Below are 55,947 nucleotides of genomic sequence, written 5' to 3' on the forward strand. Positions count from 1 at the left end.
GAGCTCGTCGAAGTCCGTGCTCACCACGGGCAGTCCCAGCGCGAGGTACTCCTTGAGCTTGATCGGGTTCGAGTGGCGGATCCACTCGTTGTCGAGCCACGGCATGAGCGCGACGTCGAATCCGGAGCCATACGACGGGATCGTGGCATAGGGGCGGAAGCCCAGCCAGTGCACGTTCGGGTACCGCTCGAACCGCGTCATGTCGTGCGTGGCGTCGCCGATCAGCACCAGCGAGCAGTCCGGCAGCTCCTTGGCGACGTGTTCGAGCAGGTCGAAGTCGACGAGGAAGTCGTCCAGCGCGCCGAAGAAGCCGAGGCGAGGGCCGGGGACGGCGGCGAGGTCGGCGGGCAGCTCGGCGCTCGGCCGGAAGTGTTCGACGTCGACGCCGTGGTCGAGGAAGTGCGCCCGCTCGCCGGTCCTGGCGTGCTCCTCGTCGAGCAGGGCGTGACTGACGTAGAGCACGTGGTCGGCGTGGTCGAGCAACGCGCCTTCGAGCTGTTCGATCGTGCCGCGGTCGGCCTCCGGGAAGTCGGAGTGCCGGTCGGAGCGGTTGAACACCAGCGACCGGCGGCGCATCGGCTCCACGACGTCCCAGGCGGTCGGAATCGTCACCATGAGCACGGGCTCGTGCATCCGCAGCGCGGCGGTGACGGCGCGGACCTGCGCGCGAACGAGCGTCGCGTTGATCCTGCGCAGCAGGGGTGAACCGTAGAACGGCAGCGGGAGCGGGGACATCACGTAGAAGCCGGGCTCCGGACGGCGGACGAACTTGGCCACGCTGCGCAGCTTCCGCAGGATGCGGCGGGTCACCTGCGTGCTGCGGCCGGGCGTGGGCATGCGCATGCCGATGCTGTTCACCACGAGCACGCGGCGCTGCCTCGCCACCGAGCGCATCAGCTGGAAGTCCGAATGCGCCTGGTTGTGGTACCACCAGTCCTGCGCGGAGAAGCAGATGTAGCCGGGCTGCGAGACCGGCCAGCGGCGCAGCCACAGCAGGTCCCTGACCGCGCGCCAGTGGCGTCCGCCGCGCAGGAGCGCGCGCGGCACCTCGTTGGCCAGCACCGCGAGACGCATGCCGAGCGCGGCGGCGCGGCCCTCGCGTTCCCGGCGCAGGCGCACGCGGTTGGTGGCCGAAAGCGCCCACAGTTCGGCCGAAGTGGACTGTTCACCACCGAGGTGGATGGCGACAGCAGCGGGCTCGAACCGGACGGCGTAACCGGAGTCACCCGCGCGGAGGTGGTACTCCGTCTCCTCGGAGTACAGGAAGTACCGCTCCTCCATCGGCCCGAGGGCCTGGCGGCATTCGCGGGAGACCAGCCAACAGGCACCTGTCGCCCAGTCCACAGTGGAGGGTCGCGAGTAGGCGCGCCTGCTCACCACCAGTTCGCCCAGCGCGGGAACGCGTCCCGCGCGTGTGCCGCCGAGTACCGCCTCGCCCAATGCCCGCAGAGTGGTCGGGCGGCGGCGCAGGGACGGGTGGCGTTCGCCGTCGGGGCCGAGGATCAGCGGAACGGCGATGCCGGTGCCGGGCACTTCGAGCGCCGCCCGGAGGGCCTTGACCGCACCGGGTTCCAGGCGGACGTCGGGGTTCAGCACGAGCACGTCGGCGTCTCCGGCCTCCGCGAAGCCCGCGTTGACCCCCGCCGCGAAGCCGTCGTTGGTTCCCCGCGCGACGATTTCCGCACTCGGCAGGGTTTTCCGCACCACGTCGAGCGTGTTGTCGGTGGAGGCGTTGTCGACCACGATGACACGCGCGTCGGGCAGGTCGCGCAGGGAGTTGAGGCAGTCGGCGACGATCGCGGCGCTGTGGTAGGTCACGATCACTACGGCGAGCGGCATGCGGTTCACGGCTCCACTTTCTCGGCGGCCCGGCGCAGCAGGGCTCCGGTGAGCAGCCGCATGGCGAACGGGGTGTCGTCGTGCAGGTACCGCCGGGCCAGCCGACGGGGTTCGAGGGCGAGCCGGTGCAGCCATTCGGCCCCGAGGCGCTGCACAACCTCGGGCGCGCGGCGGAACTGGCCCGCGGCCATCGGAATGCCCGCGCCGCAACCGAGGTACCAAGCCGACGGCAGCTCCGGGCGCAGGGCGCGAATCAGCTGCTCCTGCTTGGGAAAGCCGAGGCTCACCAGGACGAGGTCAGGCTTCGCCTCGACGATCCTGCCCGTCACCTCGGCCAGCGCCGCCGAACGCTCGAAGCCGAACGGCGGCGAGTCCGTGCCCGCGACGCGAAGACCGAGAAAGCGTTCACCGAGCGCCGCGGCCGCGGCCTCGGGTACCCCGGGATCGCCACCGAGCAGGTACACCGAACGCCCGGCCCGGGCAGCGGATTCGGTGAGGGAGAACACGAGCGAGGCGCCGGTGACCCGCTCCAGCGTGGCGCCCGACGAGAGTTTCGCCGCCCACACCACGGGCATGCCGTCGGCGACGACGAGATCCGCCTCGCCGACCAGCCCGGCCAGTTCCGGGCTCCGCGTGGCCGCGCGGACGATGTCCACATTGGCCGTGACGATCCAGCCGCCGCGGTCCCAGCCGCTTTCCACGTGCCGCACGACTTCGGACTCCCGCAACGGCGAGATGCGCACCGCTCCCACGCGGACGGTATCCATCAAGGGCACCTCTTTCGGTAGCGGAATGCGCCCGAAGAGTCGCCCCTCGCGAGGAAACGTTACAGGCGCCCGGTCAACGCAACGGAACGGGTGAAGAAGCGTTGGGCAGCAACACGACCGGCGGTGCCGAACCGTCGGCGGGCACGGTGAGGATGGAAGTTTTCTCACCGTTCTGGGGAGTTCGCGCGTAGGCGAGCGTGTTGTCGTCGAGCCACACGGACTGGTCGTCGATCCCGGTGGTGCCGTTCAGGGTTCTTTCGGTGTTCGTGCGCAGGTCCAGCACCGCGACCTGCCACGGACCGAGCCTGCTCACGCGCTTCTTGTACGCGATCCTCGTGCCGTCCGGCGACAGCGAAGGGCATTCCGCGTCCTGGTGGACGTCGTGCATCGTGCGCGTGACGAGGTCGCCTTTCACCAACCAGGTGCGGTTCTGGGCAGCCATCGTCGCGTAGAACGTGCGGTCGTCCGACGCGACCGTGACACCCCAGAAGTTGCGGTCGGACGCGGTGAAGACGTTCCCGTTCACCGTCGCCGTGAAGTCCTCCAGCGTCTCCACCAGCGCTCCCGTGCGCAGGTCGAGCACGCCGGTGCGGGTGGAGAAGCCGCCGGGGACTGAGTAGGAGTCGCCACTGACGAAAGTGGTCCACGCGACGATCCGCCCAGACGCCGAAACGCGTGCCCGGTTGGGAATTCCGGCGAGACCGACCGTGCGGAGCACCTTGCCGCCCGAGTCCAGCACGGCGGCCTCGTAGCTCGGGCCGACCCCCGCCAGCCGGAGGCAGACCGTGGTGCCAGCGGCGGAGTACACCCGTTGGCACTGCAGGGAAGTCGCCGTACGGGGGCCGGACGGATCGGCCGAACGCACCTGTTCCACCTGGTTACGGCCGTCGTCCTGCTCGATGAACAGCAGGTTCCCGCCGGTCAGGGCTCCGGATGGGGCTGCCTGCCGCGCGCCCGTCGCCGCGTGCACCACGTACCCGGCGCCCGCGAGCACCACCACGACGATGGCCGCGACGCCGAGTGCGATGCGGTGCCGGGCGAGCCAGTTCCTCAAGCCTGCCTCCCGCGGACCAGTGCCGCGGCGCCGGACAGGGCCACCACGAAGACGCACAGGGTGATCAGCACCGAGGTGCCCTTGGTCAGGTTCGCCAGCAGCACACCGAACAACGACGACGAGATCAGCCGCGCGACGGCCTGCCCGGTCTGCACGACCGCGAGCCCGCTGGCCCGCAGCTGCTCGGGCACGAGCGGTCCGGCATACGCCATCAGCACGCCGTCGGTGGCCGCGTAGAACAAGCCGTGCAGGGCGAGACCGGCGAACAGGATCGGATAACCGCCGCCGGACGTCAGCAGCAGCGCGTACAACCCGAGCAGCAGCATGTGCCCGCCGAAGAACACCGGCCAGCGGCCGATCCGGTCGGCGACCCGGCCGAGCGGGATCGCGCCGAGCAGGAACACCAGCGCGGTGCCGAGCGGCAGCAGCGGCAGCGCCGACAGCGGCACCGCCGTCGTGCTCTGCAGGACGACGAACACGAACGCGTCGCTGATCGTGGCCAGGCCCAGCAGCCCGGCCGCGATCGTCGCCCGGCGCAGCCGCCGCTCGCGCAGCAGGCCGAGGCAGGCACGCAGGGAGACCGGGTTCCGCGCGGGCAGCGGTTCACCGGACCGGCGGCCGTCTCGTACGAAAGCCGCCAACACGATGAAACCCAGTGCGGCGAAACAGAAACTCACGAAGAACACCGGGGACGAACCGGTGCCCAGCTCGCTCATGATCCAGAACGTCACCAGCGGGCCCAGCAGTGCGCCGAACGTGTCCATCGCGCGGTGCACCCCGAAGGCGTGGCCCAGCCGGTTCGACGGCGTGGCCAGGGAGATCAGGGCGTCCCGCGGCGCGGTGCGCAGGCCCTTGCCCGCCCGGTCCGCGGCCAGGATCCCGCCGATGCCGAAGGCCGAACCGCCCGCCAGCGGGAAGGCCAGCTTCATCAGCGCGGAACCGCCGTAACCCACCATCGCCACCAGTTTCGGGCGCCGCAACCGGTCGGCGACATATCCGCCGACGAGGCGCAGGATCGCCGTGGCACCGTTGTAGAGCCCGTCGAGAAGTCCGAATTGGACGTATCCCAGCTGCAATGTGTACAGCAGGTAGACGGGCAGGAAAGCGGTCACCATCTCGGCCGACACGTCGGTGAGCAGGCTCACCGAGCCCAGTGCGAAAACCGTGGCGGGCACGCTGCCGCCACGCGCCGTGCGCTCCGGAACGCCTGGTGGCGTGGCGCGGGACGTCAGGTACACAGCCCGGTAGTCGCGGTTCCGGCGCGCGCGTTAACAACCACTTGCCGAGATCGCCGTAACAATCGCGGGCCCGTCGCGACTGCCCTGCTGGAAGCCGAAGACGGAGCGGGGATGGGCGAATGGACTTCTGGAGCACGATCAGAGTTCTGCTGCGCCGTTGGTACGTCGCCCTTCCGGTGTTCGTCGTCGCGCTCGGGCTCGCGGGCGGGGTGTATGCCTCCGTGGCCACGCAGTACGAGTCGACCGGCACGATCGTGCTGACCTCACCGGCTTCCGGCGCACGGGCCACCGCCGGTGCACAATCCCCCGAGAAGGTCAATCCGCTGCTCGCGTTCGACGGCAGCCTGACCACCAGCGCGGAAATCCTCATCCAGGCGTTGCAGGATCCGGCGACGGTCAAGCAGTTCGAGCACGTCGACGGCGCGAACACCACCTACCAGGTGGGCAACGGACAGCTGTCCGGCCCGTTCGTGGTCGTGGTGGCCGACGCGACCACCCCCGCGGCGGCGGAGAAAACGGTCACCGCGGTGCTCGACCTCGCCCACAAGCAGCTGGCCGACCGGCAACAGGCGTTGCAGGCGCCCGAATCCACGTACATCAGCGCGGACCAGGTGATCAACCCGACGCCCGCGGAGGCGAAGATCGGCGGCAAGGTCCGCTACGCCGCCGTCGCGCTCGCGCTCGGGCTCGTCGCCGGGCTCACCGCCGCCTACGGGGTGGAGAGCTTCCAGCAACGGCGGAAGACCAAGCCACGCAAGGAAAAGAAGACCGAGCCCGCGTGGCCGGAGGAGCAGGAGGACCTCAGCGATGAGCTGACCAAGCTCATCGCGCCCGTGTCCGGCTCCGGTGAGCACCGCCGGCAGGACCGGCGCTGAGCCCGTGACCACCGCGATGCCGCGGCGCCGGGCCGACGGGGCGACGCTCGCCTGCTGGTACGTCGCCGTCGCCCTGATCGTGCCCGCCCGGCTGGTGATCTCGGGCGTGTCGATGTCCATCACCCCGGCCACCGTGCTCGGGCTCGGGCTGGGCCTGCTGTGGTTCTGCAGCCAGCTGACCACCACGCTCGGCACGGCGAAGGGCCGCAACGCCGCCCGCACCGTGCTGTTCGTGTTCATCGTGACCCAGCTGGCCACCTACGGCTACGCGACGCGCAACTACCTGCCGCCGGACGAGCTCGACTCAGCCGACCGCACCATCGTCACCATCCTCGCGGTCGCGGTCGCGGGCCTGGCCATCTGCGACGGCGTACGCACGCTCGCGCGGATCGAGCTGGTGCTCAAGTGCATCGTCATCGCCACCACCGCGGTCGCGGTGATCGGGATCCTGCAGTTCCTGTTCGACCTCGACCTCACGCGGTACCTCGTGCTGCCCGGGCTGCACCCGGTGACCGCCGACGGGTTCGTCCTGGAGCGCGCCGCGTTCCGGCGTCCCGCCGCGACGACGGGGCATCCGATCGAGTTCGGCGTGGTGTGCGCGGTCGCGATGCCGCTCGCCGCGCACTACGCCTTCACCGCGCGCGACCGCGGCGAGCGCTCGGCCCGGCGCTGGTGGGCCTGCCTGGCGATCGTGTCGGTCGGCGCGATGGTGTCGCTGTCACGCTCTGCGATGCTGGGCCTCGCGCTCGCCGCGCTCGTGCTGCTGATCGGCTGGCCGGGACGGCGGCGGATCCAGGCCGTGCTGGTCGGCGCCGCGTTCCTGGTCCTCATGCGGTTCCTCATCCCCGGGCTGCTCGGCACGTTGTACGGGTTGTTCGCCGACATCGGCAACGACACGAGCATCTCCGGCCGCACCCAGGACTACGCGACGACGAGCGTGGTGATCGCGCAGCACCCGTGGCTCGGCCGCGGGCTCGGCACCTACCTGCCCGCGAAGTACGGCCCGCTGGACAACCAGTACCTCGGCACGCTCGTGCAGAACGGGTTCATCGGGCTGTTCACGCTGATCGCACTGTTCGTCATCGGTGCCTACGCCGCGTTGCGGGCCCGCAGCCTCAGCCGGAACGTGCACGTGCGGGACCTCGCGCTGACGCTGGTCGCGTCGCTGTCCGTGCTCGCGCTGGGCGCGGCGACGTTCGACCTGCTCGCGTTCTCCATGGCCACCACGCTCGCCTTCGTGCTCGTCGGCCTCAGCGGCGCGCTCCTGCGGGCCGTGCGCGCCGAGCACGTCGCGAGCGGGGTGGACCCGCCGACCATCCGCGCCTCACTCAGCAGCCTGCTGAAGAACCGGAGCGTGAAGCCATGACGGCACTCGCGGTGCGGGCCCCGGTCCGCTGGCTCGACGCCCACGCCCGGCACGTCGCGCTCGGCGCCGTCGTGCTGTCACTGGTGCTCGCCGGGGGGTACGCGGTCCTGCTCGGCGACACCCTGCGCTACCTCGACGAACGGGTGTACGTGCAGCTGGCCGGTTCGCTCGCGCACGGGCTGGGCTACAGCGCGGACGGGGTACAGGCCACCGCGTACCGGCCGCCGGGCTACCCGTTCCTGCTGACGCCCGTGTACTGGGCGACCGGCGGCAGCGTGCTCGCGATGCGGTTCGTCGGCGTGCTCGCGCTCGCCGGGTCGGTGTGGTTCGGCTACCGCGTCGGCAGGCGGGCGGCTTCGGCTCCCGCGGGCGCGCTCGCCGCGGTCGTACTGGCCTGCTACCCGCTGCTGGCCTACACCGCGACGGCGTTGTACCCGCAGGTCCCGGGCCTGTTCCTGCTGCTCGTGACGATCGACCGCGGGTTCGCGGCCGCCGACGACCACCGGGTGGGCAACGTGCTCGCGGCCGGGTTGTGCGGCGGACTGCTGGTGATCACCGTGCCGAACTTCGCGTTGTCGGTGGTGCTGGTGCCGCTGTGGATGGTGTGGCGCCGCCGGGCGGCTCGCGGAGTGGCGGCGGCGATCCTCGCGCTCGTGCTCGCGGTGCCGGGCGCCTGGTGCTTGCGCAACGCCGTGAGCCTGCACGCGTTCGTGCCGGTGTCCACCAACGACGGGATCAACCTGCTGCTCGGCAACAGCGAGCACACCACCGCCGGCAGCGGGACCGAGGTGGACATCTCGCGGTACGAGCAGGCCGCCAGGGACGCGCACCTCGACGAGGTGGGCATCAACGGGTTCTTCAGCGACAGCGCGGTCGACTGGATCACCGCGCACCCCGCCGACGCCGTGGTGCTGTACGGGAAGAAGCTGGCGAACACGTTCTCGTTCTCCAGCGACATGGCGACCTCCGGGCAGGGCGGCGGCGCGGCGGACCTGGTGCTGGCGCTGACCTACTACCCGGTGCTGCTGCTGGCGGTGCTGCGTGTCGCGCTGGCCCGGCGCTGGCCGTTGACGCGGGTGGAGACGCTGTTGGCGGTGCTGGTGGTGCTGAACTTCCTGCTGCAGGCGGTGTTCTTCACGCGCCTGCGGTTCCGCGTGCCGCTCGACGCGTTGACCATCGTGCTCGCCGCCTCCGTAGTGGCCCGGTTCGTGAGGGGAAGCCGTGGCGCACAGAGCGGTTGAGGCACCCAGGACGGTCCGGAAGGCGCTGAGCTTCAGCGCGCTGAACACCGTGCTGGCGAAGCTGGGCTCGTTCCTCACCGGGGTGGTGCTCGCGCGGCTGCTGGTGCCGGAGGACTTCGGCGTGTTCGCGGTCGCGCTCGTCGTGCTGTCCGCGGTGTTGTCGATGAACGAGCTGGGGGTGAGCCTCGCGCTCGTGCGGTGGCCGGGCGACCCGCTGCGGATCGCGCCGACGGTCACGACGATCTCCATGGGGTCGAGCGTGCTGTTGTACGCGGTGTGCTGGTTCGGCGCCCCGGCGTTCTCGGCGGCGCTCGGCGCGCCCGACGCCACCGGGGTGGTGCGGTTGTTGTGCGTCGCGGTGCTCATCGACGGCGTGACCGCGGCGCCGGCGCAGCTGGTCAACCGCGAGTTCCGGCAGGGCGTGCGGCTGCTGTCGGACGTGGCGAACCTCGTGGTCACCACCGGCGTGACGGTGTCGCTCGCGGCGACGGGGCACGGCGCGTGGAGCCTCGGGTGGGGGCAGCTGGCGGGCAACGTCCTCGCGGCAGTCGTGTTGTGCCGCCTGACGTCGATGTGGCCGCGGCCGGGGTTCGACCGGCGGCAGGCGGCGGAGCTGCTGCGGTTCGGGTTGCCGCTGGCCGGGGCGAGCTTGCTGGTGTTCGCGATGCTCAACGTGGACTACGTGGTGACCGGGCGGGTGCTGGGCGCGGTGGCGCTGGGGTTGTACCTGCAGGCGTTCAACCTGGCGAGCTGGCCGGTGAACGTGTTCTCGGCGATCGTCCGGCGGGTGTCGCTGGCGGCGTTCTCGCGCGTGCAGGACGATCCGGCGCGCAGGCAGGAGGCGCTGGCGCGGATGGTGACGGTGCTCGCGGTGCCGACGCTGCTCGTGTGCCTGCTGCTGGGGTTGCTGGCGTTGCCGCTGATCACGACGGTGTACGGCGAGGCGTGGGCGGGCGCGGCGGCGGCGCTGCAGTTCCTGGCGGTGCTCGGTGTCGTCCGGGTGTTCGGGGAGCTGTGTTACGACTTCCTGGTGGCGCTGGGCCTGTCGCGGTCGACGCTGTGGTTGCAGGGCTTGTGGTTGGGGGCCTTGGTGGTGGCGTTGCCGGTGGGCGCGCTGGTGGGGAACATCCGCGGGGTGGCGATGGCGCACGCGGCGGTGGGACTGTTCGTGGTGCTGCCGGCGTACCTGCTGGTGGTGGCCCGAACGGGGGTCTCCCTGCGGGCGCTCGGGTCGGCGCTGTCGATGCCGCTGCTGGGCACGTGCGTGGCGGCGATGGTGGTCGTGGGGATGCGCTTGGTGCTGCCGCCGTCACCGGTGCTGCTCCTGACGGCGGGGGCGCTGGGGGTGCTGGCGTACCTGCCGTTCGTCTGGCCGCTGCGACACCAGTTCCGGGAGCTGGGTTAGAACGAGTCCAGCATTCTCGGAGTGCCTCGCGACACCAGGGCGTCCAACACCGAACCGTCGCCGGTGCACAGGCCCGCGCGGATCAGCGTGGACGTGGAGGCAGCCCCCGAGAACCACGGGCCCAGCGCGCGGGTGTGCAGGCGGAGGTCAGCGCGCCGGGAGGTCCGTTCACTGTGGACAGTCCCGCCTTCGACGACCAAGCGGTGCGTGCCCGCGTGCCACGGGGCGTGTTCGTCGACGATCTCCACGCACGTCTGGGTGCCCTCGGCCAGCAGGCGCGCCGCGGGCCAGCCTCGGGCCGCCACCGCCGCCGGGAAGTCCACCACTCGCAGGTACCACGGCTCGGTCTCCGGCGAGGGCAGGCCATCCGGCAGCAGCAGGGCCAGCACCTCCGGCTCCGCCGACCGAATCCGCACCCGGTCGATCAGGCCCGACCACGACGCGAGCGAGCGCAGCAGCACCACCGCCGCCTCGGAGTCCAGAGCGACGAGGTCGTGCACATCCAGCCGTGAGTCCACACGCGACAAGTCGACGTAACCCCGGACACCGCCGTCCGAATCCAGCGCGACGCTGCCCAGTTCCGGATCGCCGCGCAGCAGGAAGTCGCGACGCTCCAGCATCCCGTCGATCGCCAGCGCGCGGTAGCACTCCTGCACGTCGAACCCCGCCAGCGGGCGCAACGCGTACTTTCCGCCCGGCAGGCCTCGCAACGCCGTCAGGTCCAGATCCGCGTGCTCGACCACCCCGGCCCGTTCCCACCCGCGACCCCGGTACAGCGCCGGGACGCGTGTGAACAGCGCCGACAGCGGTTGCCCGTCGGCGCGCATCGCGTGCAGCGCCGCGTCCACCAGACCGCTCGCCACGCCCCGGCCACGCGCGTGCGGGTCCACCGCGACGCTCGCCAGCCCGCCCATCGGCACCACGCGGCCGCCGAAGAACTGGCCCAGCCGCCGGATCCGCAGGAAACCACACAGCCCGTCCCCGGAGTCCGCCACGAAACCACGCCACGTCGACAGGTCACCCGGCCAGGACGGGCCGGGCAGCACCGGCCCCCCGAACGCCCGCCGCCGGATGCGCCACACCTCGTCGAAGTCGTCCGGCGTCACGTCCCGGATGATCACGACAACCGCCGCAGCCCCGAGTCCGTCCGCACGAACGACTCCCCGCACTCACACGTCAGCGTGTCGGCCAGCCGCGCCCCGCACACGCACACCCAGCCCTTGACCTCGGCCGGATTGCCCGCGACGAACGCGTGCGCGGGCACGTTCCGCGTCACCACCGCACCGGCGGCCGCGAAGGCGTACGACCCGATCTCCGTCCCGCACACCACCACGACACCCGCGCCGAGCGACGCGCCACGGCGGACCACCGTCGGCAGCAGCTCCTCCGGCCCCTTGCGCAGGTGCGCGCGCGGCCGCAGGTCGTTGGTGAACAACACGTTCGGCCCGAGGAACACCTCGTCCTCGCAGGTCACGCCCGCGAACACGAGCGTCCCGTTCTTCACCGTCACCCGGTCCCCGAGCACCGCCCCGTCCTCGACGAACGCGCAGTCGCAGATGTTGCAGTCCCGCCCGACGCGCGCGCCCGGCAGGACGTGCGCGAAGGCCCACACCCGCGTGCCCGGCCCGACGTCCTCGCTTTCGCACAGGCCCTGCGGGTGCACGCGCACCCCGTTGCCCACCACCGTCATCGCAGCGCCTCCGCCAACGTCTCGACCACGCGCTCCTGCTGCGCGGGCGTGATCTCCGCGAACAGCGGCAGCGACAGCAGCTCACCGCCGACCTTCTCGGCCACCGGGAAGTCGCCCTCGCCGTAGCCGAGCCACGCGAACGCCTCCGTGCGGTGCACCGGCGCCGGGTAATGCACGCCCGCGCCGATCCCGTTCGCCTGCAGGTGCGCCAGCACGCGGTCGCGGTCGGGCACGCGCACGACGTACAGGTGCCACACCGGTTCGTTGCCGGGCAGCACGACCGGCAGCGTCACCTCGGGCAGCGCGGCGAGCAGCTCGCCGTACCGGGCGGCCGCCGCGCGACGGGCCGTGTTCCAGCCCTCCAGGCGCTTGAGCTTCGCCGACAGGACGACCGCCTGCAGCGTGTCGAGCCTGCTGTTGAACCCGACGATCGTGTGCTCGTACTTGCGTGGCGACCCGTGCGCGCCCAGCAGCCGGACGTGCTCGGCCAGTTCGGCGTCGGACGTCAGGACCGCCCCGCCGTCGCCGTACGCGCCGAGGTTCTTGCCCGGGTAGAAGCTCGTGGCCGCGAGGTCGCCGAGCGCTCCGGCGCCGACGCCGTGCCGCCGCGCGCCTTGCGACTGCGCGGCGTCCTCCAGCACGATCGCGCCGATTTCCCTTGCCAGCGGCAGGATCCGCTCGACGGGCGCGGGCTGGCCGTACAGGTGCACCGGGATGATCGCCGCCGTCCGGTCGCTCACCACGCCGGAAACGGCGGCCACGTCGAGGAGTCCGGTGTCCTCCTCGCAGTCGACGAGCACCGGGCGGGCGCCGGCCCGGACCACGGCCTCGGCGGTGGCGATGAACGTGTTGGCGGGCAGCACGCACTCGTCGTCCGGGCCGACTCCGGCCGCGCGCAACGCCAGTTCCAGCGCGTCGGTGCCGTTGCCGACGCCGACGCAGTGCGCGGCACCGGTGTAAGCGGCGAACTCGGCCTCGAAGGCGCTGACCGCGGGCCCGCCGACGAAGGCCGTCCCGGCGAGCACCTCCGCCCAGCCCGCCGCCACCTCGTCGGCCACCTGGCGGTGCTGCGCGGCCAGGTCCACCAAGGGAATCGGGGTCATCTGCGCTCCTGGGGAGTCAGGACCGGGGTGGCGTTGGCGTCGTCGGTGCTCGCCCGGCCCCGGATCCGCTGGTACCTGCGTTCGATCTTGTAACCGAGCAACCCCGCCGCGCTGCGGGCCGCGTCCACGCCGAGCCGCGCCGGCTCCGCGACGGCTCGTTCGTACTCGTGCTCCAGCACCTCCGCCGCGTGGCGCAGGCTGAACCGGCTCACCACGAGCTCGCGGGCGAACTCGCCCAGCTCCGCGCAGCGCGCCGGGTCGTCGATGAGCACGTTGAGGGCGTCACGCAGGGCCGCGGAACCGCTGCCGCGCGAGCCGGGGCCCTGCCCGTACCAGCCGCCGCGCAGGAACAGCGGCGCTGTCTCCGGCGTGAGCAACTCGCTGAAACCGCGCTCGCCGGACACGATGAGCGGCTTGCCGAACGCCATGCCGCGCAGGGCCGAACCACCCATACCGATGAGCACGTCCGCCGCCGCGTACGCGGGCCGCGGGTCGGCGATCTCGCCGGTGAGCACCACGACCCGGCGTCCGGCCAGGTCGTTGGCCCGCGCGGCGCGGCGCTCCACCTCGGCGCGGCTGCGGCCGTCGCCGACGATCACGAGCTGCACCTTGCGTCCGGCCCGCGCCAGTTCCCCGACGGCGTCACACGCGGCGAGCAGCCCTTCCAGCTTCAGTTCCGGCACCAGCCGGCAGACCATCGCGACCAGCGGGACCTCCGCGTCGAGGCCGTGCGCGGCGCGGAACGCGCTGCCGTCGAAGCCGGGGGAGTCGGAGTCGGTGTCCACCGGCGGTTCGAGCAGCGCGACGTGCCGGTGCCCGGCCTTGAGCGCGGCCTCCCGGATCTCCTCCGTGCCGACCAGCAGGGGCACGGTCCGGGGGAAGAACGGCACGACGGACATCGACAACACAGTGCCGACCACCGCGCAGCGACCACGAGCCGCCGCGAGCGCTTCGAGGACCGGCGGCCACTCGTAACCGTGCACGACGTCGACATTCCTGACCAAAGTGGACAATGTGCGCGCGACCGCCACCGACGGCCTCCGCCGGTCCGCGGGAATCTCCACGTGCGGCAGGTCGTGGGCGTGCACGAAGTCCAGCAACGGGCCGGGTTCGCTCACCACCGTCACGTCGTGCCCGCGGTCGCGCACCGCCGCAGCCAGCTGCAGCGCGTTGAGCTGCGAGCCGCCGATCTCCATCGCGTGCGGGTAGACCAGGATTCTCATGCGGGCTCCAGTACGAACGCCAGGTCTTCCGGCGTGGGGTCCGGCGCAGTCAGCACCTCGCCGACCTTGAGCCCGGCGGCCTGCAACGCGACGATCGGGTCCACACCGACGGCCGAGGGCAGCACGCCCATGTGTCCCGGCTGCGGGGCGACCGGCGGCCAGAAGCGCAGATCTCCCTCGCGCCGGAGGTCGCCCCAGAACTGGACGACCGTCGTCTCCGGGTGATCACGACCGAGTTCCTTGAGCCAGTTGACGTCGAGCACCGGCCCCGGAGTCAGCGCGACCAGCACCGCGTCGAGTCTTCCGGAAGGTTCCGTCAGCAACTCGGCACCCAGCGCACGCAGGTCTCGCTCGATCTCCGGCCGGAACACGTTGTCGCACAACAGAAGGATGCGGTTACCACGCACCGGCAGGCCGGCGTCGAGCAGTAGTTTGATCGCCATCACGCCCGAGTAGCCGAAGACGTCGACGGCCGGGTGGTGCTCGTCCGGACCCGCGACCCGCACGCCCGCGGCACGGCAGGCGTCGACGTCGACCTCGCCGGGCCGCAGCTCCCACGGCTCGTACATCAGGCTCACCGCCGCGCCGGGGCGCAACCACGCGACCACCGAGGCGTCGATCGGCCGCAGGTGCCCGCTGTTGGTCACGATGTCCGCGCCCGCGAACAGGTCCGCGTTCTTCTCGTGGAAGAACCGCACGTCAGGAGCGAGCGCCCATACCTCGGCCTCGGCCTCCGCCGCGGTGCCGTACCGGCTGTCGCGGCTCAGCGCCCGCACCTCGCGCGCGCCCGCCATCGCCGCCAGCACCGGCGTCACGGCGTACGCGCCCGTCGCCGCCTCCGTCACCACCACGCGGCCGCTGAGATCCAGGCGCATCCGCCGCACCGCGTCCTCGCACAGGGCGAGCAGCCGTGCGGTCACGGGACCGGGGCTGCGGCGACCGCGCGGGTCAGCAGCCCGGCGATGCGCTGCTGGTCGGCAGCGGTCAGTTCGTGGTGCAGCGGCAGAATCAACGACCGCGTCGACAGCTTTTCCGTCACCGGCAACGGAACGTGCGGATGTCCGGCGTAGGCGGGTTCGAGGTGCGCGGCCATGATGCCCCGGCGCGCGGAGATGCCTTCGGTGGCGAGCTGGGCCAGCAGCTCGTTGCGGCCCACCGGCACGTCGTCGTCGAGCAGGACCCAGAACGCCTGGTAGTTCGTCGTGCCGTGTGCCGGGTCCCGCACCGCCCGCAGGCCGGGCACGCCGTCCAGCAGCTCGTGGTAGCGCGCGGCCAGCTCCCGCCGCTGCGCGACGATCGACTCCAGCCGGGTCAGCTGCACGAGCCCGACGGCGGCCTGGATGTCGGTCATCCGGTAGTTGAAGCCGGTTTCGAGGTACTCCTCGATGACCACCTTCCCGGCGGTGTGCCGGTCGGCCGCGGAAACGCTCATCCCGTGCTCGCGCAGGCGCCGCAGGCGGGCGGCGAGGTCGCTGTCGTCCGTCGTGAGCATTCCGCCTTCGCCGGTGGTCAGCAGCTTGCGGGGGTGGAACGACCACGCCGCCAGCAGCGCGCCCGCGCCGACCGGACGCCCGTCGAGCGTCGAGCCCGCCGCGCACGCGGCGTCCTCCAGCACCGGAACCGGCCCGCACACCGCCCGCAGCGCCGCGATGTCGGCGGGCATCCCGCCCTGGTGCACGGCCAGAACTGCCTTGGTGCGCGGGGAAAGCACCGGCGTCACGGTCTCCGCGGTCAGGTTTCCGGTGAGTTCCTCGACGTCGGCGAACACCGGCGTCGCCCCGCAGTAGCGCACCGCGTTGGCCGTCGCGATGAAACTGAACGACGGCACCACCACCTCGTCGCCGGGGCCGACGCCGAGCGCGTGCAGCGCCAGGTGCAGCGCCGTGGTGCACGACGAGACCGCCACGCCGTGCCCGGCGCCCACGGAATCCGCGAACGCCCGCTCGAACGCGGCCACCCGCGGCCCTTGCGCGACCCAGCCCGAGCGCACGGCCTCGGCGGCCGCCTCGGCCTCTTCGGCACCCAGTAGCGGGCGCATGACAGGAATCACCGTTCTCCCTCCGGAGGGATTTCTCGTTGGCTGAGTCGCGAGAACGGCGGCGATTGTTGCACGTGCCGGGAAAGACCGAGCATTTCGGCCAGTTCGTCCGCCCGGGTGCGCCAGGAATGCCTGCGGGCGACTTCCCGGCGGGCCGCCGGATCACCCTTTTGCCGCACCGCTTCCCTTACCGCGGCGGCGAAATCCCTTGGTGTCGAGGCGAGCCGGATCTCCGCGGTCTCCGCCCGCAGCCGCCTGCTCGCGGGTAAATCCGTGCTGACCACGGGTTTTCCCGCCGCCAGGTATTCGAGTGTCTTGAGTGGAAACGACGCGCGGTTGAACGCGGTGTCGGCATAAGGCGTAAGGCCCACGTCGAAACGGGCTAACCACGGCCGCAACCGCTCGAACGGCAATGCGCCCGCGTAATGCACGTTGTCCCGCCGCAAAAGCGCGTCGACCCGCTCCGGCTGCCACGCCGGGTCCCGCGGCCCGACCAGCACGAGCCCGAGACCCGTGTCGGCGACGGCTTCCAGGAACGCGAGGTCGATGCGTTCGGACAGCTGGCCGGACAGCCCAGCGACGGGCGTGGGAAACCCGGCCGGCAGCTCCGCGGGAGGTTCGGACTCCAGCCCCTCGTACGCCTCGGGCTCGCAGCCGTTGGGGAACTCCCGCGCGGTGACGCCCAGCGAGCGCCAGCGCTCGGCCAGTTCCGGACCCACGGCGAGCACGAGGTTCGCGTGCCCCAGCGCCTTCCGCTCGTCCTGGACCACACGCCGGGGATCGAGGCCCATCAGCTCCGCCCCGGCCACCCAGTCGTCGGTGCCGTAGAGCACCTGCACCACGCCGGGCGGCCAGTGCCCGAGGACGTCGTTGACCGAGCACGAGATCACCGCGTGCGGCCGCTTGCCCAGCCGCCGCACCGCCCACCGCAGCTGGGCGCGCGCGGCGGGCCAGGTGACCTCGCGGATCCCCGGCCGCGACAGGCCCGGCGGCGCGAGCGGCGTCAACCGGGTGATGCCGTCGGCCACCTCGGTCAATGTCGGCCGCCAGTGCCGCCCCGTCACCGCCACCCCGCGGAACCGGGCGGCGGTGACGGGCGAAACCGGCGGGTCGGCCCACAGGATCTCGGCGTGCGCGGTCAGCGCCTGGGCCAGCTGGCGTTCCGAACCCTTCACGCCGTCCCAGCTGACCCCGGAGGCGACGACGACCAGCCGCCGCCTCCGGGACTCCGCCCCCGTCACGGGTTCGGCTGGAACACGACGTCGACCCAGTAGTTCCCGCCCCGGTAGGTGGCGGCCGGGAAGCCGGGGCCGGAGTTGAACACGCCGTTGGGCGCGTCGGACCCGGTCGGCGCCGCGGTCAGGGGCACGCTCGTCGCTCCTGTCTGCTCGAAGTAGAACGGGTTGGCCGAGTAGTGCCCGTTCGGCGCGGTGTAGGACGCGACGTAGAGGGTGCCCGGCTGGATGGCGACCGGCGTGGCGAAGGTCAGCGTCTGCCAGCCGCTCGCCGTCTCGTTCGAGAACGTGCCGGTGGCCAGCAGCTGCCCGTCGACCGTCCACAGTGAACCGGTGTGCGTGCCGGTGTTGCCGCCGCCCTTGTAGAACTTCACGCCGGTGACCGAGCCCGCCACGCTGGAGCTGAAGCGCACGCCCAGTTCGAGCGATGTCGCCTCGTCCGCCGACAGCACCAGTGGCACGGTCGCAGAGCTGAACAGCGAGCACGGGCACGCCTGCACCGTCGAGGCGGTGAAGTGCCACGTCACCGCGTTCGGCATCGGGTTCCCGTTCACGTCCGCCGCCCGCATGCTCGCGAGGTACGTCGTGCCCGCCGCGAGCCGGGCCGCCGGGGTCCACGTGATCGTTTTCTGGTCCGCCGACTGCGACAACGTGCCGGTCAGCGCCGCCCCGCCCGGGTCGGTGAGCGAGAACTGCACGCTCGCCGGGTCGATCGCCTCGCTGAACGTGGTGCTCACCGTGCCCGCGATGGGCGTGTTCGCCGCGTCCGGTGCCGGCGACTGCGCGGTGACCGTCGGCGGTGTGGTGTCGCCGTTGAGCCCGTTCTGGAAGATCACGTCGACCCAGTAGTTGCTGGACCGGTAGGTCGAGGACGGGAAGCCCGCGCCCACCTTGTACACGCCGTTGCCGCCGTCCGTGCCTTCGCCGAGCCCGGTGATGGGGCCGTAGGAGGCCGGGTTGGTGAAGTAGCCGTTGTCTCCCGCCGGATGCCCGTTGGGGGCGAAGTAGGAGACCACGTACGTCGTGTTGGCCTGCACCGTGACCGGGCTGCTGAACGTCAGCGTCTGCCAGCCCGTCGTCGACTCACCGCTGAAGGTGCCGGTGGCCAGCCGCGTGCCGTTCGCCGACCACAGCGAGCCCGTGTGCGTCCCGGTGTTTCCCGCGCCCTTGTAGAACCGCACGCCGAGCACCTGGCCCTTGCCGCCGAACCGGACCTTCGTGCCCAGCTCCACCGCGGTGGCGTCGGGGTCGGTGGGGTTCGCGGGGTGGGTGAAGTCGTCCCACAGCGTGCACGGGCACGCCGCCGGGCGCGGTGAACCGGTCTTGAACGTCCAGGTCACGACGGTCGCCTGGTTGCCCGCCGCGTCCGAGCCCCGCACGGTCGCCGTGTAGGTCGTGGCCGGGTCGAGCGGCTCGTTCGGCGTGAACGTGACCTTGGTGCCGGAGACGGACACCGTGCCCGCCACCGTCTCGCCGGGCTCGGTCAGCGTGAACTGCACCGAACCGGGGGCGATGTTCTCGTCGTACGTGACCGACGGCGTGGCGGTGAGCGCGACGGAGTTCTCGTCGTTGCCGGGGTCGGTGGACATCATCAGCGGGGCGCGCGTGTCGGGGCCGGGGTCCGGACCCCACACGACGTCGACCCAGTAGTTCGTGTCCAGGTAGCTCTGCGTCGGGAAGCCGGGGCCGCCCGAGTGGAAGACGCCGTTGGCGTTGCCCGCCTGGCTCGCGGGCGCGAGCAGCGGGTCCAGCTTCGCGGACTTGCCGGTGAAGTAGTAGTTGTCCGCCGCCTCGTGCCCGACGGGCGCGTAGTACGACGCGATGTACGTCGTGCCCGCCGTGACCGGCACCGAGGTCGGCAGCGTCAGCGTCTGCCAGCCGTTCGTCGTCTCACCGGTGAACGTGCCGGTCGCCAGGCGCTGCCCGTCGGCCGTCCACAGCGAACCGGTGTGGGTGCCGGTGTTGCCGTCGCCCTTGTAGAACTTGATGCCGCGCACGTACCCGTCGGAGCTGGCCTGGAACTTGACGCCGGCCTCGACCGGACCGGGATCGGTGGTCGTGGTGGTCGTCGGGACCGTCGTGGGGGTCCAGATGCCGCACGGGCAGGTGCGGGCCGACACGCTGACGTTCGCCGACACCGGGGCCGACAGGTTGGCCGAGTCGTCCACCGCCCGCACGCGCAGGGTCGGCGTGCCCGCGGTGTCCGGGGTGTAGGTGTAGCTCCAGTTCGTGGTGCCCGCGGCCCAGTCGGCCGGGTGCCACGTCGTGCCGTCCACCGACACCTCGACGCCCGCGACCTTGCCCGCGAGGTCGTTGACGGTGCCGGAGACGGTGTAGCTCGCGGCCACCGTGGTCGGCGGTGCGTTGGTGATGGCCACGACCGGTGGCGCGGTGTCCGTGCTCGCCGTCGCCGCGGTGAGCCCGGCCTGCAGCGTCGCGGGCTGGACGCCCATGTCCGCCATGAGGTTGACGGTCGCCTGCTTGATCCGCACGTCGGAGGTCGGCGTGTCGGTCTGGAAGGCGTGGTTGTCGTCGAGCCCCCACGCCCACTGCACGGTGCCCGCGCCGAACACGAGCGCGCCGCTGGTCTGGTCGCGGTAGTACGTCAGCGCATGGGTCTTGGTGCCCGTGCCGTAGACCGAGCCGTTGTTCTTCAGCACGTAGTTGCCGTCAGTGATGTTGACGGTGGTGCGAGACAGCTGCGCCACGCCCGGTGGCTGGAACCCGTTGTCCTCCACGGAGTCCCACTCGTAACCGAGGGTGCCCGGCTGGGACGTGTACGTGTTGCCCGTCGCCAGCGTCGCGAGCGGGGTGTTGCGCCAGAGCCGCATCTTGCCGTAGGCGGCCGGGACGGACATGGCGTCGCTGCGGTAGCCGTTGACCGTGAAGATGTGTCCCAGCAGGGAGTTCTCCGGTCTGCCGCCGTCGGCGGGCGGGCTGAACCGGGCGTCCCGCCAGGTGCCCGTCCACGTGTTGGTCGGGTCGATGTCCGCGTCGGCGAGTGTCTCCTTGTAGCAGACGACCGTGCGCAGGGCGGTGTTCGAGCCGTCGATGCTCGGCTCCCAGCGGGTCTTCCAGAACACCTCGTTGCCGGTGAAGAAGGCCATGTTCACGCCCGCGGCCTTCGCGGACTCGACGTTGTCGCGTTGCTCGTTCGACCAGTACTCGTCGTGCCCGACCGTTATGAACACCTTGTGGTTCTTGATCAGCTGACCGCGCCGGGCAGTGTCCACATCGGACGTGTAGCTCATGTCGTACCCGTTGGCCTCCATGAACCGGACCATCGGGTACTCGGCGTTGAAGATGAAGTTCTCGTCGCCCTCGCCGTAGAGCGGCCGGTTGTAGCTCACCTTGTAGGCCGCGCCCTGCGCGCCGGGGCCGGTGCCGGTGTAGAAGCTGTTGCCGGTGTCGCCGTTCGGGCCGCCGTAGGTGTTGTACGCCTGCCAGGTCTCGTCCGAGGTCTGGTAGAGAATCTTCGACGTGCTCGTGTCGTCGCGGATCACGAACGCGGCCTCGTTCTCGCCGCCGGTGTCGTTCCGGTGGAACACGGCGTAGTACAGGCCGGAGACGGCGGTGGCGGGCACGTTCCAGGTGGCCGACACGCTCCAGTTGCCGCAGTCGTACAGGCCGGTGGAGTCGGTCTTGCACGGGGGCTGCGTGGCCGGCGTGCCGGGGATCGAGTCGGCCAGGTGGGCGCCGGTGCCGCCGTAGTAGCCGAGCCGGAAGATGTCGATGCGGAACTGCGTCGCGTTGGTCTTCACCTTGAACTGCACGGTGCCGCCGGGCGCCGCGCTGACGTCGGTGGTGAAGCCCGCGATGGAGTCGTCGAGCGACTGCACCATCCAGTCGGCCGTGCCGGTCTTGGTGTTCTCGCAGGCGATCTTGTTGACCACCGGCGCGTCACACGGTGCCGCCGTCGCCACGGGGGTGGCGACGAGCGGCACCACCACTCCGGTGAGTATTGCGAAAACCGCCGCCAGTGTCCGAAAACGACGGACACCCCGCGCTTTCGGTTCGGATTTCCCTTGCATGGCTGCGCCTTCCGCACTTTCGCCGTTTTTCGCGAAGTCGGGCATCCGGCGCCCCTTGTTACATCTTTCGGTTGAACGTCTGCTCGTCGACGACTTCAACCCGTAGTGGCAGGGACGCCTTGTCGACGCACGCGCCGGTGCGCGCGTCCCAGATCCAGTGGTGCCGGGGGCATTCGATGCGGCCGTTCCCGATCTCGGCGAACGTCAGGTCCTCGCCCGCGTGCGGGCAGAACCGCTGCAACCGCAGGCCGTCGCGCTCGATCGTCTCGGTGTTCTGGCGCTCGCGCAGCATCTGCATCGTCTGCGCCGGGTGGTTCCCGTACCGCAGCAGACCCATGAACGTGAGATCGAACACGTCCGGTTCGCGGTGCAGTCCGAGGCGCATCGACAGCAGCGCTTCCTCCCAGCCCGCGCGTCCGTCCACAATGGCCCGCAGCACGCGCGGCGAGACCAGCAGCGTGTACTCCGGGTCGTAGGGTTCCTCGCCCTCGATCACGAAGTGCTCGGCCAGCCTGCCGAGGCGCACGTCCCAGTTCTCGGACCCGGCGACGAGCCGGATGTCTTTGCTGAAGTCGCCGAGGAACCGCTTGTTCCACGTCTGGAGCGTGTGAAAGTACTGCTCCAGCTCGGTCATCGTGACCTCGGGCTCCGGCCCGGCGTGGAACTCCGCCCACTCGTCCCGGCGGCGCTCGCGGTAGGCGTCGAGGTCCTCGTCGAGCCGCGCGGTGGCGTGCACCTCGACGCCGTCGCCGACGCTCAGGGAGTCACCCGGGCCGAGCCGGACGACGTCGGTCTCCGGGCAGGCTTTCGCGAAGCCGTCGGCGACCTGGTCCCACACCGGGAAGATCGTCGAGTCGCGGTCGTTGTACTGGGCCAGCTCGGGATCCAGGAAGCACGCCGGCCCGGCCGAGGGCAGGTACGCCTTCGCGCCGGTGAGCTTCACCTTGCGGTACAACGTGTCCATCAGGTCGTCGCGCACGCCCGCGACCTTCTCGGCCATCACCGCCGGCGGGTAGTCGTAGCAGTTCGGGTACCACATCGCCCCGGAGAACTGCGCCGCCAGCAGGTCGATGTCCGCGGGCAGCTCGGACATCGGGGTGTTGCAGTCGTTGAGGTCGAGGAAGCGGAAGCCGTCGAGGTCGAGCAGCAGGCCGCTGTCCTCCTTGTGGCTGGTGTCGAGGAGCATCGTCGCGGTCAGGCCCGGGCCCAGCTCGATCGACTCGCGGTGCGCCAGCGCCGTCACGTCCTCGAACCCGAGGTCGCGGAAGTGGCGGACCATGACCTTGGACCGGTACTTCGCGACGATCACCTTCGTCGAGCGGTCGAACCGCCGCAGGAACTTCTCGTCGTAGTGGTCCTCGTGCGCGTGCGAGACGTAGAGGTAGTCGAACTGCCCGTCGAGCACGTCGTCGAGCAGGAACCTGTTGTCGGGGTAGGGGAACCAGGAGCCGAGGAAGGCGGGGAAGAACCAGGGATCCATGAGGATCCGCGTGCCCCGGTGCTCGACGACGAACCCGGCGTGCCCCAGGTACCGAATTGTGCTCACGAGTTTCGCCACCAGTCGACCAGGCCACGCAGGCCGTCGGGCAGCTTGATCTGCGGTTGCCAGCCCAGGTCGCGGGCGGCTGCGGAGATGTCGGCCAGCCGACGGGTGACCCCGCCGGTCGCGCGCGCGGGCCCGTGCTCGGGCGCGAGGTCCGAGTCCATCGCGGTGAGCAGGCCCAGGGCCAGTTCCCGGAGGCTGGTCTCGGTGGCGCTGGCGATGTTGTAGACCGAGTCGGTCACCGGTGCCTTGGCCGCGAGCAGGTTGGCGCGCGCGATGTCGTGGACGTGGACGAAGTCCATGGTCTGGCTGCCGTCGCCGAAGATCAGCGGCGGCTCGCCCCGGTCGATCCGCTCCATCCAGCGGATCAGGACCTCGGTGTACAGCCCGTGCACGTCCATCCGCGGGCCGTAGACGTTGAAGTACCGCAGCGCCACGTAGTCCAGCCCGTACATCGCGTGGAAGCTGCGCAACATGCCTTCGTTGAACGCCTTCGCGGCGCCGTAGAAGGTGTCGTTGTTGTACGGGTGGTGCCGTTCCGTGGTCGGGAACTCCTCGGCGAGCCCGTACACCGACGCCGACGAGGACGCGACGACCTTGCGCACGTCCGCGGCCGCCGCGGCTTCCAGCACGGTGAACGTACCGTCCACAAGCGACTCCAGTGCGAGCCGCGGCTGTTCGGCACACTGGGTGATGCGCAACGCGGCCAGGTGGAACACGACGTCGACGCCGGTCATCAGCTCCGCCACGAGCGCGGGGTCGTTGATGTCACCGACGACGAGGTTCGCCTTCGGGCCCGCCTCGGCGAGGTTCTCCCGGCGGCCGCGTGCGAGGTTGTCCAGCACGGTGATCTCGGCCGCCCCGGCCTCGACCAGCTGGTCCACCACGGCGGACCCGATCGTCCCGGCGCCGCCGGTGACGAGGAACCGCTGTCCGGTGAGGGGCTGTGCAGTCATGCTGCGATCTCCTGCCTGACCGCCACGAAGGCGCCGTTTTCGGTGAGGCTGCGGGACGCCGCTTCGAGCAGCGCGAGGACGCGGAGGCCGGAGCGGCCGTCGGTGAGCGGTGCGCGGCCCTGCGTGATGGAGTCGGCGAACTCCGCCATCACCGCGCGCAGCGCCTCCTGCTCCGTCAGCGCGGGCGCGACCATGTCGCCGAGGCGGTAGGAGATGATCGCCTGCTCTCGCTGGTGGTCGACACCCCGGTCGTACACCGACACGCGCTGGGTCGGGTTGAGGTCGTCCCACACCACGGTCTTCGCCGAGCCGCCGAGCACCATCGTGCGGATCTTGGTGGGGGACAACCAGTTGACGTGCACGTGGGCGAGCACGCCGGTGTTCAGCTCGATGCTCAGGTGCGCCACGCACGCGCGCCCGGCGCCGATGGGGTCGGAGCCGTGGGCCGCGACCGCGACCGGCTGCACCCCGGCGGGCAGGATCGCGTCGAACACCGACAGGTCGTGCGGCGCGAGGTCCCACAGCACGTCGACGTCGCGCTGCACGATGCCGAGGTTGATGCGCACGGAGTCGAGGTACTGCACCTCGCCGAGCTCGCCGCTGTGCACGATCCGCCGCAGCTCCCGCACCGCGGGCGTGTAGCAGTAGGTGTGGTCGAGCATGAGCACGAGCCCGCGGTCTTCCGCGGTTTCGACCAGCTGGCGGCCCTCGGCGAAGTTCGCCGCGAGGGGCTTTTCGACCAGCACGTGCTTGCCGGCTTCGAGCGCGGCCGTCGCGACCTTCAGGTGGGTGGCGGCGGGCGTCGCGATGGCGACCGCCTGCACCGCGGGGTCTTCGAGCACCTCGTCCAGTGACGGCGTGGCGCGGACGGTGGAGTAGTCGCCGAGTACTTGGCGTGCCCGAGCGACGTCGAGGTCGCACAGGTATTCGAGGCGCAGGCTCTCCGTCGCCTGCGCGTTGCGAACCAGATTGGGGCCCCAGTAACCGGCGCCGATCACCGCGAGACCGATCCGTGGCACGGCGATTCCCCTTCCCGCCGGGAAACCCCCGGCACGCAAGGGAGAACGCGGACCACCGGGTGACCGTTACAGAAACCGTTGCGCAGCAGGGGGTTTCTGTCGGTCAAAAACGCACCGCCGGTGTTGTGCGTACCGGCGGTGCGTCTTTTCGGCCTAGAGCTCCGCGGCCGCGGGGATGACGTCCTTCGCGAAGATCTCGAAGGGTTTCGTGTCCGGCACGGTGGGGCAGTAGCCGATCGCGGCGTCCACGCCGAGCCCGGCGAGCCGGCGCAGTTCGGTCATGAGCTCCTCGGTCTTCTCGCCGTTCGCGCCGATGTCCAGCGGGTGGTACACGGTTTTGCTGATCTCGTCGTAGTCGCGGCCCTCGGCCTCGCAGTGGCCTCGGAGCACTTCGAGCTTGTGCTCCAGTTCCGGGCCGTTGAAGATGTTGCACGCGTCGCCGTACTTCGCGACGAACCGCAGCGTCTTCTTCTCGCCGGAGCCACCGACCATGATCGGCGGGTGCGGTTTGCTCAGCGGTGCCGGAACGTTCATCAGCCGTTCAGCGGTGATGTAGTCGCCTTCAAAGGGCCCGTCGTTGTCGGAGAACATCTGGTGGATGTACCGGAGGGCCTCCTCCAGCATTTCGAAGCGCTCCTTGGTCGGCGGGAACGGGAAGCCGAGCCCACGCGACTCCTCCTCGTTCCAGCCGGCGCCGATGCCGAGGATCGCCCGCCCGCCGGACAGCACGTCGAGCGTGGTCACGGCCTTCGCGAGCACACCGGGCTGGCGGTAGATGACGCCGGTGATCACCGTGAGCAGCTTGGCGCGCTTGGTGTGCGCGGCCAGGTAACCCAGCGTGGTGTACGCCTCCAGCATGTCGTGCTCAGCCGGGCCGATGGACTGGATCTGGAAGAAGTGGTCCATCACCGCGAGGTATTCGAACCCGGCCTCGTCCGCCGCCTGCGCGACTTCGGCGAGTTCGGCGCCCAGCTTCGCGGGACCGTTCGGCCAGGTGAAATCAGGAATTTGCAGTCCGAGCTTCATGGGATTTTCGACCTCCGTGCCCGAACGTATACCCGGAGTCGCTCCAGTATCACGGCCCCGGAAGGTGTGACGTCGGCCGAAACAGCGTCGTAACACCGTTACGGTGGAACTTTCACCCGACGTCCGAGCGTTTCCGGTGCGTACGGAGGGAGGCGTGGGGTCAGTGCACAGGCATCAGAACGGGTTGAAGACGGCGTTGCTGCTCGGCCTGCTCAGTGCCCTCATCATCGCGGTCAGCTCGCTGTTCGGGCGCGGCGCGTTGTACATCGGGCTGTTGCTCGCGCTCGGGGTGAACGCCTACGCCTACTTCAACTCCGACAAGCTGGCGCTGCGCGCGATGCGGGCGCGGCCGGTGTCGGAGGCCGAGCAGCCCGCGATGTACCGGATAGTGCGGGAACTGGCCACGTCCGCCCGGCAGCCGATGCCGGCCCTGTACGTCAGCCCGACGGTGGCGCCGAACGCGTTCGCGACGGGCCGGAACCCGCGCCACGCGGCGGTGTGCTGCACCACGGGCATCCTCGGGTTGCTGACGGAGCGTGAGCTGCGGGCGGTGCTCGGGCACGAGCTGTCGCATGTGTACAACCGCGACATCCTCATCTCGTGCGTCGCCGGGGCGCTCGCGAGCATGGTGAGCGTGCTCGCGAACCTGGCGATGTTCGCGGGCGTCTTCGGCGGGAACGACCGCGAGGAGGGCAACCCGCTGGTGTCGCTGCTGCTGGTGCTGGTGGGTCCGATCGCGGCCGCCGTGATCAGGCTCGCGGTGAGCCGCTCGCGGGAGTACCAGGCGGACGCGTCGGGTGCCGAGCTGACCGGCGACCCGCTGGCGCTGGCCTCGGCGCTGCGGAAGCTGGAGGAGGGCACCCGGCGGGCGCCGCTCGTGCCGGAGCCGCAGCTGGTCTCGCAGTCGCACCTGATGATCGCGAACCCGTTCCGCCCCGGCGAGTCGTTCTCCCGCCTGTTCTCGACGCACCCCCCGATCGCCGACCGCATCGCCAGGCTGGAGGAAATGGCCCGGCGGGGCTTCTGACGGGGGATCGGTCGTAGTCAGCCCGCGCGCAATCCCGCGACGAGGAGCCCCACCAGGCGCCGCACGTTGTAGCGGGGCTTGTCGCCGCCCGCGCTCAGTCCGCCGACGGCACGCATCAGCTCATACGGGTCCTGCCCCGCGCGAATCTCCCCCGACTCGACCGCGGCGTCGAGCAGCCGGCTGCACACCGGCTCCAGGCGGTCGAGGAAGTAGGAGTGCAGCGGGTCGTAGCAGGGGTCGTCGGACTGCAGCACGGCGGCGAGCCCCCGTTTGGTGACCACGAAGTCCACCAGCAGGTCGAGCCACTTCGCCAATGCCGCGTACGGCGTCTCGCTGCTTTCGAGCAGGGCGGGCCCGGCCTCCGCGAGAGCCTCCACCTGGTGCCGGTACACGGCGACGATCAGGTCCGCCCGCGTGGGGAAGTGGCGGTAGATCGTGGCCGTCCCGACCCCGGCCTTCGCCGCGATGTCCCGAATCGGCGCCTCCACCCCCGACGTCACGAACACCGCCGCCGCGGCGTCGAGCAGGTTCTCCTGGTTGCGCCGCGCGTCCGCCCGCTTGGGCCGGTCGCTCACCGCGGTCCTCCCGTCGTTGCTAAACGGGACAGTGTCCCGTATCGTCAAGTGGGACAGAGTCCCGTTTTTTCGATGGTCCCAGATCGGAAGAAGCATGTCCACATTTCTGCTGGTACACGGCGCCTGGCACAGCGGGCGGGCCTGGGAGCGGGTGGTGCCGCTGCTGGCGTCGGCGGGGCACCGCGTGTTCGCCCCGACGCTGACGGGCTACGGCGAAACGGTGCACCTGGCAGGCCCGGAGGTGGGGCTGGACACGCACGTCGACGACGTCGTGGGCCTGATCCTCGCCGAGGATCTCCGCGACGTGGTGCTCGTGGGCCACAGCTACGCCGGGCTGGTGATCTCGTCGGTGGCGAACGAGGTCCCGGACCGGATCGCGGAGCTGGTGTACCTCGACGCGATGGTCCCCGAGGACGGCGAAACGGCGGTCGACGTCATGCCGGTGACACAGTCCCTGATCGACGCGGCGCTGAGCTCCGAAAGCGGCTGGCGTGTGCCGCCGATGCCGGAATTCCCTCCGCCCGCGGGCCTGTTCGGCGTCACCGACCCGGCGGACGTCGCGTGGGTGCGGTCGATGCTGTCGGACCAGCCGGTGCGCTGTCTGCAACAACCGGTCCACCTGGACAACCCGGCGACCACCGCGATCCCGCGCACGCACATCCACTGCACGGGCGGCCCGGCCCGGGTGGAAGGCATGGAACGCCGCCCCGTTCCGCCGACGCAGCCCAACGGCACGCCGTCGCGGGTGTGGGAAATCGACACGGGCCACGACTGCATGGTCACGAAGCCCGCGGAACTGGCGGAGCTGTTGCTGAAACTGGGCTAGACCTTTCCGAGGATCCTGCCCGCCACGTCCTGGATTTCCCGGCGCAGCCGCGCCACCGACCACTGCTGCGTGGCGAGCACGTGCTCCAGCAGGTCGATGCGGGTGTAGGAGAGCAGCGCGTGGGCCGTCCACCCGGCGTTGTCCGGGGTGACCACGCCGGTGAGCAGATCCGTGAACAGGGCGTGCGCCAGCTGGTAGTTCGGGGACTCCAGGAAGGACGCCCGCTCGGACGTCTGCTCCAGGGCCCGGGTGAGCTTGCGGTTGTCCAGTTTGAACTCGACCATCGCGTCCAGCAGCGCGGGCACGCGCTCGCGGGGTGGGGTCGCCGGACCGAGTGGCGGCGGGCCGTCGACGATCGCGGCGGTGAGCCCGGCGATCCGCGTGTCGAAGACGGCCCGCAGCAGCCCGGCCCGGTCGCCGAAGCGGCGGAACAGAGTGCCCTTGCCCACACCGGCCGCGGCCGCGACGTCGTCCATGGTGACCGTCAGCGGATCGTCGGCCGTGTCGAACAGGGTGCTCGCGGCGGTCAGGATGGCCTGCCGGTTGCGGGCGGCGTCGGCGCGTTCCTTCGTCGTCACGCGGCGAACTCCGCGAGCGCGAAGTCGCGGAACGAGCGGGGCGGGACTCCGGTCACGCGCTCCACCGTATCCGTCGTGCGGTCTTCGACACCGGAAGCGACGACCTGGTCCATGCCGACCAGGAAGTGCGCCGTGGGCCCGGGTACGCCGAGCGCCTCGTAGTAGGCGGGCTGCTCGGCCGGGTCCAGCCGCTTGTGCGTGATCACCCGGCCACTGGTCTCGGTCAGGATCGCGGCCACGTCGTCGTAGCTCAACGACTGCGGGCCGGTCAGGACCAGGTCGGTGTTCAGTGCCACCGGTGCCAGCAGTGCCTCGACGGCGACGCGGGCGATGTCGTCCGCGTCGACGAACCCGGCGCGTCCGTCCCCGGCGGACGTGGCGATGGCAGACGTGGCGCGGATGCCGACGGCGTGCGGATGACGGCCGATCACGTTCTGCATGAACCACGAGGGCCGCAGCACGGCCCATTCGGCGAAGGTGTCCGCGACCGCCTTGTGCACGGTGCCTGTCAGCGGACCGCCGGCGGAGACTAGGGAGTTGCTCAGCAGCACCACCCGTCGCACGCCCGCGGCACGGGCGAGGTCGAGGAACGGCAGCATCACGGTGTGCGGGGTCGCGTCGCCGACGGGTGGCACCAGGTACATCCGGTCGACCCCGGCCAGCGCGTCCGCGTGGGTTTCCGGGTCGTACCAATTGAACCGGACAGCGCCCGAGCGGCTGACCGGCCGCGCCACGACGCCCCGCGCGGCCAACTGCCGCGCCACACGGCTGCCGGTGGTGCCACTCGCCCCGGTGACGAGGACGGCGTTCACGCGGCACTCCGGAGCGGGTTCCAGTAATCCCGGTAGTGCACGATCAGGCCGTCGCGGACGGTCAGGATGCTGACGTAGGACTGCTCGTACGGCGCCCCGGTGGCCGTGACGGTGCCTGTCACGGTCATCTCGATGATCGCTACCTCCGGCTTGACGGTCTCGTGGACCTCCAGGTCGCGGATGCCCTCGATGCGCACGCGACCCGCCAGGGCCTTGAGGTACTCGGCGAGCGCGGGCTTGCCCTCGACCCGGGTGGGGCGGCCCGGCGGGGCGAAGGGGAACTCGAACACGACGTCGTCGGCGGACAGGTCAAGCATCACTTCGACGGCGCCCGATTCGGCGGTCTGCCGAGCCAGCTCGCCGAAGACATCCACGGCTGTGGTCATGTGGCCCTCCTCGTTTCCGGACTGCTAGTCCGTTTCGATGATACGGACCATCAGTCCGGTTGTCGAACGAGGGTATCCTCACCGGCGCGAGCGAGGAGGCGGGCCGATGGAGTTCCGGGCGCAGGTCGAACTGAATGGCAAGTCGGCGACGGGCATCGAAGTGCCGCCGGACGTGCTGGCCGCGTTGTCCGGCGGGAAGCGGCCGAAGGTGCGGGTGCGGCTGAACGGGTACGAGTACCGCAGCAGCGTGGGCAGCATGGGTGGCCGCGCGATGCTGCCGGTGAGCGCCGAGATCCGCTCGGGTGCGGGCGTCTCCGCGGGGGATGAGGTCGAGGTCGAGCTGCTGCTGGACACGGAGCTCCGCACGGTGGAGGTTCCGCCCGACCTGGCTCAGGCCCTCGCCGCTGCCCCGGCAGCGCAGGCGGCGTTCGACAAGCTCGCGTACAGCCACCAGCGCCGTTACGTCCTGTGGATAGCCGAGGCGAAGACCGAGCCGACCCGGCAGCGCCGCGTGGCGAAGACGGTGGAGGAGCTTTCCCGAAGTTGCGCCTAGTGGCGTGAGCGGTAGGCGCGCATCTTGTGCCGCGCCCCGCAGATCTCCATGGTGCACCACACGCTGTTCCCGGCGGGCGAGCGGTCGTAGAACAGCCAGCGGCACTCGGGCGCCTTGCACGGCTTGAGCCGTCGCACCTGGCCGGTGATCTCCGCCCGGAACAGGGCGTCGAGCAACCGCGCGATCAAGTCGTCCGCGCCCTCGCCCGTCGGCCGCAGCCCGGGACCGTCCGGCGACCAGCGCGGCCCGGCCACCGCCGCGGCCGCGAACTCGTTGAGCGCGGCCGTCACCTCCGCCCCGTCGAGGTGGTCCCGCAGGGTCTCGCGGAACCGCACCAGACGTGCCAGCTCCTGCTCGTCGAGGGTGAAACCGCGCGGTACCAGCTCGTGCGCGATCAGCCAGCGGGCGGCTTCGGCGGGGTCGGTCAGATTGTCCTCGCCGTAGAGGAACCGCGCCGAGTTGCCGAACTCCTGGAGCGAGCGCAACTCGTCAGGGGCGCCGGGACGCGCTGAGGCCATCTCCGCAGGTTACCGGAACAACCCTGCAAGCGGTAACGCCCTGCGTTACCGTCAAAGCCGTGAAGCAGGTAACTGAATGGCGAGTGGCCGTCGGCGGGCTGTCCGCGATCGGAGTCGGGTACGGCTTCGCGCGCTACGGCTACGGCCTGTTCCTGCCCCGGCTCGAAGCGGACTTCTCCCTGTCGGTGACCCAGACCGGCCTGATCGGCAGCCTCGGCTACGCCGGATACCTCGTCGCACTGGCCGCCGTGGGTGCGCTGGTCGCCAGGGTCGGGCCGCGGCCGCTGGTCGTGGCCGGGGGGCTCGCGGCCACCGTCGGCCTGGCCCTCGCCGCGCTCGCGCGCGGACCGGCATTGTTGATCGTCGGCCTGGTGGTGGCGAGCACCAGCCCGGCCTGCATGTGGTCGCCGTACGCGGACGCGGTCCGGGTCCTGCTGCCGGAAGGCAGGCGGGAGCGGATGCTCGCGCTCATCCCGTCCGGCACCGCGTTCGCGGTCGTCGTGGCCGGGCCGCTCGCCCTGCTGGCACCCGTCACCGGCTGGCGGCCGATCTGGCTCGCCTTCGCCGCGCTGGCCCTCGCCACGACTGTCTACAATGGATTATTGCTCGGGCGTGGATCCCCGATGCCTGTGGGGGAGCGGCTTTCGGTGTCGTGGTTGACCCAGCGCGCGGCTGTCCCGTTGTACGTGACGGCGGTGTCCTACGGTTTACTCGGCTCGGTGTACTGGACCTACGCGGTCGCAGCGGTGCACGCGATGCCCGGCCCGCTGTTCTGGTCGTTGATGGGCCTGTCCGGCACGGCGGGGGTGGTCACGGCGCGGCTGCTGTCACGCCTGGGCCTGGCGCGGGGCCATCTGGTGCTGTTGCTGGCGCAGGCCGCGGCGCTCGCGCTGCTCGGAGTCGCACCGGGCGTGCCACTCGCGGCGGTCGCCTCGGCCCTGCTGTACGGGTGCAGCTACATGGCGTTCGGCGGACTGCTGGCGGTGTGGGCGGGGCAGGTGTTCCCGGAGGCCCCGGCGACCGGCCTCAGCGCGGTATTCCTCGTCACGGGCGGCGGGTCGGTCGTGGGCCCGGTGGCACTCGCCGCGGTCGCCGCCCACTGGGGGCTCGGTGCCGCCTTCCTCGTCACCTCCGCGTGCACGGCCCTGACCACGCTCACCCGGCCGGTGGTCAAGCCGCTCGCTGGGCCGTCGCCACACATTTGCCGCGAACACCCGTCAGACGCCGCCTGCCACTGCCCACCACTGCACATACGACAAACGCCCCGCTGACCTGTCTTCGCAGGTCGCGGGGCGTTTCAGCTGGTGTGGCGGGTAGAGGATTCGAACCTCTGAAGGCAGTGCCGTCTGATTTACAGTCAGATCCCTTTGGCCGCTCGGGCAACCCGCCGCGACTGGTGAACCAGCCGAGAGACAGCGTACAGAACCCCTCGGCGGCGGGGGCAACCGGGGTGAGGTGGCAGCGCTATGGTGTGGCCTAGCCGACAAGCCGAAGTACGAGGTGGGGACACGTGGCCGATCCGTCATTCGACGTCGTGAGCAAGGTCGACCGGCAGGAGGTGGACAACGCCCTGAACCAGGCGGCGAAGGAGCTGTCCACACGCTTCGACTTCCGGGGCGTCAACGCCAAGGTGTCGTGGGCCGGCGAAGAGGCGATCGCCATCGAGGCCGAGACCGAGGAGCGCGCGCTCGCGGCCGTCGAGGTCTTCAAGGAGAAGCTGATCAAGCGGGGCATCTCGCTGAAGGCGTTCGAGGCCGGGGAGCCCGCGGTGTCGGGGAAGATCTACAAGATCAACGGCAACATCATCCAGGGCATCGCGTCGGACAAGGCGAAGCAGATCGCGAAGTTCATCCGGGACGAAGGCCCGAAGGGCGTGCAGGCCCAGATCCAGGGCGACCAGTTGCGCGTGTCCGGCAAGAAGAAGGACCACCTGCAGGAAGTGATCGCCCTGCTCAAGGGCAAGGACTTCGACATCGCCCTGCAGTTCACCAACTACCGCTGATTCGGGCGGCCTGACCCGCGGTTTTCGAGGTTCAGGCGGCCTCGGGTACATCTCCGGTACAACCGAGCGCGGAGTCCACGAGCGAGCGCGTCTGGTCCACCGCGTCCGGCCAGTACCCGACGTAGGTGTTCAAGGTGACGGTCGGCGTGGTGTGCCCCATCGCGAACTGCACGGTCTTGACGTTGCCCCGCCGAAGATCAGGACCGTGGCGAAGTAGTGCCGCAGGTCCCGTAGTCCGAAGCCGCTCGGCAGGCCAGCAGCCTCGACGGCTGGGCGCCAGATGTATGACCAGTCGGCTCGGTGGATTGGACGGCCATCGCCTCGGGTGAACACGAGGTCGGCGGGCCGCACGATCGGCCGGCGGGGGTCGGTCTCGTCCTCGATCTCCTCGGGCGCGGAGCGGAACGTGTCCAGGTGCGTCCGAAGCGCGTCGGCTACGACGGTGGGCAGCTCGTTCGTCCGGAGGCTGGTCTTGGTCTTGGGCGGAGCGAGGAACGGCCGTCGCCCGGCGACCACGGTCAACCTGGCGCACGTGGACCTCGCGGGCCTCGAAGTCGATCGCGTTCTGCTCAAGGCCGAAGATCTCGCCGCCGCGCCAGCCACACCCCGCGGCCAGGTAGACGATCGCTCGGTACCGCTCAGGCAACGCCTGGTAGAGCGCGTGCACCTGTTCCGGCTTGGCGATGTAGTAGCGGGCGTCCGGAATCTCGGGCAGGCGGACGCCCACGCATGGCGAGGTTCCGATCCGCTTGTCGATCACGGCCGCGTTGAACATCGGCACGAGGACGCCGTGGTAGACGGTTGCGAGCGTGCTCGGGGCGAGGTGCTGAGCACGGTCCTTGACCCATCCCCGGATGTGGGAGTTCCGCACCTGCGCGAGCGGCAGACTTCCCATGACCGGCGCGATGTGGTGCCGGATGATCCGCTCAGTCCGCTCGGCCGTGCTGTGCCGGTGGAGCTGCGTCTTGCGCCACTGCTCGGCGTACCGACGACAAGAGCCTTGTGGCCGTCCTGCTCAGCGCCTGAGCCCTGGAGCTGCTGCCCGCACATGCGGTGATGACTTTCTCTACATCATCAAGGCGGCCCCTGCGGGGCCGCTGATCTGGCCCTATCCCTGTCGAACCGCCAGGCGCGGGCGTGCGGCTGGCGCCGGTCCCGCGCGGCGGTTCGACGGAGGCCAGGCGGCCCCGCAGCCGCCGCGAAGGAGAGAAGAACATGCCCTCGCCGGGCAGGCAGGCTCCGGGATGACCAGGGGAGTGCAGGCACGGTCCCGTTGGCAGGGTGGGCGCTTGGTGGTCATCCCGTCGCCTGACTGATGGCTATCACGCCGCGCCGGGGCCGCAAGCTTGGCGAATTCGGCCGGCGGATGAGTCCGAGGGTTGCCGCCCCGACGCGGCGTGATCGAGACGCCATCAGGCGACGGGATGACCACCAAGCAGCGTTACCGAATGGTTGTTGCGGAGCGATGCTCCTCGTAACGATAATCTGTAGATCGACCAGAAAGGTAATAGATTTGTCGACATCAGGGGAATTAAGTGCACGAGCAGATCTCACTTCAAAAGTGACTAACTGGCTGTCTCAGACTGGCTACCCGCTTGAGATGCGCGTTGCTCAGCGCTTGCAAGATGCCAAGCTTGCTCAAAACTGGGAACGCGAACCAAATTTGACATACGTAGATGTACTGACTAATGAGGAGCGTGAAACTGACTACTATCTAGACTGGTGGGAGGAAAATGACAAATATTGTCTTGTTTTCCGCATCGTCATCGAATGTAAGAGCACGAAAAACCCATGGATTGTATTCAGGCGAGCCGCAAAACGTGAGCAACCCGCAACCTCCCTGTTCGACTTTCGGCAGAACCTTACACTTCATTGGGTGCAAGAGTATGGCCAGCTTACGCCGGTCATGACGGCCCTAAACGATCATCTTGAGGGGCGCGTACATCAGTGGCCCGCTCCAGGGTATGCCATTGTGGAAGCTTTCAAGGGAGCAAACAGTAAAGACGCCGCCTACAACGCGGCGCGGCAGACTCTGTCAGCAGCAGTTGGGGCTACGGTGAATACCTGGGATAGCTCGTTCCAAAAGCTTGGATGCTCGATAGTCGCACCGATAGTCATAACCACGAGCCCCCTATTTGAGGCCCGCCTTGATAATGGAGGAACTTCAGTCGTCGCTCAGCCTGTGAGCTGTACATCTGTTGAGGTTGAACTTAAGAGCGTTCGCTGCGTTGCTCGCGTGTTAATTATGAATGACGAGCGACTTGACGAAGTAGTTGCAGATTGCCTTGCGCTGGAAAAGCACTTGCCGCACTTTTCTGAGATCTTTAACCCTCAGCTGATCAAACGATCCAAAGGTGCATTTGGCCCAAGGTGGTATTAGTTTCGCGACCATCAAGGGGTCAACGCCAATCGTTGGGGCGCCGCCCCTAAACCGAGAGCGCGCAAGCTTCTGTCCGAGGCTGGTGCGCCCGGTACAAATCCGGTACAGACGGCACCGACTAGCGACCACAACCAACGGCAAACGACCACCACAAACCCGCAGCTCACAGCCCCTCCCGGGCGCATCCGCCCAGGTGGCAAGCAGTTCACGAACTACCGCTGACCGCGGTGGGCTGACCTGCGGTTTCCGGGTTCAGGCGCCTCGGGTGCATCTCCGGTACAACCGAGGGCGGTATTCACGAGCGAGTGTCGTGGAGACGCGCCATCGCTGTCCTACCCTGAGGATCATTGGCACCCGCCACCACCGCGTCGTAGCGTCATCGGGTCGTCACTCCGTGATGTAATGCCGTCATGGGGCGGAAGATCATCGTGGCTGTGCTGGCCCTCGTGCTGGTCGCCGCGAACCTTCAGCCCGCCCACGCCGCCGAGCGGCAGCGGCTCACCGTCGGCTCGTATCCGCGTGTCGTGCGGCTCAGCCAAAGCAACCGCATCATCGCCGCCGTGAGTGGGTGGGACTCGGACGGCACCGTGGCTCCCGTCTTCCAGAGCACCGACGAAGGGGGCAGCTTCCGGAAGATCAGCGAGATCCGCGACACCGGCGGCGGCCGCGGCGAGTGCTGCGGCACCCTGTTCGAACTGCCCCGCCGCGTCGGGGACCTGCGCGCCGGGACCCTCCTGTGGGCCGCCAGCTACGGGCAGGACGAGGGCGCCGAACGACGGGTGTCCATCCGCGTCTGGGCCAGCCGTGACGCGGGCCGCACCTGGACCTTCCTCTCCGAGGCCGCCCGCTCCCACGACCACGACGGCGTCTGGGAACCCGAGTTCGACGTCGACGCCCGCGGCACGCTCTGGCTCCACTACGCCGACGAGACCGAGGCGCCCGGCTACTCCCAGATCCTCAGCCGCGTCGGCTCCACCGACGGCGTCACCTGGGGCACCCGGCAGACCACGCTCGCCCTCGCGCCCGACGGCGTCCGCCCCGGGATGCCGATCGTGCGGCAGCTGCCCGACGGGCGCTACTACTTCGGGTACGAGATCTGCAACTACGGCAAGCTCTACTGCAACCCGTACTACAAGATTTCCCCGGACGGCGCCGACTTCGGCGACTCCGGCGATCCGGGCACCCCGATCCGCACCGCCGAGGGCAACTACTTCCAGCACGCCCAGACCGTCGCGCTGTTCCCCGGCGGCGCGAACGGCACACGGCTCGTCATGGTCGGGCAGCTCTACACCGACGCCGCCGGCGCCCCGCTCCCCGGCAACGGCCAGGTGCTGCTCGCGAACGACAACCTCGGCGCCGGACCCTGGTACGAGCTGCCCGCGCCCGTCCCCGTGCCCGCCGCGTACAACAACTGGTGCCCCAACTACAGCTCGGCGCTGCTGCCCGTCGACGGCGGGCGGAACGCGCTGGAGATCGCCGCGGACTACGACAACGGCATCTGCACCACGTACTTCGCCAAGGGCCCCGTCTAGTCCTCGAAAGCCCTGGTCAGCGCGGCCGTGAACGTCTCGGTCGACTGGGCGCCCGAGACGCCGTAGCGCTCGTCGAGCACGAAGAACGGGACGCCGTTCGCGCCCAGCTCGCGAGCGCGGGAGATGTCCGCGCGCACGTCGTCGGCGTACGTGCCCTCCTTCAGCACGCGCAGCACCTCTTCGCGGTCCAGACCGGAGACGTCCGCCAGGGAGTCGGCGTCGAACAGCGAACGCTGCTCGGTGAAGTAGGCGCGGAAGAACCGTTCGGTCACCTCGGCCTGCCGACCCTGCTGCTTCGCCAGGTGCAGCACGCGGTGCGCGTCGAACGTGTTGCCCACGATGCCGTCGACCAGGTGGTACTCGAGGCCGTCCGCGGCGGCGAGGCGCTCCAGTTGCGCGTCCATCTCGCGCACCTCGTCCTCGCCGCGGCCGAACTTCGCCGCGAGCAGTGGGGTCTTCGGCCGGGCTTCGCCGGGCGGCAGGCTCGGGTCCAGCTCGAAGGACCGGTACACGACCTCGACCTCGTCGCGCCGGCCGAACTCGGCGAGCGCCCGCTCGAAGCGCCGTTTGCCGAGGTAGCACCAGGGGCAGACCACGTCGGACCAGATGTCTACGCGCACGATCAGGCGAACACCACCTCGCCCGCTCCTATTCCAGTGGTCCTTGTGGTAACGCCGCTAGGGTGGGCCCCGACTGTGTCGGAGGAACGAGGGGAGCCACCGGATGAAGGGCATCGTGCTGGCGGGCGGCAGTGGCACGCGTCTGCACCCGATCACCCAGGCGGTGTCCAAGCAGCTGCTGCCGGTCTACGACAAGCCGATGATCTACTACCCGCTCTCGGTGCTCATGCTCGCCGGCATCCGGGAGATCCTGATCATCTCGACCCCGACGGACCTGCCGAACTTCCAGCGCCTGCTCGGCAGCGGCGACCAGTTCGGGCTGCGGCTGAGCTACGCCGAGCAGGCCGCGCCGAACGGGCTCGCCGAGGCGTTCGTGATCGGCGCGGACTTCATCGGCGACGACCCGGTGGCCCTCGTGCTCGGCGACAACATCTTCTACGGGCAGGGTTTCTCCGGCCGGATGCAGCAGGAGGTCGCGGCCCTCGACGGCTGCGTGCTGTTCGGCTATCCGGTGAAGGACCCGCAGCGCTACGGCGTGGGGGAGACGGACGAGGCCGGGCGGCTGGTGTCGATCGAGGAGAAGCCGGCGCGACCGAAGTCGAACAAGGCGATCACTGGGCTGTACTTCTACGACAATCAGGTGGTCGAGATCTCGAAGGGGCTCCGGCCGTCGCCGCGCGGGGAGCTGGAGATCACCGACGTGAACCTGACGTACCTGCGGCAGGGGCGCGCGAAGCTGGTCGACCTCGGGCGCGGGTTCGCGTGGCTCGACACGGGCACGCACGACTCGCTGCTGGAGGCCGGGCAGTTCGTGCAGGTGCTGGAGCACCGGACGGGCGTGCGGATCGCCTGCCTGGAGGAGGTCGCGCTGCGGATGGGCTTCATCGACGCCGAGCAGTGCCTGGCGCTGGGGATGAAGCTGTCGAAGTCCGGGTACGGCGACTACGTGGCGGCGGTGGCGCGGGCGGCCGGCGCGGGGCAGTAGCTCAGCGGCGGGCTTGCCAGGCGGTGACCGCTCCGGTGACGCCGGCGATCACGGCGCCGAAGATGCCCGGGTCGATCCAGGGGTTGCTCGCGTGGCTGAGGTAGCCGATGCCGACCATCGCGAAGTACGCCGCCACCACGGCCAGTGCCAGCCGCAGGACCAGGCGCCAGCCGTGGGGGTGGACGCGCTTCCAGTCTTCGGTCATCGCTCACTCCGCCGCAGCCGGAAGAACACCGTCCACAGGATCGCCACGATCAGCCCGTTGCGGACCGGGTGCGGGTTGAACGGGTCGTCGGCCACCGCACCAGCCTCACATGATCCGTCCGGGGTAGCACGGCGCCGAACGGAGCAATGAGCGAGGCGCCGTCCGGGAGCTTCCCTCCTTACCTACTTCCGAGTACTGTTCGGTTGCCGGTTCTCCGTGGGAATGGGGGAGACGCAATGAAGCGTTTCGTGGTCCTGTTCGTGGGCGTCGTGCTCGCGTTGCTGCCCGGGGTCGTCACCGCACAGGCGGACACCCCGCGCCCGGTGGTCTACTCCGGGATCGCCGCGCTCGCCAACGGCGCGCTGCGGCCGGACACCGACCCCGACGGCGCCAACGACTGGAGCTGTCGCCCCTCCGCCGCGCACCCGCGGCCCGTCGTCCTCGTGCACGGGACCGCCGAGAACATGACCTACAACTGGTTCACCCTCGCGCCGCTGCTGCGCAACGAGGGCTACTGCGTCTTCGCCCTCAACTACGGCGAGACCGCCGAATACCACATCGGACTGCCCGGCTCGCTGCACACCTACGGCGCGGCGCACATCCCCGGCAGCGCGCAGGAGCTGAGTGCCTTCGTGGACAAGGTGCTCGCCGCCACCGGAACGTCCAAAGTGGACCTCGTCGGGCACTCGCAGGGCGGCATGATGCCGCGCTACTACCTGAAGTTCCTCGGCGGCGCGAGCAAGGTCGACAAGCTCGTCGCGCTGTCGCCGTCCAACCACGGGACCAACGCCGACGGCCTCGCGCTGCTGCCCGGCGTGCCGTTCCTGCTGACCGCCGGACTGGGACCGGCCGCCGAGGACCAGCTCGCCGGCTCGCCATTGCTCCAGCAGCTCAACGCGGGCGGCGACACCGTTCCCGGCGTCACTTACACCGTGATCCAGACCCGCTACGACGAGATCGTCACCCCGTACACGTCGGCGTTCCTCACCGGCCCGGACGTCACGAACATCCTGCTGCAGGACCAGTGCCCGCTCGACACGAGCGAGCACCTCGGCATCTCGTTCGACTCCATCGCGCTGCGCGACGTGCTCAACGCGCTCGACCCCGCGCACACGCAGGCGCCGGACTGCACGCTGACCCTGCCGATCAACGGTGGTGGCTACGACGCCCAGGCTCGTGCGGCCGCGACGTGGACCCCGTGACGACGTCCGCGAGGTCGTCCAGCGCCTCCCGGACCAGCGCGGGCAGGTCCTCCTCCCCGGAGACCCAGCGCTGAAAGGCCGTCCGGAACACCGCGACGGCCACCTCGGCGACCACCGCCGGTGACCGCACGCCGCGTTCCGCAAGCACCACTTCCAGCGCGCCGGACCACGCCGAAACCTTGCTCAGCTCGCGTTCGCGCAGCTCGGGATGGGCGGCGATGATCCGCGCCCGCGTGAGCGCGGCTTCCCGTCGTGGCTGGAGATGAGTCGCGACCGCGGCCAGGCCACGAGATACCGCCTCCCACGGCGTCGCGTCCTCGGGCGCCTCGGCGACCGTTGTGACGAGCAGGTCCTGCAGCTCGCTCTCGTTGCCGAAGAGCACTTCACGCTTGTCGGCGAAGTAGCGGAAGAACGTGCGCTCGGTCAGCCCGGCGCGCGCCGCGACCGAAGCGACCGACGTCTCGGCGAAGCCCTGCTCGGCGTACAGCTCCAGCGCCGCTTCCTGCAGGCGGCGTCGGGCGTCGGGCTTCCATCGGCTCATTCCTCGATCCTAGGTGATGTCAGCCTCTGTCATCGCGGTGTAGCCTGATGACAGAGACTGACATAGGAGGAAACATGCCTCGTCCCGACGTGCGCCGGCTGCTGGACTACGTGAACGCGGCCGGACCCACGGAGCTTGACATCGAGATCGTGCGGAAGTCGCAGGACGCCGCCGTCGAGCAGGCGGACCTGCCGATGGGTGACCTGGCCACGGTGCGGGATCTCGAAATGCCCGGCGGTATCAGGGCGCGGCTGTTCGACCCGCGCGAAAGCCGCGAGCCCGGGCCGGTCGTCCTGTGGCTGCACGGCGGCGGTTTCGTCTGGGGTGGCGTCGAAAGCCACCAGAGCCTGTGCGCGCAGGCCGCCCGCGAGCTGGACCTGCCGGTGGTGCTCGTCGAGTACCGGCTGGCTCCGGAGGCGAAGTTCCCCGCCGCGCAGGACGACGCCGAGACCGCGGCCCGGTGGCTCGCCGGCAACCCCGCCGAGCTGGGGCGCGAGGTTCGCTCGCTCGTGCTCGCCGGGGACAGCGCGGGCGGCCTGCTGACCATCGTGACGGCCATGGCGCTGCGGGACCGCCCGGCCGCGGTCGGCGTCGACGCGCACCTGGTGATCTACCCCGTGGCCGACGAGTCGCGGGAGTACCCGTCGGAGCGGGAGTTCGCCGAGGGCTACCTGCTCACCGCGGCGCAGCGGCGCTGGTTCCGCGAGCAGTACCAGCCCGTGCCCGACGACGTCCGGGCGTCCCCGCTGCTCGGCGACCTGACCGGGCTGCCGCCCGCCGTCGTGATGACCGCCGAACTCGATCCCGTGCGTGACCACGGCCGCGCCTACGCGGCGGCGTTGGTCTCCGCCGGGGTGCCGACCGTGTTCCAGGAGGCCAAGGGCATCGTCCACGCGTTCGTGCTGATGCGTGGGGCCGTGCCGTCGGCGCGTGCGGACGTGTCGGCCGCGCTCGCCGCATTACGGGGCGTCACAGGTACGGCCGCGTGATCATCTCCAGGCCGTGTCCCGCGGGGTCGAGGAAGTAGACGCCGCGGCCGCCGTGCTCTGTGTTCGTCTCGCCGGGCCGCTGCCGGTGCGGGTCGGCCCAGTGCTCGATGCCCTGTTCACGCAGCCGCGCGTACGCCCTGTCGAACAGGTCGCGGTAGAACGCCGCGGACCGCTGCCGGTCCTTCGACGCGATGATGGTGTGGTTGAACTTGGTGGCCATGGTCCGGCCAAGCCAACCGGAAATCCCGGCCGCGGGCAACGTCTTTTCGCCCGCGGCCGGGACCGGTCCGGCGTTCAGCGCTTGAGCGCGGAGCGCTTGACCCAGCCGACGGCGGCGGTGGCGATGAACAGCACCGCGCCGATGATCAGCAGCCAGAACAGCCCCTTGACCACGGCGCCGACCACCACGAGCACCAGCCAGACCAGCAACAGCAGCCCGATCAGTCCGAGCATTGCACCCACCTCGCTTCTTCCGCCGCCCTGGGCGGCTTTGGCCGGGAGTACCCCGGGAAGGCCCGGTTCACTCCGTCAGCCGTTGCTCGCGGCGCCGTCGAGCTGTTTCGTCGTTTTGTCGTGAACTGGTCCGAAGTAGACGCACTCGACGCGCAGCGCAACCGCGTGCGTCAACCCCAGAACTCGCACTGGTGCTCGGCGCTGAGCTGCCGGTCGGAGATGGGCACCGAGGCGCCACCCGCGCGCAGGGAGAACGTCGAGCCCGGGAAGGCCGGCCAGCCGGGGTTGCCCCAGCGGATGAACGACGTCCAGTACCGCACCATGTCCCGCGACAGCCGCCGTTCCGCCGCGTTGAACGTCGGCGCGATCGGCGTGCCGTTGTCGAAGCTCGGCCACAGGTACGCCAGTTCCGCCGCGTGCCCGGCGCCCCACACGTAACCGGCCGGGGTCGGGCTCAGGCCGGGGCCCGTGCGGTGGTCGAACTCGTAGGAGTAGGTGCGGGTGTAGCGCGTGAAGGTCTGGACCAGTGACCGTTCGCTGCAACCGCCGATGCCGCCCACCGAACCGGAGTCGGTCATGATTGCGCCGATCAGGTAGGCCGCGGTGAACTGGTCGGACCGCGCCGGCCACGGATACCGGGCGAGGACACTGCTGTCGTAGTTCGCCAGCACCCACGCCTCGTACTGCTCGCGGGTCGAGCCGACGAACCCCTGCGCGAACGTCCTGCCCTCGTCCCGGTTCGCGCCGATCAGCAGCGGGACGTGTGGAAACGCGCCGCTGCGGATCACGGCGTCCGGTGGCTGGGGCAACGCGGGCGTTCCGCTCACCAGCGACGCCGTCGCGTTGGCGTCGACCAGCCGCGCCGCCGGAAGCGCACGCAGGCAGGCGACGTCCGCGCAGCCGAGCGAGCTCGCCACTGTCGTCCCGTTCTGCTCCGCCTGCGGCAACGGGGTGCTCGGGCACGATCCACTTTGGATGATCGCTTGCCGGAAAAGGCCACGGGAGCCCGGGGAAGCCAGGTGCGCGCACGTCGAGAAGCCGCCCGCGGACTCGCCGCCCACCGTGACCTGCCCGGGATCGCCGCCGAACGCCGCGATGTTCTGCCGCACCCAGCGCAACGCGGCCTGCTGGTCGAGGAACCCGTAGTTCCCGGACTGCCCGGCCTCCGCGGTGAGCCCCGGGTGCGCGAGGAAACCGAACACGCCGAGGCGGTAGTTGATCGTCACCACCACGACGTCCTGGCTGGCCAGCAGGCTGCCGTCGTGCTGGTTCGAGCTGCCGTTCTGCAGCCCGCCGCCGTGGATCCACACGTACACGGGCAGCTTCTTCGCGCCCGTTGGCCGCTGCACGTTGAGGAACAGGCAGTCCTCGGTCTCCGAGCGCGGGCCGTTGGTGCTGGCCTGCGCGGGACACCGGTTGCCGTACTCGGTGGCGTCGCGGACCCCGCTCCACGACACCGGCGGCGCGGGCGCCCGCCAGCGCAGGTCACCGACGGGCGGCGCCGCGTACGGGATGCCGAGGAAGTTGTCGACGCCGTTCGCCGAACTGCCGCGCACCACGCCGGACTGCGTGCGGGCGTGCGGGCTTTCCGAGGCGGCGGCCGTGCCGGTGGCCAGCAGGAAGAACGCGACCAGGAGCGAGACGAGCTTCACCACGGCCTCCTCAGCGGACGAAAACGGTTCGGCGGAGCCGGACGTCCCGCGAGGACGACCCGACCTGGACCTCGCGGCTGCCCGGCACCACGCGCCAGCCGCCGGAGGACCAGTACGACAGCGCACGTTCGGGGATCTCCAGCCGCATCCGGCGGCTCTCGCCCGGGTGTAGCTCGGCGCGGGCGAACGCCGCGAGCTGCCGGGCCATCGGCACCGGCGCCGAGGACGGCGGCGTGACGTACACCTGCGCCACCTCGGCTCCCGTGCGGTCTCCGGTGTTGCGCAGCACGAACTCCACGTGCCGCCCCTGCACGGACAGGTCGCTGTAGCGGAAGCGCGTGTAGGACAACCCGTGCCCGAACGGGAACAGCGGCTCGACGTCGTTCGCGTCGTAGAAGCGGTAGCCGACGAAGATGCCTTCGCTGTACTGCGCGTGCCCGTTCACGCCGGGATAGCGCTCGGGCGGGGCGGTCGGCGCGTCCTCCGCCCGCTTCGGATACGTCTCGGGCAGCTTGCCCGCCGGGTTCGCCTCGCCGAGCAGGAGCGCGGCCGTGGCGTCGGCGCCCTCCTGGCCGGGGTACCACATCTGCAGCACGGACGCCGTCTTGTCCAGCCACGGCATGGTGATCGGGTCGCCGGTGTTGAGCACGACGACCGTGCGCGGGTTGGCCGCGCTGACGGCCTCGACCACCGGGTCCTGGGCGTCGGGCAGGGCGAGGCTCGTGCGGTCCTGCCCCTCGGTGCCCTCGTTGAACGCGAACAGCAGCACGGTCCGCGCCGAGCGGGCGAGCGCGACGGCGTCGTCGAGCGCCTGCTGTTTCCGGGCCGGGGTGATCCAGGCGAGCCTGACCCGCAACGGGGTGTCGGCCGCGCCGTTCGCGGTGATCGTGAACTGGTGCGCCTGCCCGGCGACGAGGTGGACGACCTTGCCCGCGTTGCCCAGGCCGTCGCCGGTGGCGAGCAGCCGGCTGTTGCCGCCGAAGATCGCGCCGACGGACCCGATCTGCGCGCCGTCGAGGGTGAGCGTGATACCGCCCTGGAACGACTGCACCGCCCCGGCACCCTGGATGCGCAGGTCGTAGTCGCCGGTCACGGGGGCGGTGAGCGTGCCGGTCCACGTGCGCGTGGTCCCCGCGGGCAGTGTGACGTCGATGGTGCCCGTGGACAGCGCCGACGCGGGGATGGGTACGCCGTCGAGGTCCACGCCCGGCGCGTAGGGCAGCTCGTGCCCGGCCCGGCGGGCGAGCGCGGCGAGCGGGCTTTCCGCGGCGGCCGGGATGACGTGCGCGCTGCCACCGCCGCCGACCAGCGGGCTCTTGGCGGTCGGACCGACGACGGCGACCGAATGCAGATCGGCCAGCGGCAGGACGGACTTCTCGTTGCGCAGCAACACGGCTCCCGCGACGGCGAAGCGCCGCGCGGCCTTGGCGTGCCCCTTCGTGTCGAGCGGTGGGCGCGGCCTCGGCCGGCCGAGCAGTCCGAACCGCTGGAGCTGTCCCACGATCCGCCGCGCGGCAGCGTCCACAACGGACTCCGGGATGGTGCCAGCACGCACCGCGGCGACGAGGCCGCCGAAGTACGTCCCGTCCGGCATCTCCATGTCGAGCCCGGCGACGACGGCTTCGGTGCTGTGGGTGGCGTACCAGTCCGACATGACGAAACCGCGGAAGCCCCAGTCGTTCCGCAGGATCTCCGTGAGCAGATGCCGGTTCTCCGACGCGTACACGCCGTTGACGCGGTTGTAGGAAGCCATCACCGCGCCGACCCCGGCGCGGACGGCCGCCTCGAACGCAGGCAGGTAGATCTCCCGCAGCGTGCGCTCGTCGACGTCCGCGCTGACGGTCTGGCGGCCGTTCTCGAAGTTGTTCGCCGCATAGTGCTTGACCGTCGCGATGAGGCCGGCTTCCTGGATGCCGCGCACCTCGGCGCCGACGAGGGTGCCCGCGAGCAGCGGGTCTTCGCCCAGTGTCTCGAAGTTCCGGCCCGCCTGCGGCACGCGGACGATGTTGGTCATGGGCGCGAGCAGCACGTCCTGGCCGAGCGAACGGCCTTCCTCGCCGATGACGCGGCCGTAGTCGCGGGCCGTGTCCGGGTCGAACGTGGAGGCCAGCGCGACCGGCGCGGGCAGGGCGGTGGCGTGCCGGGTCACGCGGACCCCGGCCGGACCGTCGGTGAGGCGGATCTCGGGAATGCCGAGGCGGGGAACGCCGGGGAGGTAGCCGGCCTGGCCGAGCGAGTTCGGGTCGGTGGCGCCGTGCAGCAGCGACACCTTCTCTTCGAGGGTCATCCGGCTGACCAGGTCACCGCTCGCGGCGGCGGCGGGAAGTGCGGGGGAGAGGGCGACCGCGGCGGTCGCCAGTAGCAGGGTGCGTCGGTCGACATCCATGGGTACAGCCGCCTCTCGACGTTGGTCGGCGGGTGCTTTGGTGTGACGCACAACATATTGGGCGAAGTGCCCGGAACGGAAGACCTAGTGGACGGTAGGTCATCACGGATCGATAAAGAAGCAGGTCAGCACATCCCTGGTTCGGGTGTTTCCTACTGATCGCTCGGCCGTTCGCGCCTAGGGTGAAGCATGCCCAGCATCCGCAAGGCCACCCGGCGGGGCGAGCGCACGCGCGCCGCGATCCTGGACGCCGCCGTACCGCTCTTCGCGCGCCACGGCTACCGCGGCGCGCCGCTCTCGTCGCTGGCCGAGGCCGCGCGGCTCACCCAACCCGGTCTGCTGCACCACTTCCCGTCGAAGGAGCAGCTGCTGCTGGCGGTGCTGGAGGAACGCGACCGCGAAGCGATGCGCTGGATGCGGGACACGTGGTTCGACAGCGGAACGGCCGCGTTGCGCACGTTCGTCGCCTTGGTCGCGCACAACTCGACGACGCCGGAGCTGGTGCAGCTGTTCACCGTGCTGGTCGGCGAGGGCGTGTCCGAGAGCCATCCGGCGCACGAGTACTTCGCGGAGCGGTACGCGCGCCTGCGGGGCAACGTCCGCCGGGCGATCGCGCAGGGCCAGGACACGGGCGAGTTCCGCACGGACGTCGACGCGGGCGTGCTGGCCAACCTGGTGCTCGCCATGCTCGACGGGCTCCAGATCCAGTGGCTGCTCGACCGGGACCAGGACATGACCACGGCGTTCGAGACGTTCACCGAGGTGCTGCTGGAGCACCTGAAGCCGCGGGACTAGTCCCACGGGCCCCGCAGTGTGAGGACCACCCGCATCACGTGCTCCACGGCGGAGGCGAACATCGGGCCACGCAGTTCGCCGCGCTCGGCCAGGTTCCGCGACGCGAACTCGAGCACGCCCTCGGGGCCGACGCGGCGCACCACGAGCGCCGCGATCTCCTCCAGGTCGAGATCCGGGTGGTCGAGCCGCGTGAGCGCGACCTCGACGAGCAGCTCCTCGTCGGTCACACCGGTCTTCCGCACACGTCGAGGATACGCAGTGATCCACGTGTCCGATTCCCGCCAGCACCCCGCGGCGCACAACCAGAGACTGGCCGTATGACACACAGCAGCGTCGAACCCGGAATCCTCTACTTCGGCACCCCGGTGGTGCTCCTGTCGACCCGCAACGAGGACGAGACGGCTAACCTCGCGCCGATGTCGTCGGCGTTCTGGCTCGGCTGGCGGGGACTGCTGGGCCTGGGCGCGCAGTCGAAGACGGCGCAGAACCTGTTGCGCACGGGGGAATGCGTGCTCAACCTCCCGTCCGACGAGCAGGCCGGTCACGTCGACCGGCTCGCACTCACCACCGGTTCCGACCCGGTGCCGCCGCGCAAGGCCGAGCGCGGGTACGAGCACGAGGGCGACAAGTTCGGCCGCGCCGGGCTCACGCCGGTCGAGTCGGACGTCGTTTCCCCGCCGCGGGTGGCGGAGTGCCCGGTGAACCTGGAGGCGGTGCTCGAAGCGACGCACCCCATCGGCAGCGGGTCGACACTCGCGTTCGAGGTGCGGATCCTGCGCGTCCACGCGCACGACGACATCCTCGTGCCCGGCACGGCCGACCACATCGACCCGGACCGCTGGCGCCCGCTGATCATGAGCTTCCAGCAGTTCTACGGCCTCGGCGAGCGCGTGCGACCGTCGCGGCTCGCGTCCATCCCCGAGCGGATGTACCGCACGCCGGACATCGAACGCGCCCGCGCGGCGGTGTGAGACCTCAGCCCTCCACCACGACCAGCCGGTTGCCGTCGGGGTCGCGCAGGACGAACATCACCGGGGCGCCCGGCCAGTTCAGCACCTCGTCGGCGTCGGCTCCGGCGGTCCGCAGCGCCGCGTGGTCGGACTCCGCGTCCGTGCTGGCGACGCGGATGCCGGTGTCCACGCCGCCGGTGCCGGCAACCAGGGCGACCGTGGTCGCCGCGCCGGGTGGGGCCACCTCGATCCACCGCATCCCGTTGCCCACCATGGCGTCGCGGCGCTTTTCGAACCCGAGGGTGTTCACGTAGAAGGCGAGAGCCTTGTCCTGATCGGCGACGGGCACGGCCACGGACGCCACTGCGGTGAGAGTCATACCGGTACCGACTCCGCGCGGCCGGGAAACTCATCGCCTCAGGCGGCCGCTGTGATGCCGGCCGTGTCCAGCGCCATCTTCACGTCCGCCGTGAGCGCCCGGCGTACCGCCCACTGGCGTCCCGGCTTGGTCTTCACCGTCAGCCGCAGCGTGATCGCGGCCTGCGTCAGGTCCTGCGCGCCCAGGGTCTCCACGTCGCCGAGCACCTCGTCCGCCAGCGGTTTCCGCGTCACGGCCTGGCGCGCGGCCTCGCCCGCGATGCCGATGGCCTGGTCCACGTCCGCGCTGTAGCCCACCGGCACGTCCACCACGGCCACGCCGAACCGTTGCGTCGAGTTGCCCACCGCGGTGATCGTGCCGTTGCGGACGTACCAGACCGTGCCGTTGACGTCCCGTACCGTGGTGATCCGCAGCCCCACCATCTCCACGGTGCCGGTGGCGTCGCCGAGGTCCACCACGTCCCCGACGCCGTACTGGTCCTCCAGCATCATGAAGATCCCGGACAGGAAGTCCTTGATCAGGTTCTGCGCGCCGAACCCGACGGCGACGCCGACCACGCCCGCCGACGCGATGATCGGTGCGATGTTGATGCCCAGCTTGCTCAGCACCAGCACGAACGCGACCCCGAAGATCACGAACGACGCCACGGAGCGCAGCAGCGAGCCGACCGTCCGTGCCCGCTGCGCCCGCCGTTCCGCGGTGCCCGGACTGCCGCTCCGGTGCGGGCGCAGCAGCGACGAGACGCGGCCGGCGGCGAGCCCGTCGGTCAGTCGCGCGATCAGTCGGTGCACGAGCCAGCGGAGCACCACCGCCCCGAGCACGATACCCACGATGCCGAGCAACGGGTCCAACAGTTCCCGGGCGGTCAGCAAACGGAACTCCCTCCACGCGCGGACACACTTCCCTGTGGCGTATCCGCTGTGGAGTTTTCTTATGCTGTAAGGAGTTTCACGCCCGCCGGTCCTTGTTCGGGAACTCGGCCTCGATCCGCTCCTCCTCGTGGTAGGACCGCTCCTGCGCGTAGGCGTCGTACGCGCGGTGGTCGGCCTCGGTCTCCGGCGCGTCCGTCAGCGCCCGCGGGTGCAACCGCTCCTTCAGCACCACGTTCAGCTGCGCGCCGAGCAGGGTCACGACGCTCTGCAGGTAGAACCACCACAGCAGCGTGATGACCGTGGCGAACGTGCCGTACGTGCTCTGCGCCTTGTGCAGGTAGTTGGTGATGATCAGCGACGACAGCGACTGCAGCACCCAGAACAGTCCGCCGGAGAGCACCGCGCCCGGCAGCACGTCGCGCGTGGTGACGTTGCGGTCGGTCAGGATGCGGAACGCGGCGATGAACAGACCCACGTCGAGGGCGATCGCGAGGACGTAGCCGAGCAGGTGTCCGGCCCAGCCGAGGTGGATGGCGTTCGCGCCGCTGGAGACGAAACCGTTGATCAGCGTGCTCAGCACCAGGCCGAGGCCGATGGTGGCCAGCACGCCGACGCTGCGGCCGATCTGCTCGGTGAGCTTCGGCCGCGCCACGTAGGGCAGCTCCCAGACGGAGTTGAACGCCGTCTGCACGGTGCGCACCACCGAAAGCCCGCTCCACAGCGCGGTCACGAGCCCGACGATCAGGGCCCACCACGAACCGGACAACCCGTGCATCGCGGACGGATCGAGCAGCGGGAACATGGTGCCGACCTGGTCGAGGACGTGGTTCTTGACGCTGTCGGAGAGGAAGAACCCGAGCAGCGTGATGAACACCAGGAAGAGCGGGAAGATCGAGAAGAACGCCCAGAAGGCGATCATCGCCGCCAGGTTCGTCGACTGGTCCTCGGCGAACTTGCGGAAGACGGCCACCGGAATCGCCAGTGCCTCGTGTTCCTGCTGGAACTTGTCCACCCGGTCGAGTTCGGCTTTCAGCTTGCCGGACGTTTCGTTCACGGTGCGCTCCCGGTTGCTCCGATTCGTCTCCTCGCAGAGCTACCCGCTCGTTCAGCAGGTCAACCGGTGGTTTTGGCGCGATCGGGCAGGCATTCTACGTCACAACGAGGGGTTCCGCAGGGCGAGCAGGAGTTAGCGTGAGGGCATGGCGGGTTCGGCCGAGCTCTCGGCACGCAGGAAACTGGCTCGGCTGCACGAGCTGCTCGGCGGGGGCCTGCTCGCCGCGGCGGCGATCCCCGGTCTGCTGGCCGCGATCGACCAGCATTCGGCTGCGGTGCGGGACATCTTGGCGTTCGGTGTGGAGGGGTCGGCCGCGGTGGCGGGGGCGGTGCTGCTGGCGGGCTACGCGAGCGGCCTGATCGACGAGGCAAGGGCCCGCGGCTGGCGCTTCGCGGAACCCGTCGACTGGGCGGCGCCGGACTGGTTCACCGCACGGCTGCTGGGGGTCTGCGCGCTGGCGCAGCGCTCCGACGAGCCGCAACCACTGCTGGGCGCCTGACCGGGCGACGGGCGCTGGCGGCAACGGCGCTCGCCCGAACCGACGCGGCCCGGCGCGATCCCGGCCGCCACCGCCACCACCCCGACACGACGGAGCGACCGGCCCCGAAGGACCGGCCGCTCCTCTGCCAGCGGGTGGAGTCACCCCTGGGCGTCAGTGCCTCGGGTGGCGCCGGTCTGCGGGCGTAGCTGCTCGGTCGGCGTCTCGCTGGTCCGGGCGGCGTCCTCGCGGCCCCGGCGGTACGCCTCACCGTGCGCCTTCGCCGAGGGCAGCTCGCTCTCGGCGCGGTCCAGCCAGTTCTCCCAGCGCTGCTGCATCGGCTTCACGAGGCCACCGCCCGCGCCGACGATCACGACACCCGCGATGGTCGCGAGCACGGTGATCAGCACCGGCGTGGTCACCGTGGTGGCGACGCCGATCTGGTTCAGCGCGGCGATGATGCCCAGGCCCCAGATGAACACCGCCGCGACCGTGCCGAGCGCACGGCCGTAGGAGAGGCCGCCCAGTGCGCCGCCGACCAGGTCCTTCACCGCACGCGCGATGGCGCCCGCGACGACCACGATGATGATCGCCACCGCGGCCTTCGGCAGCCACGCCACGATGCCGGTCAGCATCGTGCTCACCGGGTTCGGGCCCCACACGCCGAACGCGATCTCCAGCGCGATCAGCAGCACCGCGTAGTACACGAGCTTGCTGATGATGTCCGCCGCGTCGTACTTGCTGCGCGCCAGCATCTGCTTCACCCCGCCGCGCTCGACGACGCGGTTGAAGCCGACCTTGTCCAGCACCTTGCTCACGACCTTCGCGAGCGCCTTGGCGACGAACCAGCCGATCACCATGATCACCAGGAAAGCGACCAGCTTGGGCACGAACGTGGCCACCGAGCTCCAGGCGTTGGAAACGCCTTGTCCAAAGTCGACAGCCGCCAGATGAGTAGTGGACACTGCTCGTTCTCCTTCCGACCGGGCGATGACAGACGGTTTCCCCTCCCCCGGGCGACGGAAAACAGAGGCCACCCGGACGAGTGGCGTTACGATCGGGAACGTGGACCTTCCCGTGCTGCCGCCGGTCCGGCCGATGCTCGCGAAAGCCGTGCACGAGGTGCCCCGGGCCCCCGGCCTGCGGTACGAACCGAAGTGGGACGGTTTCCGCTGCGTCGTGTTCCGCGACGGGGACGAGGTCGAGCTGGGCTCGCGCAACGACCGCCCGCTCACCCGCTACTTCCCCGAACTGGTCGACCTGCTCAAGGAGGCGTTGCCGCCGCGCTGCGTGGTGGACGGGGAGATCGTCATCGTCACCGAGCGCGGGCTCGACTTCGAAAGCCTCCAGCTCCGGCTGCACCCGGCCGCGTCGCGGGTGCGCAAGCTCGCCGAGGAGACGCCTGCGAGCTTCGTGGTGTTCGACCTGCTGGCGCTCGGTGACCGCGACCTGACGGAGGAGCCGTTCGCGGAACGGCGGCGGTTGCTCGAAGGCGTCGTGAGCGGCGAGTTCGCGCGCGTGCACCTGACGCCCATGACCGAGGACCCGGACGTCGCGCAGGACTGGTTCAACCGGTTCGAGGGCGCGGGTTTCGACGGCGTGATGGCCAAGCCCGCGGACCAGCCGTACGAACAGGACAGGCGCGTGATGTGGAAGGTCAAGCACGAGCGCACGGCCGACTGCGTCGTGGCCGGTTTCCGTTGGCACAAGGACGGAAACGGCGTCGGCTCGCTGTTGCTGGGGCTGTACGACGAGGCCGGGACGCTGCACCACGTCGGCGTCGCGAGCAGCTTCACCGCGGCACGGCGTAAGGAGCTCGTCGAAGAACTGGCGCCACTGCGCGAAAACGCGCTCGAAACGCATCCGTGGCGGCGCTGGGCGGAGGCGCACCTCGAAGCGGACGGGCGGATGCCCGGCGGGCAGAGCCGGTGGAGCGCGGGCAAGGACCTGGCGTGGGAGCCGGTGCGGACCGAGCTGGTCGCGGAGGTGCGGTACGAGCACGTGCAGTCCGGCCGGTTCCGGCACGGCACGCGGCTGGTCCGGTTCCGTCCTGATCGGACACCGGAGTCGTGTACTTACGGGCAGCTGGAAGAGGTTCCACCGGCAGAACTGTCCACTTTGTTCGGTGAGGTGCGGTCGTGAACGTCGAGGTGTCGCACCCGGACAAGGTGTACTTCAGCGAGCGCGGCGAGACCAAGGGCGATCTGGTGCGGTACTACGAGTCCGTGGCGGGGCCGTTGCTCGCCCGGCTCGGCGGGCGCCCGCTGTTGCTGGAGCGGTATCCGCAGGGCGCGGGCGGGAAGTCGTGGTTCCAGAAGCGGGTGCCGGCGAACACGCCGTCGTGGGTGCGGACCACCGTGGTGTCGACGCCGAACGGCACGCGGAGCGACGCGCTCGTCGCGGCCGATCTGGCGCACATCGTGTGGGCGGTGAACCTGGGCTGTATCGGGTTCCACGTGTGGCCGTTCCACGCGGACACCCCCGAGGTCACCGACGAGCTGCGGGTGGACCTCGACCCGTCGCCCGGGGTGGGCTTCCCGCAGGTGCGCGAGGCGGCGGTGCGGACGCGGGAACTGTTGGCGGAGCTGGGCATCGAGGCGCACGTGAAGACGACGGGCTCGCGGGGCCTGCACGTGTACGTGGGGCTGGAGCCGCGCTGGGACAGCTACCAGGTGCGCGCCGCGGCGGTCGCCTTGGCGCGCGAGCTGGAGCGGCGGTACCCGGAGTCGATCACGGCGCAGTGGTGGAAGGAGGAGCGCGGGTCGCGCGTGTTCGTGGACTTCAACCAGAATGCCCCGCACAAGACCGTGTTCGGCGCGTGGTGCGTGCGCCCGCGGCCCGGCGGGCAGGTGTCGACGCCGATCGGGTGGGACGAGCTGGCCGACGTCGACCCGGCGGAGCTGACCCTCGCGACGGTGCCCGCCCGTGTCGCGGAGCGGGGCGACCCGTGGGCCGACATGCGGCCGCAGTCGCTGGACCCGCTGCTGGAGATGTCCCGGCGCGACCTGGAGAGCGGGCTTATGGACGCGCCTTGGCCGCCGGTGTACCCGAAGATGCCGAACGAACCTCCGAGGGTGGCGCCGAGCCGGGCGAAGAAGTCGTGAGCTTTCTGGCCTGGGACCACAACACCTACTACCAGCCAAGACTGCTCAAAGCGCTGCCGAAGCCGTGTGCGCGAGTGCTGGACGTCGGCTGCGGCAAGGGCGCCTTCGCCGCGCGGCTCGCGGAGGTCGCCGAGCGGGTGGACGCGCTCGACCGGTCGCCGGAGATGATCGACGCCGCGGAGCGAACCGTGCCGTCGAACGTCACGTGCCTGCTCGGCGACGTCCGCGAGGTGCCGCTGCCTTCCGAAGGCTATGACGCCATCACCAGCATCAGTGCCCTGCACCACCTGCCGTTGCCGCAGGTGCTGCCGAAGCTCGCCGCGGCCCTGCGGCCCGGCGGAGTGCTGGTGGCGATCGCCCACCACCGGGCCGAACTACCCCGTGACCTGCTGCCGGAGGCGCTGGGGGTGCTGACCTCCTACGGCCGCCGCGCCATCTTGCTGACCGTGCCCAGTGCCCGCCGTTACCGTCGCGAGCTGGACGAGACCGGGATGCCGGTGAAGGATCCCGACCTGACCCTGCGCGAGGTCCGCGCCCAGGTGCACGAGGTACTCCCGGCGGCACGCGTGCGCAGGCTCCTGCAATGGCGTTACGAGTTGCTCTGGCGCAAGGGCTGAGCGGTCAGGTACCCGCCCATCGTCCGGAAGTACTCCGTCGCCGGGAGCTCGCGGTCGTCGTCCGTGCGGACGGTTTCCACGACCAGGCCGTGGTTGCGGCCGGAGCGGGCGTCGGCGCCGGCGACGATCACCACGCCGTCGCCCTCCCTGATGAAGATCCGGCCCGGCGTGCCGCCGTAGCGGCCCTCCGACACAGACGCGCGCACGATCCGCAGGCGCTCGCCCTTGTGGTAGGTGAACGCGTTCGGATACGGGTCGACCTGTGCACGCACCAGGCGGTCGATGTCCTCCGCGGGCCAGGTCCAGTCGATCCGGCTGTCCTCAATGGACCGCTTGTGGAAGAACGTCGCCTTCGAGCGGTCCTGTGGGGTCCAGTCCGTGCGCCCCGACGCGATGAGGTCCAGCGCCTCGGTGACCACCGGCGCGATGAGGTCCACCGTCTTGTGGAACAGGTCCACGCTCGTGTCGCGCGGGCCCACCGGCACCGACCGCTGCAGCACGATGTCACCCGCGTCGAGCTCGTCGTCCATCAGGTGGGCCGTGACACCGACCTCCTGCTCCCCGTTGATCAAGGCCCAGATCAACGGGGAGAATCCCGCGTAGGCCGGGAGCAGCGAGTCGTGCACGTTGAGCGTCCCGTGCGGCGGCAACCTGAAGATCTCCGGCGGCAGCCAGGTGCGCCAGTTGTTGGCCACGATGATGTCCGGCTCGGCCTCCTTGAGCACCGCGTCGAGGTCGTCCGGGCGGTTGCGCAGCACCACCGGCACGCCGTGCTCGGCGGCCAGGTCCGCGACCGAGTCGGACCAGATCTTCTCGTACGCGTGGTCGCTCTTCGGGTGGGTCACCACCAGAACCACCTCGTGCGCCGAGTCCAGGAGCGCCCGCAGCGTGCGGTGCCCCCAGGTCTGGTACCCGAACATCGCGACCCGCATCGGTCCTCCTCGGTAGGGGATCAACATCACGCCCGAATGTAGTAGCAGAGCCTTCCCTAAGTTAGGTTAGGGTTGCCTCTGTTGTACATCGACAGATGGGACGGGGCATGCCAGTACCACCGGAGTTCGACCTGATCGGGGTGGGGTTCGGGCCCTCCAACCTGGCGTTGGCGATCGCCGTCGCCGAGCACAACGCGACCGCGGCGGAGCCGGTGACCGCGCACTTCCTGGAGCGGCAGGCCGGTTTCGGCTGGCACCGGGGCATGTTGCTGGAGGACGCCACCATGCAGGTGTCCTTCCTGAAGGACCTCGTCACGATGCGCAACCCGGCGAGCGGTTTCAGCTTCCTGTCGTACCTGCACAGCCAGGGCAGGCTGGTCGACTTCATCAACTCCAAGAACCTCTTCCCGCTGCGCATCGAGTTCCACGACTACTTCGAGTGGGCCGCGGCGAAGGTCGACGACCAGGTGTCCTACGGCAGCGAGGTGGTCGCGGTGCGCGGCGGCGACCCGTACTTCGAGGTGCGCACCGCCGACGGCGAGGTGTACCGGGCGCGCAACCTCGTCATGAGCACGGGCCTGCGGCCGCACCTGCCCGCGGGCGTCGGGACCGGCGACCGGATCTGGCACAACTCCCAGCTGCTGCACCGGATCGAGGACGTGCGCGACCCGCGGCGGTGCGTGGTGGTCGGCGCGGGGCAGAGCGCGGCCGAGGTCACCGCGTTCCTGCACGAACGCTTCCCCACGGCCGAGGTGTGCTCGGTGTTCGCGCGCTACGGCTACAGCCCGTCCGACGACAGCTCGTTCGCGAACCGGATCTTCGATCCGGACGGCGTCGACGCGTTCTACTCCGCGCCCGAGGACATCAAGCAGCGCCTCATGAACTACCACGGCAA

At 70.3% G+C, this 55,947-nt stretch carries 56 protein-coding genes and 1 tRNA gene (2 of these 57 only partly in view); 21 read left to right on the forward strand and 36 right to left on the reverse strand.

From position 1 onward, the window contains the following. From FHX82_RS03690 to FHX82_RS03705, 4 genes are all read right to left on the reverse strand, one after another. Positions 1 to 1,839, reverse strand: partial view of a glycosyltransferase gene (locus tag FHX82_RS03690; RefSeq protein WP_145933290.1) — the 5' portion only. The gene continues 177 nt to the left of window position 1, outside the view; the window shows 1,839 of its 2,016 coding nt (coding positions 1-1,839); its start codon is at positions 1,837 to 1,839; the stop codon falls past the left edge of the window. A gap of 5 nt (positions 1,840 to 1,844) precedes the next feature. Then, positions 1,845 to 2,606, reverse strand: a complete 762-nt coding sequence (locus tag FHX82_RS03695; RefSeq protein ID WP_145933289.1) for a WecB/TagA/CpsF family glycosyltransferase — start codon at positions 2,604 to 2,606, stop codon at positions 1,845 to 1,847. Positions 2,607 to 2,679: 73 nt separating this feature from the next. Continuing rightward, complete coding sequence (locus tag FHX82_RS03700; protein WP_145933288.1) at positions 2,680 to 3,660, reverse strand: TolB family protein; 981 nt, start codon at positions 3,658 to 3,660, stop codon at positions 2,680 to 2,682. After that, positions 3,657 to 4,898, reverse strand: a complete 1,242-nt coding sequence (locus tag FHX82_RS03705; RefSeq protein WP_229881199.1) for an MFS transporter — start codon at positions 4,896 to 4,898, stop codon at positions 3,657 to 3,659. Before FHX82_RS03705 ends, FHX82_RS03700 begins: the two co-directional genes overlap by 4 nt. A gap of 119 nt (positions 4,899 to 5,017) precedes the next feature. On the opposite strand from FHX82_RS03705, the gene FHX82_RS03710 reads away from it, so the two are divergent. The 4 genes from FHX82_RS03710 to FHX82_RS37595 are packed head-to-tail and all read left to right on the forward strand — an operon-like array spanning position 5,018 to position 9,785. Continuing rightward, entirely contained in the window at positions 5,018 to 5,773 is a 756-nt protein-coding gene (locus tag FHX82_RS03710; RefSeq protein ID WP_145933287.1) for a YveK family protein, read from the forward strand. 4 nt (positions 5,774 to 5,777) lie between these two features. Continuing rightward, positions 5,778 to 7,139 carry an O-antigen ligase family protein gene (locus tag FHX82_RS03715; RefSeq protein ID WP_229881196.1) on the forward strand — a complete coding sequence of 454 codons (1,362 nt, stop codon included), beginning with the start codon at positions 5,778 to 5,780 and terminating at the stop codon, positions 7,137 to 7,139. Further along, positions 7,136 to 8,380 carry a glycosyltransferase family 39 protein gene (locus tag FHX82_RS03720; RefSeq protein ID WP_145933286.1) on the forward strand — a complete coding sequence of 415 codons (1,245 nt, stop codon included), beginning with the start codon at positions 7,136 to 7,138 and terminating at the stop codon, positions 8,378 to 8,380. The genes FHX82_RS03715 and FHX82_RS03720 overlap by 4 nt, the downstream gene beginning before the upstream one ends. Then, on the forward strand, positions 8,361 to 9,785 hold the full coding sequence (locus tag FHX82_RS37595; protein ID WP_145933285.1) for a lipopolysaccharide biosynthesis protein: 1,425 nt from the start codon (positions 8,361 to 8,363) through the stop codon (positions 9,783 to 9,785). Before FHX82_RS03720 ends, FHX82_RS37595 begins: the two co-directional genes overlap by 20 nt. On the opposite strand, the gene FHX82_RS37600 is transcribed toward FHX82_RS37595, so the two are convergent. From FHX82_RS37600 to FHX82_RS03785, 12 genes are all read right to left on the reverse strand, one after another. After that, positions 9,782 to 10,891, reverse strand: coding sequence for a GNAT family N-acetyltransferase (locus FHX82_RS37600; protein ID WP_183176462.1), 1,110 nt, complete (start codon positions 10,889 to 10,891; stop codon positions 9,782 to 9,784). The two genes, FHX82_RS37595 and FHX82_RS37600, sit on opposite strands and share 4 nt — an antisense overlap. A gap of 11 nt (positions 10,892 to 10,902) precedes the next feature. Continuing rightward, on the reverse strand, positions 10,903 to 11,475 hold the full coding sequence (locus FHX82_RS03735) for an acyltransferase (protein ID WP_145933283.1): 573 nt from the start codon (positions 11,473 to 11,475) through the stop codon (positions 10,903 to 10,905). After that, a complete protein-coding gene (locus FHX82_RS03740) occupies positions 11,472 to 12,578 on the reverse strand; it encodes a DegT/DnrJ/EryC1/StrS family aminotransferase (protein ID WP_145933282.1) in 1,107 nt (368 codons plus the stop codon). Before FHX82_RS03740 ends, FHX82_RS03735 begins: the two co-directional genes overlap by 4 nt. Next, on the reverse strand, positions 12,575 to 13,801 hold the full coding sequence (locus FHX82_RS03745; protein ID WP_145933281.1) for a glycosyltransferase family 4 protein: 1,227 nt from the start codon (positions 13,799 to 13,801) through the stop codon (positions 12,575 to 12,577). The genes FHX82_RS03740 and FHX82_RS03745 overlap by 4 nt, the downstream gene beginning before the upstream one ends. Beyond that, positions 13,798 to 14,721: a hypothetical protein gene (locus FHX82_RS03750; RefSeq protein ID WP_145933280.1), complete on the reverse strand. Its 924-nt coding sequence runs from the start codon at positions 14,719 to 14,721 to the stop codon at positions 13,798 to 13,800. Before FHX82_RS03750 ends, FHX82_RS03745 begins: the two co-directional genes overlap by 4 nt. Next, positions 14,718 to 15,839, reverse strand: a complete 1,122-nt coding sequence (locus tag FHX82_RS03755; RefSeq protein WP_145933310.1) for a DegT/DnrJ/EryC1/StrS family aminotransferase — start codon at positions 15,837 to 15,839, stop codon at positions 14,718 to 14,720. Before FHX82_RS03755 ends, FHX82_RS03750 begins: the two co-directional genes overlap by 4 nt. Positions 15,840 to 15,847: 8 nt before the next feature. Further along, entirely contained in the window at positions 15,848 to 17,080 is a 1,233-nt protein-coding gene (locus FHX82_RS37605; RefSeq protein ID WP_145933279.1) for a glycosyltransferase, read from the reverse strand. Continuing rightward, positions 17,077 to 21,024, reverse strand: a complete 3,948-nt coding sequence (locus tag FHX82_RS37610; protein WP_229881190.1) for a DUF4082 domain-containing protein — start codon at positions 21,022 to 21,024, stop codon at positions 17,077 to 17,079. Before FHX82_RS37610 ends, FHX82_RS37605 begins: the two co-directional genes overlap by 4 nt. A gap of 139 nt (positions 21,025 to 21,163) precedes the next feature. Then, on the reverse strand, positions 21,164 to 22,651 hold the full coding sequence (locus FHX82_RS03770) for an MBL fold metallo-hydrolase (RefSeq protein ID WP_221215326.1): 1,488 nt from the start codon (positions 22,649 to 22,651) through the stop codon (positions 21,164 to 21,166). After that, a complete protein-coding gene (locus FHX82_RS03775; RefSeq protein WP_145933277.1) occupies positions 22,648 to 23,604 on the reverse strand; it encodes an SDR family NAD(P)-dependent oxidoreductase in 957 nt (318 codons plus the stop codon). Before FHX82_RS03775 ends, FHX82_RS03770 begins: the two co-directional genes overlap by 4 nt. Beyond that, complete coding sequence (locus FHX82_RS03780; protein WP_145933276.1) at positions 23,601 to 24,623, reverse strand: Gfo/Idh/MocA family protein; 1,023 nt, start codon at positions 24,621 to 24,623, stop codon at positions 23,601 to 23,603. Before FHX82_RS03780 ends, FHX82_RS03775 begins: the two co-directional genes overlap by 4 nt. Before the next feature lie 153 nt (positions 24,624 to 24,776). Beyond that, entirely contained in the window at positions 24,777 to 25,649 is an 873-nt protein-coding gene (locus FHX82_RS03785; protein WP_145933275.1) for an LLM class F420-dependent oxidoreductase, read from the reverse strand. 163 nt (positions 25,650 to 25,812) lie between these two features. On the opposite strand from FHX82_RS03785, the gene htpX reads away from it, so the two are divergent. Beyond that, positions 25,813 to 26,676 (forward strand): zinc metalloprotease HtpX, encoded by an 864-nt coding sequence (htpX, locus tag FHX82_RS03790; RefSeq protein ID WP_145933274.1) that lies wholly within the window; start codon positions 25,813 to 25,815, stop codon positions 26,674 to 26,676. A gap of 17 nt (positions 26,677 to 26,693) precedes the next feature. On the opposite strand, the gene FHX82_RS03795 is transcribed toward htpX, so the two are convergent. Next, positions 26,694 to 27,251 (reverse strand): TetR/AcrR family transcriptional regulator, encoded by a 558-nt coding sequence (locus tag FHX82_RS03795; RefSeq protein ID WP_229881187.1) that lies wholly within the window; start codon positions 27,249 to 27,251, stop codon positions 26,694 to 26,696. A gap of 94 nt (positions 27,252 to 27,345) precedes the next feature. On the opposite strand from FHX82_RS03795, the gene FHX82_RS03800 reads away from it, so the two are divergent. Next, the gene (locus FHX82_RS03800; RefSeq protein WP_145933272.1) at positions 27,346 to 28,077 is read left to right on the forward strand and encodes an alpha/beta hydrolase; all 732 of its coding nucleotides are present in this window, start codon (positions 27,346 to 27,348) and stop codon (positions 28,075 to 28,077) included. Here FHX82_RS03800 and FHX82_RS03805 read toward each other — a convergent pair. The 3 genes from FHX82_RS03805 to FHX82_RS03815 are packed head-to-tail and all read right to left on the reverse strand — an operon-like array spanning position 28,074 to position 29,853. Beyond that, the gene (locus FHX82_RS03805) at positions 28,074 to 28,655 is read right to left on the reverse strand and encodes a TetR/AcrR family transcriptional regulator (RefSeq protein ID WP_145933271.1); all 582 of its coding nucleotides are present in this window, start codon (positions 28,653 to 28,655) and stop codon (positions 28,074 to 28,076) included. The genes FHX82_RS03800 and FHX82_RS03805 overlap by 4 nt on opposite strands. After that, positions 28,652 to 29,467, reverse strand: a complete 816-nt coding sequence (locus tag FHX82_RS03810; protein ID WP_145933270.1) for a Rossmann-fold NAD(P)-binding domain-containing protein — start codon at positions 29,465 to 29,467, stop codon at positions 28,652 to 28,654. The genes FHX82_RS03805 and FHX82_RS03810 overlap by 4 nt, the downstream gene beginning before the upstream one ends. After that, positions 29,464 to 29,853 (reverse strand): nuclear transport factor 2 family protein, encoded by a 390-nt coding sequence (locus tag FHX82_RS03815; RefSeq protein ID WP_145933269.1) that lies wholly within the window; start codon positions 29,851 to 29,853, stop codon positions 29,464 to 29,466. Before FHX82_RS03815 ends, FHX82_RS03810 begins: the two co-directional genes overlap by 4 nt. A gap of 106 nt (positions 29,854 to 29,959) precedes the next feature. Between FHX82_RS03815 and FHX82_RS03820 the strand changes: the two genes are divergently transcribed. Continuing rightward, a complete protein-coding gene (locus FHX82_RS03820) occupies positions 29,960 to 30,406 on the forward strand; it encodes a YdeI/OmpD-associated family protein (protein ID WP_145933268.1) in 447 nt (148 codons plus the stop codon). Here the strand turns inward: FHX82_RS03820 and FHX82_RS03825 are convergent. After that, entirely contained in the window at positions 30,403 to 30,924 is a 522-nt protein-coding gene (locus tag FHX82_RS03825) for a CGNR zinc finger domain-containing protein (RefSeq protein WP_145933267.1), read from the reverse strand. The genes FHX82_RS03820 and FHX82_RS03825 overlap by 4 nt on opposite strands. Before the next feature lie 59 nt (positions 30,925 to 30,983). Between FHX82_RS03825 and FHX82_RS03830 the strand changes: the two genes are divergently transcribed. Further along, positions 30,984 to 32,195, forward strand: a complete 1,212-nt coding sequence (locus tag FHX82_RS03830) for an MFS transporter (RefSeq protein WP_183176463.1) — start codon at positions 30,984 to 30,986, stop codon at positions 32,193 to 32,195. Positions 32,196 to 32,231: 36 nt separating this feature from the next. Here the strand turns inward: FHX82_RS03830 and FHX82_RS03835 are convergent. Next, positions 32,232 to 32,313, reverse strand: a tRNA-Tyr gene (locus FHX82_RS03835). A gap of 121 nt (positions 32,314 to 32,434) precedes the next feature. Here FHX82_RS03835 and FHX82_RS03840 point away from each other — a divergent pair. After that, entirely contained in the window at positions 32,435 to 32,926 is a 492-nt protein-coding gene (locus tag FHX82_RS03840; RefSeq protein ID WP_145933265.1) for a YajQ family cyclic di-GMP-binding protein, read from the forward strand. Positions 32,927 to 32,957: 31 nt separating this feature from the next. On the opposite strand, the gene FHX82_RS37615 is transcribed toward FHX82_RS03840, so the two are convergent. Next, the gene (locus FHX82_RS37615) at positions 32,958 to 33,098 is read right to left on the reverse strand and encodes a hypothetical protein (protein WP_229881184.1); all 141 of its coding nucleotides are present in this window, start codon (positions 33,096 to 33,098) and stop codon (positions 32,958 to 32,960) included. Positions 33,099 to 34,487: 1,389 nt separating this feature from the next. On the opposite strand from FHX82_RS37615, the gene FHX82_RS03850 reads away from it, so the two are divergent. Then, positions 34,488 to 35,306: a hypothetical protein gene (locus FHX82_RS03850; protein WP_145933264.1), complete on the forward strand. Its 819-nt coding sequence runs from the start codon at positions 34,488 to 34,490 to the stop codon at positions 35,304 to 35,306. Positions 35,307 to 35,716: 410 nt separating this feature from the next. Further along, the gene (locus tag FHX82_RS03855; protein WP_145933263.1) at positions 35,717 to 36,838 is read left to right on the forward strand and encodes a sialidase family protein; all 1,122 of its coding nucleotides are present in this window, start codon (positions 35,717 to 35,719) and stop codon (positions 36,836 to 36,838) included. On the opposite strand, the gene FHX82_RS03860 is transcribed toward FHX82_RS03855, so the two are convergent. Next, positions 36,835 to 37,458: a DsbA family oxidoreductase gene (locus tag FHX82_RS03860; RefSeq protein ID WP_145933262.1), complete on the reverse strand. Its 624-nt coding sequence runs from the start codon at positions 37,456 to 37,458 to the stop codon at positions 36,835 to 36,837. The two genes, FHX82_RS03855 and FHX82_RS03860, sit on opposite strands and share 4 nt — an antisense overlap. 103 nt (positions 37,459 to 37,561) lie before the next feature. Between FHX82_RS03860 and rfbA the strand changes: the two genes are divergently transcribed. Further along, positions 37,562 to 38,443, forward strand: a complete 882-nt coding sequence (rfbA, locus tag FHX82_RS03865; RefSeq protein ID WP_145933261.1) for a glucose-1-phosphate thymidylyltransferase RfbA — start codon at positions 37,562 to 37,564, stop codon at positions 38,441 to 38,443. Between the two features lies 1 nt (position 38,444). On the opposite strand, the gene FHX82_RS03870 is transcribed toward rfbA, so the two are convergent. Then, positions 38,445 to 38,648, reverse strand: a complete 204-nt coding sequence (locus FHX82_RS03870; RefSeq protein WP_145933260.1) for a hypothetical protein — start codon at positions 38,646 to 38,648, stop codon at positions 38,445 to 38,447. A gap of 236 nt (positions 38,649 to 38,884) precedes the next feature. Here FHX82_RS03870 and FHX82_RS03875 point away from each other — a divergent pair, with 236 nt between their 5' ends. Beyond that, positions 38,885 to 39,850, forward strand: a complete 966-nt coding sequence (locus FHX82_RS03875) for an esterase/lipase family protein (protein ID WP_145933259.1) — start codon at positions 38,885 to 38,887, stop codon at positions 39,848 to 39,850. Here the strand turns inward: FHX82_RS03875 and FHX82_RS03880 are convergent. After that, the gene (locus FHX82_RS03880) at positions 39,795 to 40,391 is read right to left on the reverse strand and encodes a TetR family transcriptional regulator (RefSeq protein ID WP_145933258.1); all 597 of its coding nucleotides are present in this window, start codon (positions 40,389 to 40,391) and stop codon (positions 39,795 to 39,797) included. The genes FHX82_RS03875 and FHX82_RS03880 overlap by 56 nt on opposite strands. A 74-nt stretch (positions 40,392 to 40,465) precedes the next feature. Between FHX82_RS03880 and FHX82_RS03885 the strand changes: the two genes are divergently transcribed. Continuing rightward, entirely contained in the window at positions 40,466 to 41,380 is a 915-nt protein-coding gene (locus FHX82_RS03885; protein ID WP_221215328.1) for an alpha/beta hydrolase, read from the forward strand. On the opposite strand, the gene FHX82_RS03890 is transcribed toward FHX82_RS03885, so the two are convergent. From FHX82_RS03890 to FHX82_RS03905, 4 genes are all read right to left on the reverse strand, one after another. Continuing rightward, positions 41,361 to 41,600: a VOC family protein gene (locus tag FHX82_RS03890; protein ID WP_145933256.1), complete on the reverse strand. Its 240-nt coding sequence runs from the start codon at positions 41,598 to 41,600 to the stop codon at positions 41,361 to 41,363. The two genes, FHX82_RS03885 and FHX82_RS03890, sit on opposite strands and share 20 nt — an antisense overlap. A gap of 74 nt (positions 41,601 to 41,674) precedes the next feature. Next, positions 41,675 to 41,833: a hypothetical protein gene (locus tag FHX82_RS03895; RefSeq protein ID WP_183176464.1), complete on the reverse strand. Its 159-nt coding sequence runs from the start codon at positions 41,831 to 41,833 to the stop codon at positions 41,675 to 41,677. A gap of 170 nt (positions 41,834 to 42,003) precedes the next feature. Beyond that, positions 42,004 to 43,485, reverse strand: coding sequence for a carboxylesterase/lipase family protein (locus FHX82_RS03900; protein ID WP_221215329.1), 1,482 nt, complete (start codon positions 43,483 to 43,485; stop codon positions 42,004 to 42,006). Between the two features lie 10 nt (positions 43,486 to 43,495). Further along, entirely contained in the window at positions 43,496 to 45,871 is a 2,376-nt protein-coding gene (locus tag FHX82_RS03905) for a beta-glucosidase family protein (RefSeq protein WP_145933255.1), read from the reverse strand. 189 nt (positions 45,872 to 46,060) lie between these two features. Here FHX82_RS03905 and FHX82_RS03910 point away from each other — a divergent pair, with 189 nt between their 5' ends. Further along, positions 46,061 to 46,666 (forward strand): TetR/AcrR family transcriptional regulator, encoded by a 606-nt coding sequence (locus tag FHX82_RS03910; RefSeq protein WP_145933254.1) that lies wholly within the window; start codon positions 46,061 to 46,063, stop codon positions 46,664 to 46,666. Here the strand turns inward: FHX82_RS03910 and FHX82_RS03915 are convergent. Continuing rightward, positions 46,663 to 46,893, reverse strand: coding sequence for a hypothetical protein (locus FHX82_RS03915; protein WP_145933308.1), 231 nt, complete (start codon positions 46,891 to 46,893; stop codon positions 46,663 to 46,665). The two genes, FHX82_RS03910 and FHX82_RS03915, sit on opposite strands and share 4 nt — an antisense overlap. 90 nt (positions 46,894 to 46,983) lie before the next feature. Here FHX82_RS03915 and FHX82_RS03920 point away from each other — a divergent pair, with 90 nt between their 5' ends. Beyond that, a complete protein-coding gene (locus FHX82_RS03920; RefSeq protein WP_145933253.1) occupies positions 46,984 to 47,637 on the forward strand; it encodes a flavin reductase family protein in 654 nt (217 codons plus the stop codon). Positions 47,638 to 47,641: 4 nt separating this feature from the next. On the opposite strand, the gene FHX82_RS03925 is transcribed toward FHX82_RS03920, so the two are convergent. The 3 genes from FHX82_RS03925 to FHX82_RS03935 all read right to left on the reverse strand — a co-directional run bounded on the left by FHX82_RS03925 (position 47,642) and on the right by FHX82_RS03935 (position 49,921). Then, a complete protein-coding gene (locus FHX82_RS03925) occupies positions 47,642 to 47,995 on the reverse strand; it encodes a VOC family protein (RefSeq protein ID WP_145933252.1) in 354 nt (117 codons plus the stop codon). A 38-nt stretch (positions 47,996 to 48,033) separates the two neighbouring features. Further along, positions 48,034 to 48,867, reverse strand: coding sequence for a mechanosensitive ion channel family protein (locus FHX82_RS03930; RefSeq protein ID WP_221215330.1), 834 nt, complete (start codon positions 48,865 to 48,867; stop codon positions 48,034 to 48,036). A 76-nt stretch (positions 48,868 to 48,943) separates the two neighbouring features. Then, positions 48,944 to 49,921: a YihY/virulence factor BrkB family protein gene (locus FHX82_RS03935; protein WP_145933250.1), complete on the reverse strand. Its 978-nt coding sequence runs from the start codon at positions 49,919 to 49,921 to the stop codon at positions 48,944 to 48,946. 145 nt (positions 49,922 to 50,066) lie between these two features. On the opposite strand from FHX82_RS03935, the gene FHX82_RS03940 reads away from it, so the two are divergent. Next, complete coding sequence (locus FHX82_RS03940; protein ID WP_145933249.1) at positions 50,067 to 50,420, forward strand: DUF6401 family natural product biosynthesis protein; 354 nt, start codon at positions 50,067 to 50,069, stop codon at positions 50,418 to 50,420. 140 nt (positions 50,421 to 50,560) lie between these two features. Here FHX82_RS03940 and FHX82_RS03945 read toward each other — a convergent pair whose 3' ends face one another. After that, complete coding sequence (locus FHX82_RS03945) at positions 50,561 to 51,364, reverse strand: mechanosensitive ion channel family protein (protein WP_145933248.1); 804 nt, start codon at positions 51,362 to 51,364, stop codon at positions 50,561 to 50,563. A 100-nt stretch (positions 51,365 to 51,464) separates the two neighbouring features. Between FHX82_RS03945 and FHX82_RS03950 the strand changes: the two genes are divergently transcribed. From FHX82_RS03950 to FHX82_RS03960, 3 genes are read left to right on the forward strand one after another with little or no spacing between them, the layout of a single operon-like run. After that, complete coding sequence (locus FHX82_RS03950) at positions 51,465 to 52,541, forward strand: ATP-dependent DNA ligase (protein WP_183176465.1); 1,077 nt, start codon at positions 51,465 to 51,467, stop codon at positions 52,539 to 52,541. Continuing rightward, the gene (gene ligD / locus FHX82_RS03955) at positions 52,538 to 53,503 is read left to right on the forward strand and encodes a non-homologous end-joining DNA ligase (protein ID WP_145933247.1); all 966 of its coding nucleotides are present in this window, start codon (positions 52,538 to 52,540) and stop codon (positions 53,501 to 53,503) included. The genes FHX82_RS03950 and ligD overlap by 4 nt, the downstream gene beginning before the upstream one ends. Further along, the gene (locus tag FHX82_RS03960) at positions 53,500 to 54,120 is read left to right on the forward strand and encodes a class I SAM-dependent methyltransferase (protein ID WP_145933246.1); all 621 of its coding nucleotides are present in this window, start codon (positions 53,500 to 53,502) and stop codon (positions 54,118 to 54,120) included. The genes ligD and FHX82_RS03960 overlap by 4 nt, the downstream gene beginning before the upstream one ends. Here FHX82_RS03960 and FHX82_RS03965 read toward each other — a convergent pair. Next, positions 54,093 to 55,052: a methionyl-tRNA formyltransferase gene (locus FHX82_RS03965; RefSeq protein ID WP_145933245.1), complete on the reverse strand. Its 960-nt coding sequence runs from the start codon at positions 55,050 to 55,052 to the stop codon at positions 54,093 to 54,095. The genes FHX82_RS03960 and FHX82_RS03965 overlap by 28 nt on opposite strands. Before the next feature lie 107 nt (positions 55,053 to 55,159). Here FHX82_RS03965 and FHX82_RS03970 point away from each other — a divergent pair, with 107 nt between their 5' ends. After that, on the forward strand, positions 55,160 to 55,947 hold the 5' portion of the coding sequence (locus FHX82_RS03970; RefSeq protein WP_183176466.1) for a lysine N(6)-hydroxylase/L-ornithine N(5)-oxygenase family protein. 493 nt of this gene lie beyond the right edge of the window; only the first 788 of its 1,281 coding nucleotides appear in the window; it begins with the start codon at positions 55,160 to 55,162; its stop codon lies off the right edge, out of view.

The organism is Amycolatopsis bartoniae (assembly GCF_014191255.1).
Taxonomy (GTDB): domain Bacteria; phylum Actinomycetota; class Actinomycetes; order Mycobacteriales; family Pseudonocardiaceae; genus Amycolatopsis_E; species Amycolatopsis_E bartoniae.

Coding starts and splice junctions, on each gene's coding strand:
- FHX82_RS03885 (WP_221215328.1), top strand. CDS start 40,466: ATGCCTCGTCCCGACGTGCGCCGGCTGCTGGACTACGTGAACGCGGCC.
- FHX82_RS03920 (WP_145933253.1), top strand. CDS start 46,984: ATGACACACAGCAGCGTCGAACCCGGAATCCTCTACTTCGGCACCCCG.
- FHX82_RS03785 (WP_145933275.1), bottom strand. CDS start 25,649: ATGAAGCTCGGACTGCAAATTCCTGATTTCACCTGGCCGAACGGTCCC.
- FHX82_RS03695 (WP_145933289.1), bottom strand. CDS start 2,606: ATGGATACCGTCCGCGTGGGAGCGGTGCGCATCTCGCCGTTGCGGGAG.
- FHX82_RS03855 (WP_145933263.1), top strand. CDS start 35,717: ATGGGGCGGAAGATCATCGTGGCTGTGCTGGCCCTCGTGCTGGTCGCC.
- FHX82_RS03895 (WP_183176464.1), bottom strand. CDS start 41,833: ATGCTCGGACTGATCGGGCTGCTGTTGCTGGTCTGGCTGGTGCTCGTG.
- FHX82_RS03740 (WP_145933282.1), bottom strand. CDS start 12,578: ATGACCCCGATTCCCTTGGTGGACCTGGCCGCGCAGCACCGCCAGGTG.
- FHX82_RS03800 (WP_145933272.1), top strand. CDS start 27,346: ATGTCCACATTTCTGCTGGTACACGGCGCCTGGCACAGCGGGCGGGCC.
- FHX82_RS03735 (WP_145933283.1), bottom strand. CDS start 11,475: ATGACGGTGGTGGGCAACGGGGTGCGCGTGCACCCGCAGGGCCTGTGC.
- FHX82_RS03755 (WP_145933310.1), bottom strand. CDS start 15,839: ATGCGCCCGCTACTGGGTGCCGAAGAGGCCGAGGCGGCCGCCGAGGCC.
- FHX82_RS03925 (WP_145933252.1), bottom strand. CDS start 47,995: ATGACTCTCACCGCAGTGGCGTCCGTGGCCGTGCCCGTCGCCGATCAG.
- FHX82_RS03870 (WP_145933260.1), bottom strand. CDS start 38,648: ATGACCGAAGACTGGAAGCGCGTCCACCCCCACGGCTGGCGCCTGGTC.
- FHX82_RS03775 (WP_145933277.1), bottom strand. CDS start 23,604: ATGACTGCACAGCCCCTCACCGGACAGCGGTTCCTCGTCACCGGCGGC.
- FHX82_RS03825 (WP_145933267.1), bottom strand. CDS start 30,924: ATGGCCTCAGCGCGTCCCGGCGCCCCTGACGAGTTGCGCTCGCTCCAG.
- FHX82_RS03910 (WP_145933254.1), top strand. CDS start 46,061: ATGCCCAGCATCCGCAAGGCCACCCGGCGGGGCGAGCGCACGCGCGCC.
- FHX82_RS03820 (WP_145933268.1), top strand. CDS start 29,960: ATGGAGTTCCGGGCGCAGGTCGAACTGAATGGCAAGTCGGCGACGGGC.
- FHX82_RS03880 (WP_145933258.1), bottom strand. CDS start 40,391: ATGAGCCGATGGAAGCCCGACGCCCGACGCCGCCTGCAGGAAGCGGCG.
- FHX82_RS03745 (WP_145933281.1), bottom strand. CDS start 13,801: ATGAGAATCCTGGTCTACCCGCACGCGATGGAGATCGGCGGCTCGCAG.
- FHX82_RS03940 (WP_145933249.1), top strand. CDS start 50,067: ATGGCGGGTTCGGCCGAGCTCTCGGCACGCAGGAAACTGGCTCGGCTG.
- FHX82_RS03720 (WP_145933286.1), top strand. CDS start 7,136: ATGACGGCACTCGCGGTGCGGGCCCCGGTCCGCTGGCTCGACGCCCAC.
- FHX82_RS03710 (WP_145933287.1), top strand. CDS start 5,018: ATGGACTTCTGGAGCACGATCAGAGTTCTGCTGCGCCGTTGGTACGTC.
- FHX82_RS03905 (WP_145933255.1), bottom strand. CDS start 45,871: ATGGATGTCGACCGACGCACCCTGCTACTGGCGACCGCCGCGGTCGCC.
- FHX82_RS03890 (WP_145933256.1), bottom strand. CDS start 41,600: ATGGCCACCAAGTTCAACCACACCATCATCGCGTCGAAGGACCGGCAG.
- FHX82_RS03875 (WP_145933259.1), top strand. CDS start 38,885: ATGAAGCGTTTCGTGGTCCTGTTCGTGGGCGTCGTGCTCGCGTTGCTG.
- FHX82_RS03815 (WP_145933269.1), bottom strand. CDS start 29,853: ATGACCACAGCCGTGGATGTCTTCGGCGAGCTGGCTCGGCAGACCGCC.
- FHX82_RS03965 (WP_145933245.1), bottom strand. CDS start 55,052: ATGCGGGTCGCGATGTTCGGGTACCAGACCTGGGGGCACCGCACGCTG.
- rfbA (WP_145933261.1), top strand. CDS start 37,562: ATGAAGGGCATCGTGCTGGCGGGCGGCAGTGGCACGCGTCTGCACCCG.